Annotated in this window: 42 protein-coding genes and 3 pseudogenes; 22 read left to right on the top strand and 23 right to left on the bottom strand. The window is 72.0% G+C overall.

From position 1 onward, the window contains the following. Positions 1-224: 224 nt before the first annotated feature. The 3 genes from ACGF2V_RS23660 to ACGF2V_RS23650 form a co-directional block, all read right to left on the bottom strand. Complete coding sequence (locus ACGF2V_RS23660; protein ID WP_362704031.1) at positions 225-1,073, bottom strand: heme ABC transporter ATP-binding protein; 849 nt, start codon at positions 1,071-1,073, stop codon at positions 225-227. 55 nt (positions 1,074-1,128) lie between these two features. Then, a complete protein-coding gene (locus ACGF2V_RS23655; protein WP_362704028.1) occupies positions 1,129-2,259 on the bottom strand; it encodes an iron ABC transporter permease in 1,131 nt (376 codons plus the stop codon). 71 nt (positions 2,260-2,330) lie between these two features. After that, positions 2,331-3,458, bottom strand: coding sequence for an ABC transporter substrate-binding protein (locus tag ACGF2V_RS23650; protein WP_362704026.1), 1,128 nt, complete (start codon positions 3,456-3,458; stop codon positions 2,331-2,333). 135 nt (positions 3,459-3,593) lie between these two features. Between ACGF2V_RS23650 and ACGF2V_RS23645 the strand changes: the two genes are divergently transcribed. Continuing rightward, positions 3,594-5,018, top strand: coding sequence for an HtaA domain-containing protein (locus ACGF2V_RS23645; RefSeq protein WP_362704023.1), 1,425 nt, complete (start codon positions 3,594-3,596; stop codon positions 5,016-5,018). Positions 5,019-5,071: 53 nt separating this feature from the next. Next, positions 5,072-6,622: an HtaA domain-containing protein gene (locus ACGF2V_RS23640; protein ID WP_362704020.1), complete on the top strand. Its 1,551-nt coding sequence runs from the start codon at positions 5,072-5,074 to the stop codon at positions 6,620-6,622. A gap of 142 nt (positions 6,623-6,764) precedes the next feature. Here ACGF2V_RS23640 and ACGF2V_RS23635 read toward each other — a convergent pair whose 3' ends face one another. Then, positions 6,765-7,430, bottom strand: a complete 666-nt coding sequence (locus ACGF2V_RS23635; RefSeq protein ID WP_362620306.1) for a biliverdin-producing heme oxygenase — start codon at positions 7,428-7,430, stop codon at positions 6,765-6,767. Positions 7,431-7,742: 312 nt separating this feature from the next. Next, the gene (map, locus tag ACGF2V_RS23630) at positions 7,743-8,600 is read right to left on the bottom strand and encodes a type I methionyl aminopeptidase (RefSeq protein WP_362620304.1); all 858 of its coding nucleotides are present in this window, start codon (positions 8,598-8,600) and stop codon (positions 7,743-7,745) included. A 58-nt stretch (positions 8,601-8,658) separates the two neighbouring features. On the opposite strand from map, the gene ACGF2V_RS23625 reads away from it, so the two are divergent. Next, positions 8,659-8,895 carry a hypothetical protein gene (locus ACGF2V_RS23625; protein WP_362620302.1) on the top strand — a complete coding sequence of 79 codons (237 nt, stop codon included), beginning with the start codon at positions 8,659-8,661 and terminating at the stop codon, positions 8,893-8,895. Between the two features lie 71 nt (positions 8,896-8,966). Here the strand turns inward: ACGF2V_RS23625 and ACGF2V_RS23620 are convergent, their stop codons facing one another. Both ACGF2V_RS23620 and ACGF2V_RS23615 read right to left on the bottom strand, forming a co-directional pair. Beyond that, positions 8,967-10,337: an MFS transporter gene (locus ACGF2V_RS23620; RefSeq protein WP_362704018.1), complete on the bottom strand. Its 1,371-nt coding sequence runs from the start codon at positions 10,335-10,337 to the stop codon at positions 8,967-8,969. 173 nt (positions 10,338-10,510) lie between these two features. Continuing rightward, entirely contained in the window at positions 10,511-11,113 is a 603-nt protein-coding gene (locus ACGF2V_RS23615; RefSeq protein ID WP_362620298.1) for a hypothetical protein, read from the bottom strand. Positions 11,114-11,278: 165 nt separating this feature from the next. Between ACGF2V_RS23615 and npdG the strand changes: the two genes are divergently transcribed. The 4 genes and pseudogenes from npdG to ACGF2V_RS23595 all read left to right on the top strand — a co-directional run bounded on the left by npdG (position 11,279) and on the right by ACGF2V_RS23595 (position 12,793). Then, the gene (npdG, locus tag ACGF2V_RS23610) at positions 11,279-11,989 is read left to right on the top strand and encodes an NADPH-dependent F420 reductase (protein ID WP_362620296.1); all 711 of its coding nucleotides are present in this window, start codon (positions 11,279-11,281) and stop codon (positions 11,987-11,989) included. Between the two features lie 122 nt (positions 11,990-12,111). Next, the gene (locus tag ACGF2V_RS23605; RefSeq protein WP_362620294.1) at positions 12,112-12,288 is read left to right on the top strand and encodes a hypothetical protein; all 177 of its coding nucleotides are present in this window, start codon (positions 12,112-12,114) and stop codon (positions 12,286-12,288) included. A 7-nt stretch (positions 12,289-12,295) separates the two neighbouring features. Further along, positions 12,296-12,520, top strand: a pseudogene (locus ACGF2V_RS23600) (hypothetical protein); the annotation flags it as partial. 123 nt (positions 12,521-12,643) lie between these two features. Then, positions 12,644-12,793, top strand: coding sequence for a hypothetical protein (locus ACGF2V_RS23595; RefSeq protein WP_362704016.1), 150 nt, complete (start codon positions 12,644-12,646; stop codon positions 12,791-12,793). A gap of 62 nt (positions 12,794-12,855) precedes the next feature. Here the strand turns inward: ACGF2V_RS23595 and ACGF2V_RS23590 are convergent, their stop codons facing one another. From ACGF2V_RS23590 to panB, 3 genes are all read right to left on the bottom strand, one after another. Next, complete coding sequence (locus ACGF2V_RS23590; RefSeq protein WP_362620291.1) at positions 12,856-13,719, bottom strand: ABC transporter permease; 864 nt, start codon at positions 13,717-13,719, stop codon at positions 12,856-12,858. Next, a complete protein-coding gene (locus tag ACGF2V_RS23585; RefSeq protein WP_362620289.1) occupies positions 13,716-14,738 on the bottom strand; it encodes an ATP-binding cassette domain-containing protein in 1,023 nt (340 codons plus the stop codon). Before ACGF2V_RS23585 ends, ACGF2V_RS23590 begins: the two co-directional genes overlap by 4 nt. 361 nt (positions 14,739-15,099) lie before the next feature. Next, entirely contained in the window at positions 15,100-15,978 is an 879-nt protein-coding gene (gene panB, locus ACGF2V_RS23580) for a 3-methyl-2-oxobutanoate hydroxymethyltransferase (protein ID WP_362704014.1), read from the bottom strand. Between the two features lie 396 nt (positions 15,979-16,374). Here panB and ACGF2V_RS23575 point away from each other — a divergent pair, with 396 nt between their 5' ends. Then, on the top strand, positions 16,375-17,397 hold the full coding sequence (locus tag ACGF2V_RS23575) for an endonuclease/exonuclease/phosphatase family protein (RefSeq protein WP_362704011.1): 1,023 nt from the start codon (positions 16,375-16,377) through the stop codon (positions 17,395-17,397). A 51-nt stretch (positions 17,398-17,448) separates the two neighbouring features. Here ACGF2V_RS23575 and ACGF2V_RS23570 read toward each other — a convergent pair whose 3' ends face one another. From ACGF2V_RS23570 to ACGF2V_RS23550, 5 genes and pseudogenes are all read right to left on the bottom strand, one after another. Continuing rightward, positions 17,449-19,209, bottom strand: a complete 1,761-nt coding sequence (locus tag ACGF2V_RS23570; RefSeq protein ID WP_362620283.1) for an NAD+ synthase — start codon at positions 19,207-19,209, stop codon at positions 17,449-17,451. 150 nt (positions 19,210-19,359) lie between these two features. Then, positions 19,360-21,123 (bottom strand): multicopper oxidase family protein, encoded by a 1,764-nt coding sequence (locus ACGF2V_RS23565; protein WP_362620282.1) that lies wholly within the window; start codon positions 21,121-21,123, stop codon positions 19,360-19,362. 703 nt (positions 21,124-21,826) lie between these two features. After that, positions 21,827-22,252, bottom strand: coding sequence for a CBS domain-containing protein (locus ACGF2V_RS23560; RefSeq protein WP_362620280.1), 426 nt, complete (start codon positions 22,250-22,252; stop codon positions 21,827-21,829). Positions 22,253-22,390: 138 nt separating this feature from the next. Next, the gene (locus ACGF2V_RS23555) at positions 22,391-23,167 is read right to left on the bottom strand and encodes a DUF305 domain-containing protein (protein ID WP_362620278.1); all 777 of its coding nucleotides are present in this window, start codon (positions 23,165-23,167) and stop codon (positions 22,391-22,393) included. Then, positions 23,164-23,387, bottom strand: a pseudogene (locus ACGF2V_RS23550) (DUF3105 domain-containing protein); the annotation flags it as partial. The gene ACGF2V_RS23555 and the pseudogene ACGF2V_RS23550, both read right to left, overlap by 4 nt. A 278-nt stretch (positions 23,388-23,665) precedes the next feature. Between ACGF2V_RS23550 and glnA (ACGF2V_RS23545) the strand changes: the two are divergent. The 3 genes from glnA (ACGF2V_RS23545) (at position 23,666) to ACGF2V_RS23535 (ending at position 29,494) form a co-directional block, all read left to right on the top strand. Next, positions 23,666-25,027: a type I glutamate--ammonia ligase gene (gene glnA, locus ACGF2V_RS23545; protein ID WP_362704008.1), complete on the top strand. Its 1,362-nt coding sequence runs from the start codon at positions 23,666-23,668 to the stop codon at positions 25,025-25,027. Positions 25,028-25,377: 350 nt separating this feature from the next. Continuing rightward, positions 25,378-26,202 (top strand): putative protein N(5)-glutamine methyltransferase, encoded by an 825-nt coding sequence (locus ACGF2V_RS23540; protein WP_362704006.1) that lies wholly within the window; start codon positions 25,378-25,380, stop codon positions 26,200-26,202. 301 nt (positions 26,203-26,503) lie between these two features. After that, the gene (locus ACGF2V_RS23535; protein ID WP_362704004.1) at positions 26,504-29,494 is read left to right on the top strand and encodes a bifunctional [glutamine synthetase] adenylyltransferase/[glutamine synthetase]-adenylyl-L-tyrosine phosphorylase; all 2,991 of its coding nucleotides are present in this window, start codon (positions 26,504-26,506) and stop codon (positions 29,492-29,494) included. Positions 29,495-29,671: 177 nt separating this feature from the next. Here ACGF2V_RS23535 and ACGF2V_RS23530 read toward each other — a convergent pair whose 3' ends face one another. Together ACGF2V_RS23530 and ACGF2V_RS23525 are read right to left on the bottom strand one after the other, a co-directional pair. Next, entirely contained in the window at positions 29,672-30,622 is a 951-nt protein-coding gene (locus tag ACGF2V_RS23530; protein ID WP_362620271.1) for a phosphatase PAP2 family protein, read from the bottom strand. A gap of 100 nt (positions 30,623-30,722) precedes the next feature. Continuing rightward, complete coding sequence (locus ACGF2V_RS23525) at positions 30,723-31,802, bottom strand: LacI family DNA-binding transcriptional regulator (protein WP_362620269.1); 1,080 nt, start codon at positions 31,800-31,802, stop codon at positions 30,723-30,725. A gap of 505 nt (positions 31,803-32,307) precedes the next feature. On the opposite strand from ACGF2V_RS23525, the gene ACGF2V_RS23520 reads away from it, so the two are divergent. From ACGF2V_RS23520 to ACGF2V_RS23485, 8 genes and pseudogenes are all read left to right on the top strand, one after another. Beyond that, a complete protein-coding gene (locus ACGF2V_RS23520; protein ID WP_362704002.1) occupies positions 32,308-33,582 on the top strand; it encodes an extracellular solute-binding protein in 1,275 nt (424 codons plus the stop codon). Positions 33,583-33,601: 19 nt separating this feature from the next. Further along, entirely contained in the window at positions 33,602-34,618 is a 1,017-nt protein-coding gene (locus ACGF2V_RS23515; protein WP_362620265.1) for a sugar ABC transporter permease, read from the top strand. Next, on the top strand, positions 34,615-35,526 hold the full coding sequence (locus ACGF2V_RS23510) for a sugar ABC transporter permease (protein WP_392913013.1): 912 nt from the start codon (positions 34,615-34,617) through the stop codon (positions 35,524-35,526). Before ACGF2V_RS23515 ends, ACGF2V_RS23510 begins: the two co-directional genes overlap by 4 nt. A gap of 96 nt (positions 35,527-35,622) precedes the next feature. Further along, positions 35,623-37,350, top strand: coding sequence for a glycoside hydrolase family 13 protein (locus ACGF2V_RS23505; protein ID WP_362620262.1), 1,728 nt, complete (start codon positions 35,623-35,625; stop codon positions 37,348-37,350). 128 nt (positions 37,351-37,478) lie between these two features. Further along, positions 37,479-38,570, top strand: a complete 1,092-nt coding sequence (locus tag ACGF2V_RS23500) for a LacI family DNA-binding transcriptional regulator (RefSeq protein ID WP_392913048.1) — start codon at positions 37,479-37,481, stop codon at positions 38,568-38,570. Positions 38,571-38,710: 140 nt separating this feature from the next. Further along, a pseudogene (locus ACGF2V_RS23495) lies at positions 38,711-40,105 on the top strand (alpha-amylase family protein); the annotation flags it as partial. Positions 40,106-40,251: 146 nt separating this feature from the next. After that, positions 40,252-45,564, top strand: a complete 5,313-nt coding sequence (gene pulA, locus ACGF2V_RS23490; protein WP_362703999.1) for a pullulanase-type alpha-1,6-glucosidase — start codon at positions 40,252-40,254, stop codon at positions 45,562-45,564. A 185-nt stretch (positions 45,565-45,749) separates the two neighbouring features. Continuing rightward, positions 45,750-47,786: an NB-ARC domain-containing protein gene (locus tag ACGF2V_RS23485; RefSeq protein ID WP_362620258.1), complete on the top strand. Its 2,037-nt coding sequence runs from the start codon at positions 45,750-45,752 to the stop codon at positions 47,784-47,786. A gap of 50 nt (positions 47,787-47,836) precedes the next feature. On the opposite strand, the gene ACGF2V_RS23480 is transcribed toward ACGF2V_RS23485, so the two are convergent. The 4 genes from ACGF2V_RS23480 to ACGF2V_RS23465 form a co-directional block, all read right to left on the bottom strand. Then, a complete protein-coding gene (locus ACGF2V_RS23480) occupies positions 47,837-48,598 on the bottom strand; it encodes a TetR/AcrR family transcriptional regulator (protein ID WP_362620256.1) in 762 nt (253 codons plus the stop codon). A gap of 127 nt (positions 48,599-48,725) precedes the next feature. After that, positions 48,726-49,760: a glutamine synthetase gene (gene glnII / locus ACGF2V_RS23475; protein WP_362620255.1), complete on the bottom strand. Its 1,035-nt coding sequence runs from the start codon at positions 49,758-49,760 to the stop codon at positions 48,726-48,728. 314 nt (positions 49,761-50,074) lie between these two features. Continuing rightward, a complete protein-coding gene (locus tag ACGF2V_RS23470; protein WP_362703996.1) occupies positions 50,075-51,232 on the bottom strand; it encodes a hypothetical protein in 1,158 nt (385 codons plus the stop codon). Further along, complete coding sequence (locus ACGF2V_RS23465; protein WP_362703994.1) at positions 51,229-52,830, bottom strand: hypothetical protein; 1,602 nt, start codon at positions 52,828-52,830, stop codon at positions 51,229-51,231. The genes ACGF2V_RS23470 and ACGF2V_RS23465 overlap by 4 nt, the downstream gene beginning before the upstream one ends. Before the next feature lie 349 nt (positions 52,831-53,179). On the opposite strand from ACGF2V_RS23465, the gene ACGF2V_RS23460 reads away from it, so the two are divergent. Further along, complete coding sequence (locus ACGF2V_RS23460) at positions 53,180-54,094, top strand: Gfo/Idh/MocA family oxidoreductase (protein WP_362620250.1); 915 nt, start codon at positions 53,180-53,182, stop codon at positions 54,092-54,094. Positions 54,095-54,259: 165 nt separating this feature from the next. Here ACGF2V_RS23460 and ACGF2V_RS23455 read toward each other — a convergent pair whose 3' ends face one another. Then, positions 54,260-54,619 carry an arsenate reductase family protein gene (locus ACGF2V_RS23455; protein ID WP_362703991.1) on the bottom strand — a complete coding sequence of 120 codons (360 nt, stop codon included), beginning with the start codon at positions 54,617-54,619 and terminating at the stop codon, positions 54,260-54,262. A gap of 119 nt (positions 54,620-54,738) precedes the next feature. Between ACGF2V_RS23455 and ACGF2V_RS23450 the strand changes: the two genes are divergently transcribed. After that, on the top strand, positions 54,739-55,008 hold the full coding sequence (locus ACGF2V_RS23450) for a hypothetical protein (protein WP_362620246.1): 270 nt from the start codon (positions 54,739-54,741) through the stop codon (positions 55,006-55,008). 211 nt (positions 55,009-55,219) lie between these two features. On the opposite strand, the gene glnA (ACGF2V_RS23445) is transcribed toward ACGF2V_RS23450, so the two are convergent. After that, positions 55,220-56,629 (bottom strand): type I glutamate--ammonia ligase, encoded by a 1,410-nt coding sequence (glnA, locus tag ACGF2V_RS23445; RefSeq protein WP_362630887.1) that lies wholly within the window; start codon positions 56,627-56,629, stop codon positions 55,220-55,222. Positions 56,630-56,856: 227 nt separating this feature from the next. Here glnA (ACGF2V_RS23445) and ACGF2V_RS23440 point away from each other — a divergent pair, with 227 nt between their 5' ends. Further along, positions 56,857-57,324 carry an RDD family protein gene (locus ACGF2V_RS23440; RefSeq protein WP_362630890.1) on the top strand — a complete coding sequence of 156 codons (468 nt, stop codon included), beginning with the start codon at positions 56,857-56,859 and terminating at the stop codon, positions 57,322-57,324. Positions 57,325-57,671 lie beyond the last annotated feature (347 nt).

The raw sequence follows: 57,671 nt of genomic DNA, 5'->3' as shown, positions 1-57,671 counted from the left end.
CACCCCGGCCTCGCAGATACGAACCGGTCACGGTCGCCCCATGGGTGCCTCTCGCAATGGTCAAGCAATAGTCAAGGGCCTCTCTCGTCCGATGGTCCGGGCCGGCCCCGGCCCGCCGGGCAGAAGGGTCGGTCGGAAGGGCCGGGGCCGGTCGGGAGGCCCGGTCGCGCCATCCGGCGGCCCGAGCCGACCGCGGCCGGGACCGACCGGATGGGGCCGACCGCTCAGGCCGCTCCCGTCGAGCGGTTCGGCACGACGAGCGGCACCCCGGTCCGCGGATGCGGAAACACCTCGACCGGCTGCCGGTAGACCTCGCCGAGCAGCTCATCGGTGAACACCTCGGCGGGCGGGCCCGCCACCGCGATCCGGCCGCCGTGCAGCACGGCCGCCCGGTCCGCGTACGCCGCCGCCAGGCCCAGATCGTGCAGCACGACGACGACCGCGTCCCCGGCCGCGGCCCGCTCCCGGCAGATCCGCAGCACCAGCTCCTGATGGCGCAGGTCGAGGGCGGCGGTCGGCTCGTCGAGCAGCAGCAGTGGGGCGCGCTGCGCCAGCACCCGGGCCAGCGCGACCCGGGCCCGCTCCCCGCCGGACAGCGCGGAGAACGGGCGCCCGGCGAACTCGGTGACCTCGGTGGCCGCCATCGCCGCGGCGACCGCCGGGGCGTCCTCGTCGTCCCGCTCCGTCCCGGTCCACGGCGCCCGCCCCATCCGGACCACGTCCGCCACCGGGAACGGGAAGGACAGCGCGGCGGTCTGCGGCAGCACCGCCCGGCGCAGGGCCAGTTCGGCGGGCGACCAGTCGGTCACCGGGCGTCCGTCGATCCGTATCCCACCGCTCTCGGCGGGCAGATCGGCGGCCAGCGCCGCCAGCAGCGTCGACTTCCCCGCCCCGTTGGGCCCGACCAGCGCGAGGACCTCGCCCGCGTGCGCGGTCAGATCGATGGAGTCGAGCACCGCCCGCTGCCCCAGCCGCACCCGCAGCCCGTGCGCCTCGACGGCGGCGGCGCCGGGGGAGAGGGGAGCGGGCAGCCGACGGCCGCGTGCCCGGAACGGATTCCTCGGCGCCCTCATGCCCGCTCTCCCCTCATGCCCGGGTTTCCCGCCCGTGGCGGGTCCATCGGCGTCCTCATGCCCAACCACCCTGCCTACGACGGGCCCTGCGCAGCAGCCAGAAGAAGAACGGGCTGCCGAAGAGCGCGGTCAGCACGCCGAGCGGCAGCTCGGCGGGAGCGGCCACGGTGCGGGCCGCGAGATCGCCCACCACCAGGACGAGGGCGCCGCCCAGCGCGCTGCCGGGGACGAGGAAGCGGTGGCCGGGACCGTTGGCCATCCGCAGCAGATGCGGCACCAGCAGCCCCACGAACGAGATGATCCCGCAGACCGCCACCGCTGCCGCCGTCAGCAGCGCCACCACCAGCACGAGCACGATCCGCAGCCGCTCGACGTCGACCCCCAGGTGCCGGGCGGGGCGCTCGCCCAGGGCGAGAAGGTCCAGCTTGCGGGCATAGAGCGGCGCGACGAGCAGCCCGAGCATCGCGCACGGCAGCACCGCGAGCACCTTCGGCCAGGTCGCCTGAGCCAGCGAACCCAGCTGCCAGAAGGTGATCTGCGAGACCTGCGCGTTGTCGGCGAAGAAGACGAACAGTCCGATCAGCGCCCCCGCGAAGGCGTTGACCGCGATCCCGGTGAGGATCAGCGTCACGACCTCGGTGCGCCCGCCCGACCGCGACAGCGCGTACACCAGCAGTACGGTCCCGAGTCCGGCGGCGAACGCGCAGACGGTGATGGTCCAGTTGCCGAAGAAGGACAGCCCGAGCGTGATCGAGGCCACCGCGCCGACCGCTGCGCCCGAGGAGATCCCGATCACGCCCGGTTCCGCGAGCGGATTGCCGAACACGCCCTGCATCAGGGCGCCCGCGCAGCCCAGGGACGCCCCGACGAGCAGGGCGAGGACCACCCGCGGCAGCCGCACGTTCCACAGCACGCTCTCGCCGACCCGGTCCAGCGCCGCGCCGCCGAGCCCGAGCCGGTGCTGGACGGAGCCGAGGACGTCGCCGAGCGGGATGCTGTACGCGCCGAGCCCGGCGGACAGCAGACAGGCCACCAGAAGGGCGGCGACCAGCGCGGCGGTCAGGAGGAAGGCGGTGGAACGCCGGGGCTTCGCGGGCTCGGGCTCCGGGGCTTCGGAGCCGGTCGACCGGGTGCGTTCCCCGTACGAGCTGGGCACTTGGGAGGCCGTCAGGTGCGAGCTCGTCATGTGTGCAGTCGTCACGTGTGGAGCTGTCACGTGTGGAGCTGTCACGTGTGGAGCCGTCACGTGTGGAGTCGTCATCCGGCCGCCCCGTCCTCCGCGTGGAGCTGCGTGATCAGGTCGTCGAGCACCCGGTCGGTGCGGGGGCCGTAGTTCAGCAGCACCCCGTCGTCGATGGAGACGATCCGCCGGTCCATCCCGGCCGGCGTCTCGGCCACGCCCGGGATCTTGACCAGGCCGTCGACGCCGCCCACCGATTCCAGCCCCTTGCTCATCACCAGGATGGCGTCGGGCGCCGCCTTGGCGAGTGCCTCGCTGGTGATGGCGGTGAAGTCCTTCTTCAGACCGGACGCCTTTCCCGCGTCGACGCCCCCGGCCGCCTCGATGAGCGAACTCGCCCCCGACTCCCGGCCGCCGAGCAGATGGACGGAGGCGGAGCCGCGCAGATAGAGGAAGGCCACGCGGGGCTTCTTCCGCCCGTCGGCGGGGACGGGAACGGACTTCTTCACGGCCTCGATACGGGACCGGGTACGGGCGTCGAGCGCGGCGCCCGCCTCGGGTACGCCCAGGGCCGTCGCCACGGTCCCGATGCGGTGGCCGACATCGGCGAGTTCCTTGGCGGGATCGACCACCACGAGCGGGATTCCGGTATCGCGGATCTGGTCGATGGCCTCGGCCGGTCCCGTGGTGGTCTCCGCGAGGACGACGGTGGGCTTCAGCGAGAGCACGCTCTCCGCCGAGACGTCGTGAGCGCGTGTCACGACCGGGAGTTTCGCCGCCTGTTCGAAGGTGGCGGTGATGTCCCGGGCGACGACCCGCTCGCCGAGGCCGAGCGTGAAGACGATCTCGCTCAGTCCGCCGGTCAGCGGCACGACGCGGTCGGCCGAGGTGATGGTGACCTCGGCCCCGTCGGCCGACTCCACCGTGACGGGAAGTCGCGGCTCCGGTGTGCCGGGCAGCGGCTCGACCCGGTCGGCCGCGGTCTTCGCGGAGCCCGGGGGCTGAGCGGCGGGCTTCCCGGCGTCCGTGCCGCCGCCACAGCCGGTCAGGAGGAGGGCCAGGGCGAGGGCCGCGGTCAGGACACCGAGCGGTCCGCGCGTGCCGGGCGGGCGGGTGGAACCGGAAGGCCCGCCGGGCCGGGGGCGTCCGCGCCCCGGTCGCCGGGTGTGCCGTCCCGGTGGGGTGAAGACCTGCGAGAAGCGCACTGGGGCACCGTCCTGTCGTTCCGCCACACGGAGTTGGTCATGGTTCGCGGTTCATGTGGGGGAAGGGGTACCACCACACGCCCCATGAAGCTTAGGTTAGCCTTACCTGACTCGCTAGACCTCGGAGGGGTCCTCATGCTGCCGTCCCGACCTGCCCGCGTGCCCGGACGGGCGCTCGCGGTCGCGCTGTTCGCGGTGCTGCTCGGAGCCCTGCTCCCGACCCCCGCCGCCCAGGCCGCGAGCCGCACGGTGCAGGGCGGCCGGCTCGACTGGGGCATCAAGTCGTCGTTCCAGAGCTATGTCACCGGCCCCGTCGCGAACGGGAGTTGGAGCCTGAGCGGCGGCGCCGCCACGGTCGGCGGCAGCCAGTTCCGCTTCCACTCCGCCACCGGTTCCTACGACCCGGCGACCGGCGCCTTCAGCGCGGGCTTCTCCGGCGGGGTCCGCTTCGTCGGGCACCGGAAGGCCGACGGCGGCAACGAACTGGACCTCCTCCTCAGCCGTCCCACCATCCGGATCACAGGTGGCCGGGGGACCGTCCTCGCCGACACGGTCAGCAAGGAGCGGGGGACCGGCCGGGTCACGTCCGCCGCGCAGGTACCGCTCGCGACGCTCGGGCTGTCGGGGATCGACATGAGGGGCGGCGCCACCCCCATCGCCCTCACCAACGTCCCGGCGACCCTGACGGCGCAGGGCGCGAAGGCGTTCGCCGGCTACTACACGGCCGGTACGCCGCTCGACCCGGTCAGCCTGTCCGTGGACACCTCCGCCCCGGCGGGAAAGCCGGACGTGGCCGCCTCCCCCAAGGAGGCCGACGAGAAGGCGAAAGAGACGACGAAGGACGAGAAGGCCGCGGGACGTGTCGAGGACGCCGCCGTCGACTGGGGTGTGCGCCGCACCTTCCGCGAGTACGTCACCGGTTCCGTCGGCAAGGGGAAGTGGACCCTCGCCGACGGCGCCCAGGACGGCGGCGCGCTCTTCCGGTTCCCGCGCGGCAAGGGCACGTACGACCCGAAGGGGCAGACCCTGGACGCCCGGTTCGCGGGCAGTGTCCGCTTCACCGGCGCCGGCGGGCTGGACCTGGAACTCTCCTCGGTCGCGGTCCGGGTGACGAACGGCACGGGCACGCTCTCGGCCGACGTGCGCGACGACGGCGAGCGGAAGAAGGCCGTCCCGCTGGTCACCTTCGCCGCGAAGGAGTTCGCGGCGAAGAACGGTCTCGCCGTGCTCACCGAGGCGCCCGCGACCCTCACGGCCGAGGGCGCCGGGGCGTTCGGCTCGCTCTACAAGGCGGGCACCGCGATGGATCCGGTCTCCCTGGCCGTCACCGTCGACCGCGACGCCGAACTCCCCGCCCTGCCCGACCTCGGCAGCGACCCCGCCCCGTCGACCCCGCCGACGGAGAAGACCACCACCGCCGCGTCCGCGCCGGACACCGGCTCCGACGCGGGCTTTCGCACCGGCCTGTACCTCGGCGCCGGAGGCGCGGGCGTCCTGGCCGTCGCGGGCGGTGCGCTCCACCTCGCCCGTCGCCGCGGCGCCTCACGGCACAACAGCTGACCCCCTGTCCCCATCCCCATCCCCGTACCCCACCCCCGAGGAGAACACCCACCATGGCAGCCACCCGCCGCCCCATAGCCCTCGCCGCCGCCGTCGCCGCGGCGGCAGCCTTCGGCGCGACCGCGTTCGCCCTTCCGGCGCTCGCCGCCGACAGCACCGCTCCCGGCCCTGCGGCCGGCGGTGCGCCGACGTCGGCCCTGAAGGACGGGACGCTGGAGTGGGGTGTCAAGGCGTCCTTCCGCAAGTACCTCGCCTCGCCGTTCTCCGGCGGGAAGATCACCGTCAAGGACGGAGCCACCCAGGCGCCCGACAACGGCGTGTTCACGTTCGTCAACGGCAAGGGCACCTACGACACCGCCACTCACGCCACCGCCACCGCCTTCGAGGGCGGCGTCAACTTCTACGCCCACGAGGGCGCCCTCGACATCACGCTGTCGGACGTGAAGCTCTTCACCACCCGTACCGGCGGTGCGATCACCGCCGATGTCACCACCGCGCAAGGCACCCGTGACGACGTGGAGTTCGCCTCCCTCGACCTGACGGGGGTGAAGCCCGGACAGGGCGAGGGCGGCGCGATGGTCTTCACGGACATCCCGGCGACGCTGACGAAGGCGGGCTCCGAGGCGTTCGACGGCCAGTACAAGGAGGGCGACGCGCTCGATGCGGCCACGCTCTCGGTGAAGGCCGGCGCGGCCCCGACCACGGAACCGACCACCGAGCCCACCAAGGAACCGACGGCCGGGCCCAGCGGCAAGCCCACGTCGTCCGCTTCCCCGTCCCCGTCGGCCACCGACGGGCCGGGCACCGGCAAGCCGGCCACCGGGACCGGTGCGATCGCCGACGGCACCCTGGACTGGGGTGTCAAGAAGTCGTTCCGTTCGTACGTCACCGGCCCCATCGCGCACGGCAAGGTCGAGACGACGGGCGGCGCCGCCGCGTCCGGCGACGGCTACCGCTTCCCCGACGCCACCGGCCGCTTCGACGCCACGAAGCAGACCCTGGACGCCGAGTTCGACGGCAAGGTCCGCTTCCTGGGCCATGAGGAGAACGGGGCGTACACCCTCGACCTCTCCCTCACCGGCCTGGAGGTCCAGGTGAGCGGTGGCAGGGGCAGGCTGATCGCGGACGTCTCCACCAAAGACCGCGAGACCAAGAAGGTCTCCTCCTACACCGGCCTGACCATCGCGGACCTGAAGCTGCCGAAGGGCGCACTCGCCGCCAAGGACGGAGTGGTGACCCTCTCCGGCGTCCCGGCGACCCTCACCGCCGACGGCACCAAGGCGTTCGGCGGCATGTACGGCAAGGGCGAGCAGCTCGACCCGCTGACCGTCGCGGTCGCCCTGGACGAGGACGCCGAACTCCCCGGCGCCGCGGGCGGGTCCGGCGGGTCGACCGGCTCCACCGGTTCCACGGGCCTGGCGGGTGGTTCCGCGTCTCTCGGCGGCAACGTGGGCGGTGGTTCCGCCGGCGGTTCGGTCGGCGGTTCCGGCTCCCTCGCTTCCACCGGCTCCGACATCCAGGCCGGCGCCCTGATCGCCGGAGCGGGCGTCGTCGTGGCGGCGGGAGCGGGCGTCGTCCTCGCCGCCCGCCGCCGTACCGCCTGACGGCACACGCACGGTCGGGGAGCACAGCCCGACCGCACACGCCCCACCGCACCGCCCGGTGTGATCCCGGTGGTCCGATGCCGTCGGCCGCGCCGCCGCGAAGGTCTTGTGCGCGCGGCCCCGCGCGCGAGGGCCCGAGGCCCTACGCGCTGATCGGGAACGCCTCGCCCAGCTCCCGGAACACCGCGGTGTTCAGCGCGAACGCGCGCTTGCACTCGTCGACGACGCGCTGCTTCTCCAGGTCGTCCGCGTCCAGCGTGTCCAGCAGCTCGCGGTAGCCCCGCTTGAACGCCGCGGGGTTGGGGATCTGCTCGAAGACGTAGAACCGGACGCCGTCGCCCTTGCGCGCGAAGCCCCAGGTCTTCTCCGCCTTGTCGCGGATGATCTGGCCGCCCGAGAGGTCGCCGAGGTAGCGGGTGTAGTGGTGGGCGACGTAACCGGCGGGCCAGGTGCGGGCGCACTCGGCGACCCGGGCGGCGTACGCGGCGGTGGCGGGAAGTGGCTCCAGGCCCTCGCGCCAGTCGGCGCCCCGCAGATGGGTCAGGTCGCGCTCCAGCTCGGCCGTGCGCATCAGCTCGGAATGTATGAACGGGCCGGCGACCGGGTCGTTCCCCAGCGCCTGGGCGCCTTCCTCCAGTGCGCGGTACACGAACCAGAGCTGCTCGGTGTAGCGCGTGTACGCGTCCACTCCGAGGCGCCCGCCGAGCAGGTCGCTCATGAAGGTCGAGGTCTCCGCCTCGGTGTGCTGTTCGTGCGACGCCGTGCGGATGAGCGTCGAGAAGGGCGTGACTGCGGCGGTTGCGTCCAAGGCGGGCCTCCGGGGGCCGAGGGGAGAGGAAGTCCTGGAAGAAGCGGATGAAGTCCTGGAAGAAGCGGACAAGGGCAAAAAGACGGCAGTGACCGCGTCCGGCAGTCCCTGTCGACATCTCCGATCTTCCTACTTAGGCTTACCTAAGTCAATATCTTCCCGACGCTCTGTCGGTAAAAACGATACGCCTGGTTCCGCTGATGCGCGGCGGTGTGCAGAGAGGCGGCGGCGCGGGTACGCGAAAGCGGCCGCCCGCGGGCGGCCGCTTTCGCGTGGTGCGTGGTGACGCGCGGTGGTGGGCTGTCCGGGTGGCTACGGGAGGGTCAGGATCTCGGTGCCCGTCTCCGTCACCACCAGCGTGTGCTCGAACTGGGCGGTGCGCCTGCGGTCCTTGGTGACCACCGTCCAGCCGTCGTCCCACATGTCGTAGTCGTGGCTGCCCAGCGTCAGCATCGGCTCGATGGTGAACGTCATGCCGGGCTTCATCACGGTGGTCGCGTGCGGGCTGTCGTAGTGCGGGATGATCAGCCCGGAGTGGAACGAGGAGTTGATCCCGTGCCCCGTGAAGTCCCGCACCACCCCGTACCCGAAGCGCTTGGCGTACGACTCGATGACCCGGCCGATCACGTTGATCTGCCGCCCGGGCCGGACCGCCTTGATGGCCCGGTTCAGTGCCTCCTCGGTGCGCTCCACGAGCAGCCGCGACTCCTCGTCCACGTCGCCGCAGAGGTAGGTGGCGTTGTTGTCGCCGTGCACACCGTCGATGTACGCCGTGACGTCGAGGTTCACGATGTCGCCGTCGCGCAGCACCGTGGAGTCCGGGATGCCGTGACAGATCACCTCGTTGATCGAGCTGCACAGCGACTTGGGGAACCCGCGGTAGCCCAGCGTCGACGGATACGCGCCGTGATCGCACATGAACTCGTGGGCCACCCGGTCGAGTTCGTCCGTCGTGACGCCCGGGGCGATGTGCTTGGCGGCCTCCGCCATCGCCTGCGCGGCGATCCGGCCCGCCACGCGCATGCGCTCGACGGTGTCGGCGTCCTGGATCTCCGGACCGGTGTACGGGGCGGGGGCCGGCTTGCCCACGTACTCGGGGCGCCGGATCTTTCCGGGGACGGAACGGATGGGAGTGATCTCCCCGGGCACGAGCAGCGACTGGCCAGACATGTCAGCGAGTCTAACCAGCGCGCTTGGGGCAGCATGGCCCCGACGGAAGGAGCCGGACATGGCCCTGTTCAAGAAGCGCACGGTCGGCAAACCGGGCGAGTGGTACTACTGCCTGCAGCACAAGAAGGTCGAAGAGGGCCCCGAGTGCCCGGCCAAGGACCGGTTCGGGCCGTACACCTCCCGGGAGGAGGCACGGCACGCGATGGAGACGGCACGGGAACGGAACCTGGAGTGGGAGACGGATCCCAAGTGGCACGACGCCGAGGCCCCGGCGGACCGCGACCCGGACGCGTGACGAACCGCGGCGGCGGACCGCGGCGACGCGCGTGAGGGACGAGGTCCCCGCCCTCAGCCCGCGGACGGGCCTCAGCCTCCGGACGGACTGGATTCCGGCTCGGCCCGGGCACATCCCGCCGCGGACGCGCCGGATTCCGCCCCGGGCGTGGCGGATTCCGCCTCGCGCTCGGCCCGCCTGCGTACCGCGTCCTCGTCCGTCCCGGAGTCGTACGTGAGCAGCTTCGGCAGCGCGGCGGTGAGCAGCGCGACCGACGCCACGCACGCCACACCGCCGCTCCAGATCGCGGGGCGGGTCCCCGTCCAGCCCGCCATCGCACCGGCCCGCACCTGACCCAGCTGCGGGCCGACGCTGTACGAGAGCACCTCGATGCCCGCCAGGCGGCCCCGCAGCTCCTCCGGGATGGTCTGGTTCCAGATCGTGGAGCGGCCGAGTCCGCTGAGCATGTCGCCCGCGCCCGCCACCGCCAGGCAGACCAGCACCGGCCACACGCTGGTGAACCAGCCCGCCGCCGCGATTGCCAGTCCCCAGACCGCCGCCCCGAACACCACGAACAGCCCGTGCCGCCGTACCCGTGACGTCCATCCGCTGGTCAGGCCCAGCACCAGCGAGCCGACCGACCCCGCCGCGTACATCAGGCCCAGCGACCACTCGGCGTCCAGTTCGTCCGCGAGGAACGGGAAGATCGTGTTGGGGAAGGCGAAGAACATCGCGACCAGGTCGACCGCGTACGTCCCCAGCAGCAGCGGCCGGCTCCAGGCGTACCGCGCCCCCTCGACGATCCCGCGCAGCGACGGCTTGGTGTTCTCCCGGGCGGGCGGGGCCGGTGTCAGGCGCAGACACAGCAGGACGGAGGCGGCGAACGTGACCACCGTGACCGAGTACGCCGTGGCATGACCGGCGTAGGCCACCACGAGCCCCGCCACCGCCGGGCCGGTGATCGCGCCGAACTGCCAGCGCAGCGAGTTCAGCGCGGCCGCCGCGGTCAGCTGGTCGTGCGGCACGATCCGGGCCATCAGCGAGTCCAACGCGGGCCGCTGCAGCCCGGAGAGCGCTGAGACCCCGCCCGCGACCAGATAGAGCGGCCAGAGCAGCGGATCGGGAAGCACGGCGTTCACCAGGAGCACCAGGGCCAGCACCCCCAGCCCCGCCTCGGTGGCCAGGATCACCTTCCGACGGTCCACGGCGTCCGCGAGCGCTCCGCCGTACAGGCCGAAGACGACCAGCGGCACCAGTTCCACCGCGCCCATCGCGCCGACGGCCAGCGGCGACCCCGTGAGTTCCTTGATCTGGAGCGGCAGCGCGATCAGCGCCATGAAGCTGCCGAAGTACGTGACCACGCCCTGGACCCACAGCAGCCGGAAGTCGGCCGACGAACGCAGGGGAGTGAAGTCGGGCAGCAGCGCGGAGAAACGGCCGGACGGGGAAGGGTCTGAGGTCACGAGGGGTCATGCTCCGAAGTCGTGGTGCCCGGTGCAACACCTTTTCCGCATCCGCATCCGCATCCGCCTCCGCATCCGCGTACCGGGCCGTGTCCGGGGACGGGGGCCGCCTCCGCATCCGCGTACCGGGCCGTGTCCGCGCTCGTGGCCGCGCGGGCGGGCGGCCTCGGCGCTCACCAGCGCGGCGGAGGCGGCGCCGTCAGCCGGTCGGCGAGCCGGGACAGCCGGTCCCGGAAGCGACGGCCGCCGCGCGGCGCGGGGGCGCCGTTCTCCCCGGCCGCCGCGCTCACCAGATGCTGCACGATGTCCAGGTCGACGTCGTCGGAGCCGGTCACCGCCAGTGCCTCGTGGGCGAGCCCCCGCACCTCCGGGTCGCCGCCGTCCAGCGAGAGGACCGTCGCCCCGGCCCTGCGGGCGTCGCGCATGCGCTCCAGCAGTCCCGCGCAAGGCGGCTCCGGCGCCACCAGCAGCAGCGTCTCGCCCCGCCCGGCCGCCTCGATGCGGCCCGGGCCGACCGCCAGATGCGCCGGATCGCCCGGCTCCACCCGGTGGCGCACCAGGGTCGGGGTCAGCTCCGGCAGTCCGGACCAGGTGGACTCGTCGACCAGATGGGCCGCCAGATGCCACGGTTCGTACTCCGCCGTCCCCACCAGCAGCAGCCCGCCGCCGTGCGGGACGACGGACGACCTGAGCGTTCCGGCGAACCGCCGGGCCGCGGCCGGCCACTCGGTCCCGGCGAGCACTTCACGCAGCAGGGCGACACGTACGGCATCCATGGCCCGGCATCGTGCCCCGGGCGCCGGCCGTGCCACCGGTGAAGGGACGCGGAACCACACGAACGGGGCATGGGGCGCGGGCGCGGGAACACGCCGAACGGGCCGGGAACTCCGCGCCGGGGCGACCGAGTGTTCTCCTCCGTGGCGGGCAGTAATGTCGAAGCCATGACTACGAATGAGACGGGCAGCGCGCCCAAGCCCCCCGCCAAGGACCCCTGGGACCTCCCCGACGTGTCCGGCCTGACCGTCGGCGTGCTCGGCGGCACCGGCCCGCAGGGCCGCGGCCTCGCCTACCGGTTCGCCCGGGCCGGGCAGAAGGTGATCATAGGGTCCCGCGCCGCCGACCGCGCACGGGCCGCCGCCGGGGAACTGGGCCACGGCATCGAGGGCGCGGACAACGCGGAATGCGCGCGGCGCAGTGACGCCGTGATCGTGGCCGTGCCGTGGGACGGCCACGCCAAGACCCTGGAGTCGCTGCGCGACGAGCTCGTGGGCAAGCTCGTCATCGACTGCGTCAACCCGCTCGGCTTCGACAAGAAGGGCGCCTACGCCCTGAAGCCGGAGGAGGGCAGCGCCGCCGAGCAGGCCGCCGCCCTGCTCCCGGAGTCCCGCGTCACCGCCGCCTTCCACCACCTCTCCGCGGTGCTGCTCCAGGACACGGCCGTCGAGGAGATCGACACCGACGTGCTGGTGCTGGGCGAGGCCCGCGCCGACACCGACCTGGTGCAGGCGCTGGCGGGCCGGATCCCCGGCATGCGCGGCATCTTCGCCGGGCGGCTGCGCAACGCCCACCAGGTCGAGTCGCTCGTCGCGAACCTGATCTCGGTCAACCGCCGCTACAAGGTGCACGCGGGGCTGCGTACCACCGACGTCTGAGCGGGGCCCGCACCGGGGCGGTCCGCTCCCGGCCCTTTTCCGGGCCACCCTGCGACAGGCGGAAAGGGGCATGGGGGACACTGGACGGGACCGCGCACCACTCCGGACAGGAGCCGACTCCCATGCCCCGACTCGCTCTCTACGCCATCGCCGTCTGCGTCCTGGCCGTCGTCGCGGCCGTGTTCTCGTTCGTCCAGGGCAGTTGGCTCGGGATCGTCTGGGTGCTGCTGGCCGGGCTCTCGTCCAACATGGCCTGGTTCTACATGCGCCGGCACCGCGCCACGACCGCCACGAGCTGAGCCCCGTCGCCTGACCGCGCTCGGCGCCCCGCGAGACCGTGCTGCGCGGGGCCGGTGCGGAGGAGCTGCGGGTCGTCGAGGGCAACGCGGGCGACCCCCTCGTACGTCTTCACCGAGCACTGTTCCCGGCGCCGGATGCTCCTCCTGCTGGACAACTGCGAGCATCTCGTCGGGGCCGCCGCCGCCCTCGCCGACCACCTGCTCGCCCACTGCCCGCGGCTCACCGTGCATCCATCTCGTCTGCGTCGCACGGGCTTTCGCCGGTGTCGGCGGCGAACCCCGGGCCGCCCTCGCGGCCCGGCTGCTGGGGGCCGGCCGGCCGGGGATGCTCCCCCCGGGGTACGCACCGACGTCGATGGAGCGCGACGACTACGCCCGGGTGGAGGAACTGGCCGTCGCCGTCCTCGGCCGGGACGCCCACGACTCGGCGTACGCCGAGGGCGGCGGTCTCTCCCTGGAGGAGGCCACCGCCCTCGCCGAGGCGCATGTGCCGGACCGGGACTGAACCGCCACCGGTCCGTCGGCCCGTGCCGGGGACACGGCCGCCGCCCCTCGCACACCCGTTGTTCAGCTCTTCCTGCGGAACTTGGAGACCGCCAGCGGAGCCGTCACCGCGGTGATCGCCACCGCCCAGCCGAGCGTGAGCCACGCCGCATGGGCGACCGGTCCGCCGGTCATCAGCCCGCGCGCCGCGTCGGCCAGGTTGGACAGCGGGTTGTAGTCGGTGAACGCCTGGAGCCAGCCGGGCATGGTGGCGGTCGGGGCGAAGATCGAGGAACCGAACTGCAGGGGCATCAGCACCAGGAACCCCATTCCCTGCACCGCCTGGGCGGTCTTCAGCGACAGCCCCAGCAGGATGAAGATCCACATGATCGCGGCGCCGAACACCGCCGACAGACCGACCGCCGCGAGCAGGCCGAGCACCGAGGTCTTCAGCTCCATGCCGAGCAGGAAGCCCATGCCCAGCAGGATCGCCGTGGCCACCATCATCCGGCCCAGCTCGACCACGATCTTCGCGATGAGGACCGACGACCGGGAGATCGGCATCGTGCGGAACCGGTCCATGACCCCCTTGCGGAAGTCGTCGTTGACCCCGGTGCCCACCGCCATGGCGATGTTCATGCCCATCATCGCCATCAGGCCCGGGACCACGTAGTTGATGTACGTCTGCCGGTCGCCGCCCAGACTCGCGCCGATGGACCCGCCGAAGACGTACACGAACAGCAGGATGAAGACGATGGGCATCAGCAGCACGTCGAACATCGACTCCGGATCCTTCTTGATCTGGAGCGCGTTGCGCCGCATCAGCGCGCCGATGTGCCGCAGATTGGCACGCAGCCCGATCCGGCCCTCGCCGACGAGCGCTCTCGGCGCGGCGGACGGGGCCGTGCCGGTCGTGGCGTGCTGCTGGAGCGTCGTACTCGTGCTCATGCCGCGACCTCCGCGAGGATCGTGTCGGTGGCGGAAGCGCTCTTCTCGCCGGTGATGGCCAGGAACACCTCGTCCAGGCTGGGCAGCGCGGTGGCGATGTGCGCCAGCGGGAAGCCCCGGGCGCCGAGCAGGCCGATGACGGCGGTCAGCTGCTCGTCGCTGAGGATCGGGACGTACAGCAGTCCCTCGTCCGGGACCGCCTGCGCGCCCGCGACCCCGTCCAGGCCGGCCTCTCCGAGGGCCCGCGCCATCGCGGGCAGCTGTGCCGGGTCCGAGGGTCGGACCTGCAGGGTGCGTCCGCCCACCTTCGCCTTGAGCTCCTCGACCCCGCCGTTGGCGATGATCCGGCCCCTGTCGATGACGGTCAGCTCGTTCGCGAGCTGCTCCGCCTCCTCCATGTACTGGGTGGTGAGCAGGACCGTCGCGCCTTCCGCGACCATCCGCCGCACCTCGTCCCAGACCTCGTTCCGCGTCCGGGGGTCGAGCCCCGTCGTCGGCTCGTCCAGGTAGAGGACGGCCGGGCTGCCGATCATCGACGCGGCCAGGTCGAGACGCCGCCGCATACCGCCCGAGTAGTCCATCGCGGCACGCCGGGCCGCGTCGGTGAGCGAGAACCGCTCCAGCAGCTCGTCGGCCCGGGCCCGGGCGGCCTTGCGCGACAGATCGAGCAGCCGCCCGATCATGTAGAGGTTCTCCCAGCCGGAGAGCTTCTCGTCGACCGAGGCGTACTGCCCGGTCAGTCCGATGGTGCGCCGCAGCTGCCGGGGCTGCGCGACCACGTCGTAGCCCGCCACGGTGGCGTGTCCGGCGTCCGGGACGATCAGGGTGGACAGGCAGCGCACGAGGGTGGTCTTGCCCGCGCCGTTGGGTCCGAGCACACCGAGCACGGTGCCCTCGCGGACATCGAGGTCCACACCGTCCAGAGCCCTGGTCGAGCCGTAGTGCTTGACCAGCCCCCGGACCTCGACGGCGTTGGTGCCGTTCCTGGGGTTCTTGTCGCTTCGCGTCATGTCTCCCATGGGACCAGGTGCCACCGACAGTCCGCCGACAGCACGCCGACAACGGACCGACAGGCCGACAGCCCGCCGATGGGGGAAGTCGGCGGGCTGTCGGTGGTGCGGGCGGTGGTCTGTGCCGAGCCCGTCCGCCGGACACGGCGTCCGGTGAACGGGTCCCTGCGGGAGGGGGCTGGTACTGCAACGGTCTTTGCTGGGGCGTGTTCGAAAGTGGCGTCGTCCGCCCGAAGGGCGGGGCCCGCGGCGTCCGGTGCGGTGCATCGCGAGGCGGAGGGTCGTCCTCGTACGGTGCGTACGTGGACGATCCCGGCGACGTGGCGGGGTGCCGTGCCAGGCGTCGCGGGCCAGACGGGACTTTCGCGCCCTAGTGGAAGGTGTGCTCGGCGGCGGGGAAGGCGCCGTCGACGACCTCTTGGGCGTACTCCTTCGCCGCGTCGCCCAGCACCTTGCGCAGGTTCGCGTACTGCTTGGTGAAGCGCGGCACCTTGCCGCCGGTCAGCCCGACCATGTCGGTGTACACCAGCACTTGGGCGTCCGTACCGGAACCGGCGCCGATGCCGACGGTCGGGATGTGCAGGGCGCGGGTGATCTCGGCGGCCAGCTCGGCCGGTACCAGCTCCAGGACGACGGCGAACGCGCCCGCGTCCTGCACGGCCTTGGCGTCGCGCAGCAGCTGCTGCGCGGCCTCCTCGCCGCGGCCCTGCACCCGGTAGCCCATCGCGTTCACGGACTGCGGGGTCAGACCGATGTGGGCCATCACCGGGATGCCGGCGTCGACCAGCAGCCGGATCTGCTCGTGGCTGCGCTCCCCGCCCTCCAGCTTGACCGCGCCGACACCGGACTCCTTGATCAGCCGGGTGGCGTTGCGCAGGGCCTGGACGGGGCCCTCCTGGTACGCACCGAAGGGCAGGTCGGCGATGATCAGCGCACGCCTGGTGCCCCGTACGACGGCGGCGGAGAGGACCGCCATCTCGTCCATCGTGACGGGCACGGTGGTCTCGTAACCGAGGTGGCAGTTGCCCATCGAGTCGCCGACGAGCAGGACCGGGATACCGGCCTCGTCGAAGACGGACGCGGTCATCGCGTCGTACGCGGTGAGCATGGGCCACTTCTCGCCGCGCCCGGTGGCGGCGGCGATGTCGTGGATGGTGATGCGGCGGGTGCTCGTGCCTCCGTACAGCGCCTTGCTGCTGTCGGTGGCGGCTCCTGCGGCGGGCGTCTTCTGCGCAGCCTGAAGCGACATGTGCCTATGGCTCCTTCGTCATCTCGAGGCGCCCTGACGGCGTCCCCGGACCGGCTCCATGGTCGCATCCCGCGCCCGTCCGCGGGAAGTGGGCCCGCCCATGATCGTCCGGGCGGGGGCCGCCCCGCTCCGGGGCGGGTGTGCGGACGTGCCGGGGGCCGGTGGGCATGCCCGGGGACCTGCGGGGCGTGGCTGGAACCGGCGGGTGCACCCGGCACCGGCGGAGTGTGATCGTTCTGTCACAAGCCCCGGCGGACCCCGACCTGCCGGAACTCATCGGACCCCGCCCTTCGTCGTTGTGGGAGTACCGCCGTCGTGGACGGTCGGGAACGTGCCGCGCATCGCCTAGGGTCGTGAGCGCGGCGACACGTATGGCAAGGCAGTGAGGACAGCGCGATGGTGCAGGCGTACGGAGCGGACACCGGGAACGACCGCACGCAGGCGCGGAGCACCGGGCCCCGTGTCCGGGATCTGCGTGACCGGTGGGGCCGGGTCGGGGGCATCTGGCGGCGGGGGGTCGTCCTGGCCGTCTGCTCGGTCCTCATAACTCTGGTGATGGTCTTCCACGCACAGATCCCGAACGCCGTGGGCAACGTGGGCAGCCTCATTGAGACGTTCCTGCCGTGGATCGGCGTGTTCGTCCCGCTGCTGCTGGTCCTGGCCCTGGTACGCCGTTCGGCGACCGCGCTGATCGCCCTGCTGCTGCCGGTCGTGGTCTGGCTCAACCTGTTCGGCGGGCTGCTCACCGGCAAGTCGGCCGAGGGCGGCGACCTCACCGTGGCCACCCACAACGTCAACGCCGACAATCCCGACCCCGCGGGCACCGCCCGGAAGGTCGCGGCCTCCGGCGCCGACGTCATCGCCCTGGTGGAACTGCCGGACGACGAGGTGGCGAACTACGAGGCGGCGCTCGCCGACCGCTACCCGTACCACTCGGTGCAGGGGACCGTCGGCCTGTGGAGCAGGCAACCGATGCGCGACGCCCGGCCGGTCGACATCAAGATGGGCTGGCCCCGGGCCATGCGCGCCAGGGTGACCACGCCCGGCGGCGACGTCGCCGTCTACGTCGCCCACCTGCCGTCCGTACGCGTCAAGCTGCACGCCGGGTTCACCGCCAACCAGCGCGACGACAGCGCCGACACCCTCGGCGAGGCCATCGCCGACGAACCGCTCGACAGGGTGATCCTGCTCGGCGACCTCAACGGCACGATGAACGACCGCTCGCTCAACGCGGTCACCTCGCAGCTGCGGTCCACCCAGGGCGCGGCGGGCGACGGCTTCGGCTTCAGCTGGCCGGCGTCCTTCCCGATGGCGAGGATCGACCAGATCCTCGTGAAGGGCGTCGAACCGGTGTCCTCGTGGACGCTCCCGGCGACGGACAGCGACCACCTCCCCATCGCGGCGCGCGTCCGGTTCTGACACCTACGGGCTCCCGGCCCCGGCCCCCGCGCCGGGGCCGGGGCCCGTCGCTCAGACCGACTCGCGCCACCGGTTCGTGATCGGCAGGCGCCGGTCCTTGCCGAAGACCTTCGCGGAGATCTTCGTGCCCGGCGGGTACTGCCGCCGCTTGTACTCCGCCGTGTCCACCATCCGCAGGATCTTCGCCACCAGCACCTCGTCGAACCCGGCCGCGACGATGTCGCTCAGACCCCGGTCCTGGTCGACGTACAGCTCCAGGATCCGGTCGAGCACGTCGTAGTCGGGCAGCGAGTCCGTGTCGACCTGGTCCGGGCGCAGCTCGGCGCTGGGGGGCTTGGTGATCGACGCCTCAGGGATCGGCGGGGTCTGCCCGCGCTCCTCGGCGGCGCGGTTGCGCCACTTCGCGAGCCGGAAGACCGACGTCTTGTAGACGTCCTTGATCGGCCCGTACGCCCCGACCGAGTCGCCGTACAGCGTCGAGTAGCCGACCGCCAGCTCGGACTTGTTGCCCGGGGCGAGGACGATCTGGCCCTCCTGGTTGGAGACGGCCATCAGCAGCGTGCCGCGCAGCCGGGCCTGGAGGTTCTCCTCGGCGAGACCGGTGAGCCCCAGCGACCCCAGGTACGCGTCGAACATCGGCTCGATCGGTACCGTGCGGAAGTTCAGCCCGGTGCGGCGGGCCAGCTCGGCCGCGTCGCCCTTGGAGTGGTCCGAGGAGTACTTCGACGGCATCGAGATGCCGTACACGTTCTGCGCGCCCAGCGCGTCGCAGGCGATCGCCGCGACCAGGGCCGAGTCGATCCCGCCGGACAGCCCGATCAGCACACTGCCGAACCCGTTCTTCGCGGCGTACGCCCGCAGGCCCACGACCAGCGCCGAGTACAGCTCCTCGTCGTCGTCGAGCCGTTCGGCGTAGCCCCCGGTCAGCTCCGGCTCGTACGCCGGGAGGGGGTCCTCCGAGAGCACCGCGCGGTCGATCCGCAGCCCGTCGTTCACCATGCCGGACGCCGCCTCGGCCCCGTTCGCGGCGGCCGGCAGGTCCAGGTCGAGGACCACGCAGCCCTCGGCGAACTGCGGGGCGCGGGCGATCACCTCGCCGTCGCGGTCGACGACGATGGAGTCGCCGTCGAAGACCAGCTCGTCCTGCCCGCCGATCATCGCGAGGTACGCGGTGGTGCAGCCGGCCTCCTGGGCCCGCTTGCGGACCAGTTCCAGCCGGGTGTCGTCCTTGTCCCGCTCGTACGGAGAGGCGTTGATCGACAGCAGCAGCCCCGCGCCCGCCGTCCGCGCGGCCGGCACCCGGCCGCCGTCCTGCCAGAGGTCCTCGCAGATCGCCAGCGCCACGTCCACGCCGTGCACCCGCACCACCGGCATCGAGTCGCCCGGCACGAAGTAGCGGAACTCGTCGAAGACGCCGTAGTTGGGGAGGTGGTGCTTGGCGAAGGTCAGCGCGACCTGCCCGCGGTGCAGTACGGCGGCGGCGTTCTGCGGGGCGCCGGCGGGCTGGCCGTAGCGCGGCTGGGCCGCCTCGGAACGGTCGAGGTAGCCGACGACGACCGGCAGCTCCCCGAGCCCCTCCGCGTCGAGCCGGGCGGCGAGCGCGCGCAGCGCCCGGCGCGAGGCATCGACGAAGGACGGCCGCAGGGCCAGGTCCTCGACGGGATAGCCGGTCAGCATCATCTCGGGGAACGCCACCAGATGGGCGCCCTGTTCGGCGGAGTGCCGGGTCCAGTGGACGATCGCCTCGGCGTTGCCGGAGAGATCACCGACGGTCGAGTCGATCTGATTCAGTGCGAGACGTAGTTGAGGCACGCGCACCAGTGTAATCGTCTGACTGACGCGATGTCCCGGCGGGGAGCGCGGGCGCCGCCGCGCTCCCCGCCGGGGCCGAGGGCTGTCCTGATAGGGCGCCACGGGGCGGTCGTGGGCGGTCGCGGGGATCGGCGGAGGTGGCCGAGGCGATCAGCGGAGGTAGCCGAGGACCGACATCATGCCCACCTCCGAGTGGTAGATGTTGTGGCAGTGGAGCATCCACAGGCCCGGGTTGTCCGCCTCGAACTCCATCGCGATCGATTTGTTCGGCCGGAGGATCGCGGTGTCCTTGCGCGGCCGATGCGGCACGCGCCGGTGGGACGCGCGGTGTGGCGGCCCCGCCGCCCCCAGCAGGCCGAACGAGTGCCCGTGCAGATGGATGGGGTGCCACATCGAGGTGACGTTGTAGAACTCCAGCCTGACCCGCTCGCCCGCCGCGACCGGACGGCGCCGGTCCGGGGAGTACGGCTCGTGGTCGAAGCCCCAGTCGTACGCCTTCATGTTGCCGGTCAGCTTGTACCGGATGGTCCGGTCCGGCTTCCGGGCGGGCAGGGCCACGGACTCGTGCGGCGACAGATGGTCGGCCTCCACCAGCTTCCCGTTCAGCTCCTTGGGGCGCACGGAGGCGGCAGGCGGCGTGCCCATGCCGGTGCGCAGCAGCGCGAGGGCCGTGGCCTGTTTGCCCTCGGCGAGCGCGGTCAGCGGGAACACCCCGTCCTTGGCGGTGACGATCACGTCGTACCGCTCTCCCATCCCCAGGACCAGGGCGTCCGTCGCGGTGTGCTCGACCGGGTAGCCGTCGGTGTGGGTGATCGTCATCCGGTGGCCGCCGAGCGCGACCCGGAAGGCGGTGTCGCCACCCGCGTTGATGATGCGCAGCCGGATGCGGTCGCCGGGCTTGGCGAGGAAGGTGCTGGGGGACTCCGGGGCGCGGCCGTTGATGAGGTAGTACGGGTAGTCGACGTTGCCGCCGTGACTGTCGAGCAGTTTGCTGAAGCCGTGCCGCAGGATCCGTGAGGGGCCGGAGCGCCGGGCGGATCCGGGGGAACTCGAGGAGCCTTTGTGCCGGGCGTCGTCCGCGTCGTTCTTGCCGTCCGTCTCGTCCGGCCTGGGCTCCCCGTCCGTCTCGTCCGCCTTGTCGGCGCGTTCCATGGAGCCGTGGCGCTTTCCGCTGTGGTCCATGCCGCCCCGGCCGCCGCTCAGCTCGTCGAGGACCGCGTCCGGCGTGGAGCCGTCCACCCCGTCGACCCAGTCGTCCAGGACGACCACCCACTCCTTGTCGTACTTCAGGGTCTCCTTCGGGTCCTCCACGATCAGGGGCGCGTACAGCCCGCGGTCCTGCTGGACGCCGGTGTGCGGATGGAACCAGTACGTCCCCGGGTGCGGCACCCTGAAGCGGTACGCGAACTCCTCGCCCGGCTTGATGGGCCGCTGCGTGAGGTCGGGGACGCCGTCCATGTCGTTGCGCACGTTGAGGCCGTGCCAGTGCAGCGTGGTCGCCTGCGGGAGGTGGTTGGCGAGGGTCAGTGCCACGTTGTCGCCCACCGTGAACCGCAGCTCCCGGCCGGGCAGCCGGGCCTCGTAGGCCCAGGAACCGACGACGAGACCGCCTCCCAGGTCCAGGCGGGACGGGGTGGCGGTGAGGTGGACCTTCCGGACGGGGCCGGAAGGCCGCCTGGCCTCGGCCGCGGCGACCTCCTTTCCGTCGGGGGAGACGTACTCGTCCCAGGACTTCCCGCGGCGGGGGCTTTTGTGCCCCGCGCCGCCGGGCCCCGGTCCGCCGGCGTGCGCACCGCCCGTCTCCGGGGCGCGGCGGGCCGGGTCGGATTCACCGGAGCAGGAGGCCAGGACCGCCGTACCGGCGGTGGCGGCGGCCGCGCCGAGCACGGCGCGTCTGGTGGGTGGAGTGCGCATGGCGGAGCACCTCGGGGTGTTGTCGGTACGGCGGGCTGCTGGGGAGGGGGAGTCGCCCCTTCCCTATGCGCAGCTCGGTGCGCAGCACCGACGACGGGGCGCGAAGGGCCGGACCGGGCCGGCGGACCGGCCACGGCGTCGGCGGCATCCGCGCCGCGACACCCGCGACGAGGTGGGTGATCCCGATGAGCAGCACAACGAACGGGGACAACTTTCCGTATGTCGCACATCCACTCAGAGTCATGTCGGCACCTTACCCCCGTTGGGTATCTCCCGCGCCTGGAGACGTCCGGACGCGTGAGGAGGCCCGGACGGACATGGGGGCGTTCCCCGGGGGACGGAGGAGGGCGGTCGGAGGGCGTCCCGGGCGGGACGTGCGGTGACGTGCTGGGCCGGACGCGCCGTGACGCCGCGACGAGCTGGTGGGGAGGCGTGAGGAAGCGCGAGGAAACGTGAGGAAACGTATCCGCCCGTGTGCGCGTGGGCGGCGCGGCGGGCCGCGGCATACGGGTGGCCGCTCAGCCGTCCGGCCGGACGGGTGCAGGGTCGGCGTGGCGTGGACGGGTGTGGGGCCGGTCCGGCCGGACGGGTGCGTGGTCGGCGCGGCGCGGCCCGGGCGGCGGGCGACACCCAGCGGCCCGGCGACCCCGTGAGGCGGGGTGCCGGGCCGTCGCGTGCGTGACCGGTGTGGTGCGTGAATTCGTCAACCGCGGGCGTACACCTTCTCCACCCAGGAGGCGAGCTGCTCGTCGGTGAGGTGCTGCGCCAGGTCGGCCTCGCTGATCATGCCGATCAGTTTCTTGTTCTCGACCACCGGAAGCCGGCGGATCCGATGGGTCTGCATTTCCTCCAGGACCATGTCCACGCTCGCGGCGGAATCGATCCAGCGCGGTGTGCCGTGGGCGAGGTCGCCCGCGGTCGTCCTCGACGGATCGCGTCCCTGCGCCACGCACTCGAGCACGATGTCGCGGTCGGTGAGGATGCCGATCATCCGGTCCTGCTCGCCGCTGGCCGAGATGGGCAGCGCGCCCACGTGATGCTCGCGCATCAGCTGCGCGGCCCGGTCCAGCGTCTCGTGCGCGGGGATCCAGGTTGCTCCGGTGTGCATGATGTCCTTCGCAGTGGTCATGAGGGGTTCCTCCTGCGTGCCGACGGGCATGCCGTTCACTCCCGAGAGCATCCATCGTCGTACGCCCGTTCGGGGTGTGCGACCGCTATGGCCCATTCGGGTGTATTCGGAGCCCGGAGGGAACCGTCAGCGGGTTGTTCATGACCGGGGCTTCGCCCCTCGTGCCTCCAGCATCGCGGCCATCGCGTCCAGCTCGGACCGCTGGGTCTCCACCATCGTCCGAGCCAGCCGTTTCTCCGCCCCGACCGTGCACAGCCGGACGCAGCCGCGGGCCATGTCGACACCGCTGCGGTGGTGGTCGGTCATCAGCCGGAGGTAGAGGATCTCGGCGTCCCTGCCGCTCGCCGTGCGGAGCCGGCCCAGCTCGGCCCGGGTGGCCATGCCGGGCATGAGGGAACCGCCGCGGGGCCGGTGGCCGGTCCCCGCGCCCGTCGCGCCGTCCGTGCCGTGCGCGTCTTCCGGGTCGTGCGGCCCGTCCACCGCGGGGGTCCCGTGCGTGCCGTGGCCCGTGTGCCCGGCGTGTCCGTCGGCCATCCAGGCCATGGCCTCCCGCCCGCCGGGGGCCGTTTTCGGCAGTTCCCACAGGTCCAGCCAGCCGAGCATCATGCCTCGCTGGTTGGCCTGCGTGTTGGCGATGTCGTACGCGAGGAGACGCACCTCCTCGTCCCGGGTGCGGTCGCGCACGACGAAGGACATCTCCACGGCCTGTTGGTGGTGGACCGCCATGTCCCGGGCGAACCCGGCGTCCGCGGAGTCCGTTCCGGGCGCCCGCGGGGCGGCGGCGGGGGAGTGGGCCCCCCGCGCCCCGTCGTCCCGGGCGGAGGCGACCGTCGCCGCCCCCGCGAGCAGCAGCGCGAGCGCCACGGCGGAGCCCGCCGCCCACGCCGCGCGCCGGTCGCGCCGTACCCCGGTCACCGGGCCTCCAGCCCGCCCGAGCACGTCGCGCCGGGCTCGGGCGTCTGCGGCCCCTGCACGAACGCCGAGAAGAACCGGTCGACCCGCGGGTCGTCGGCGCCGTCCACCGCCACTTGACTGCCCCAGGCGGTCAGCATGATCGCGCCGGCCTGGCCCCGTACGGGCTCATCAGCGCGTACGGCGTCCTGCCGACCCGCTCGGCGAGCTGCGCGACATCGGCGTTCTGTTCCGGGCGGGTCCAGGGAGCGAGGCTCATGGCGTCGGATCCTTCTGCGAAGAGGCGGGAAGGGGACGGAGAAGACCGGGAACAGGCACGCCCCGGGCCGCCGCCGAGCGGCTCCGCCCCACGCGTGCCATGGGCGCAGATCGTAGTGGGTGGCCGGGTGCTCCCTCTCACTCCGTGTGCGTAATCTGGGTGAAATCCCGGGTCGTGACAATAGAGCTCCTCCCCTCCCCGGGCGGTGGTGCACGGACCGTCTGAACTGCAAGGATGTGGCTATGGACAAGCAGCAGGAATTCGTCCTCAGGACGCTTGAGGAGCGCGACATCCGCTTCGTACGGCTGTGGTTCACCGACGTCCTCGGCTACCTCAAGTCCGTCGCCGTGGCCCCCGCCGAACTGGAACAGGCGTTTGACGAGGGAATCGGCTTCGACGGCTCCGCCATCGAAGGCTTCGCCCGGGTGTACGAGTCCGACATGATCGCGAAACCGGACCCCGGCACGTTCCAGATCCTGCCGTGGCGCGCGGAGGCCCCCGGCACGGCCCGGATGTTCTGCGACATCCTGATGCCCGACGGTTCGCCGTCCTTCGCCGATCCGCGCTTCGTCCTGAAGCGGATCCTCGCCAGGACGTCCGACCTGGGGTTCACCTTCTACACCCATCCGGAGATCGAGTTCTTCCTGCTGAAGGACAAGCCCGTCGACGGCAGCCGTCCCACCCCCGCCGACAGCTCCGGCTACTTCGACCACACTCCGCAGAACGTCGGCATGGACTTCCGCCGCCAGGCGATCACCATGCTCGAATCCATGGGCATCTCGGTCGAGTTCAGCCACCACGAGGGCGCCCCCGGTCAGCAGGAGATCGACCTGCGGTACGCGGACGCGCTCTCCACCGCCGACAACATCATGACGTTCCGCCTCGTGATGAAGCAGGTCGCGCTGGAGCAGGGCGTGCAGGCGACGTTCATGCCGAAGCCGTTCTCCGAGCACCCCGGCTCGGGCATGCACACGCACCTCTCCCTCTTCGAGGGCGACCGCAACGCCTTCTACGAGTCGGGCGCGGAGTACCAACTCTCCAAGATCGGCCGCTCGTTCATCGCCGGTCTGCTCAACCACGCTGCGGAGATCTCCGCCGTGACCAACCAGTGGGTCAACTCCTACAAGCGCATCTGGGGCGGCTCCTCCCGCGCCGCGGGCGCCGGCGGCGAGGCCCCCTCGTACATCTGCTGGGGGCACAACAACCGCTCCGCGCTCATCCGCGTCCCGATGTACAAGCCCGGCAAGACCGGATCGGCCCGCGTCGAGGTCCGCTCCATCGACTCCGGCGCCAACCCCTACCTGACCTACGCGGTCCTGCTCGCCGCGGGCCTCAAGGGCATCGAGGAGGGCTACGAACTCCCGGCCGGCGCCGACGACGACGTCTGGGCGCTGTCCGACGCGGAGCGCCGCGCGATGGGCATCGAGCCGCTGCCGCAGAACCTGGGCGAGGCGATCTCCCTGATGGAAAAGAGCGAACTGGTCGCCGAGACGCTCGGCGAGCACGTCTTCGACTTCTTCCTGCGCAACAAGAAGCAGGAGTGGGAGGAGTACCGCAGCGAGGTCACCGCCTTCGAGCTGAAGAACCTGCTGCCGGTGCTGTAGGCAGGCGCAGCCCGTACGTGCACGGCTCCGGGCCGACGGTGTCCCGCCGTCGGCCCGGAGCTGTTTTCGGACGCCCGGCCAGAAACGCCGGCTCCGCGCGGCACGGTGATCGGCCCTCTTCGGAAAGGAACTGACGTCGAGTCATGGAGAACTACGCGGGCGGTATGGCGAGAGGGCGACGTCCGGCGCCGCGACTGGGGTAATGTGACGCGTCCCCGTACGGGACCGACCAAGGAGGTGAGACCCATCAACGCTGTGTCAGGCTGGGTGCTCACTTCGCACGATCGCGTGGTCGACCCGACATAATCGACCGCGGAGCGCCCATCGGCTTCCCCGAAAGGCTCCGCTTCATGTCGGTTCACGTTTCGCCGCACGTCGTCTCCTCCATCGTCGCCACACTCCGCGCCGCCGGCTGCGTCTTCGCCGAGGACGAGGCGGATCTGCTCGTCTCCGCGGCCACCGACCGCGCCGGACTCGCCGCCATGGTCGAACGGCGGGCCGCCGGGCTACCCCTGGAACACGTCCTCGGCTGGGCCGAGTTCGGCGGTCTGCGGATCGCCGTGGACCCCGGGGTCTTCGTCCCCCGCCGCCGCACCGAGTTCCTGGTCGAACAGGCCGCCGCGCTCGCCGCGCCCGAGGCGGTCGTCGTCGACCTCTGCTGCGGTTCGGGCGCCCTGGGCGCGGCGCTCGCTGCGACCCTGGGCCGGATCGAACTGCACGCGGCCGATGTCGAACCCGCCGCCGTGCGCTGCGCTCGCCGCAACGTGGGCGACGCGGGACGGGTCCACGAGGGCGACCTCTTCGAACCGCTCCCCGGCACCTTGCGCGGGAGGGTGGGGATCCTGCTCGCCAATGTGCCGTACGTTCCGACGGAAGACGTCGAACTGCTTCCCCCGGAAGCCCGCCTTTATGAACCGCGCGTCGCGCTCGACGGGGGCGCGGACGGCCTGGACGTGCTGCGGCGGGTCGCCGCCGAGGCCCCGCACTGGCTCGCCCCCGGCGGGCACCTCCTGGTCGAGACGAGCGAACGGCAGGCGTCCCGGGCCGAGCAGACCGTCGCCCGCGCCGGTCTGCTCCCGCGCGTGGTCACCTCCGACGAGCTGTACGCCACCGTCCTCGTCGCGACCCGGCCGGGTGCCCCGGCCACGCCCGCCCCTCCCGCGTCCGTGTGCTGAACCGCCGTCCTCCCGCGAGCCGAACGCCGCCCGCTCCCCATCCCCGGCGTGGGCCGAGGGCTGTTCCGTAGTCCGTGGGCTCTCCCCAGGTTCTCGGCTGCGCTCGAGCAGGGGAGAGCCCATCCGCTCCTTTCCCAAGCTCTCGGTTGCGTTCGAGCAGGGGAGAGCCGTCCGACTCCCTCCTCCGCCCTGGATTTCGAAGGCCCTGGACGCCGCTCCTTCTCCCCCTGCCAATCGTGAGCGAGGTCGTTAGGCTCGGAACGCTGGATCGTGTACGGGCGGCGAGCAGGAGAGCACGGAAATGACGACGGCGCCGGGACGCAGAAGCAGTACGTTCACCCGACTGCTGCGGCACGGATTCACCGACCCCGCCGCCGCCGAGCGGCACCTCGACCTGCCCGCGCTGTCCTCCGTACGCACCGATCCGGTGCTCCTCGACGCCCTCGGCGCCACCGCCGACCCGGACCTCGCGCTGCGCGGGATCGCCCGGCTGGTGGAGGCCCAGGACGGGGACGAGCGGCAGGCCCTGCTGGACACCCTCGTCACCGCCAAGCCGCTGCGGGACCGGCTGCTCGGAGTCCTCGGCGCGTCCGAAGCGCTCGGCGACCATCTGGTCCGCCACCCGCGCGACTGGCACGCGCTCGTCACCTACGAGGCCACCGATCTGCACCCCGGGATCGCCGAGTTCGAGCAGGAGCTGGCCGAGGCCGACGACCCCGACTCGCTACGCGTCGCCTACCGCCGGTGCCTGCTGGCCATCGCGGCGCGCGACGTGTGCGGGACGACGGACGTCGCCGAGACGGCCGCCGAGCTGGCCGACCTGGCCACAGCGACGCTGAGGGCGGCGCTCGCCATCGCCCGTGCGGCCGCGCCCGACGACGACGCCCGGTGCCGACTCTCCGTCATCGCCATGGGCAAGTGCGGCGGGCACGAGCTGAACTACGTCTCCGACGTCGACGTCATCTTCGTCGCGGAACCGGCCGACGGCGTCGGGGAGAACGTGGCGGTACCCGCCGCCACCCGCCTGGCCGCGCACATGATGCGGATCTGCTCCGACACGACCGTCGAGGGCACCATCTGGCCCGTCGACGCCAACCTCCGGCCCGAGGGCCGCAACGGGCCCCTCGTGCGGACCCTGTCCTCGCACCTCGCGTACTACCAGCGCTGGGCCAAGACCTGGGAGTTCCAGGCGCTTCTCAAGGCCCGGCCGGTGGCCGGGGACCGGGAGCTGGGCGCGGCGTACGTCGAGGCCGTCTCACCGCTCGTGTGGCAGGCGTCGGAGCGCGAGAACTTCGTCGCCGACGTGCAGAGGATGCGCCGCCGCGTCGTCGACAACATCCCCGCCGACCGCGTCGACCGGGAGATCAAGCTGGGCCCCGGCGGACTGCGGGACGTCGAGTTCGCCGTGCAGCTGCTCCAGTTGGTGCACGGCCGCAGCGACTCCGCCCTGCGCAGCGGCACCACCCTGGAGGCCCTTCGGGCGCTCGCCGCGGGCGGCTACGTGGGCCGGGTGGACGCCGCGCAGCTCGACGACGCGTACCGCTTCCTGCGCGTCATGGAACACCGGGTCCAGCTCTACCGGCTGCGCCGCACGCATCTGGTCCCGGAGGACGAGCCGGACCTGCGGCGGCTCGGACGCTCTCTCGGGATGCGCACGGACCCCATCACCGAGCTGGGCCAGACGTGGAAGCGCCACACCTCCGTGGTGCGACGGCTGCACGAGAAGCTCTTCTACCGGCCGCTGCTCGACGCCGTCGCCCAGCTCGCCCCCGGTGAGTCCCGGCTCAGCCCCGAGGCGGCCCGGCACCGGCTCGAAGCCCTCGGATACGCCGACCCGGCCGCCGCGTTGCGGCACCTGGAGGCGCTGTCCTCCGGGGTGTCCCGCAAGGCCGCCATCCAGCGCACCCTGCTGCCGGTGCTGCTCGGCTGGTTCGCGGACTCCGCCGACCCCGACGCCGGTCTGCTCGGCTTCCGCAAGGTGTCCGACGCCCTCGGCAAGACACCGTGGTACCTGCGGCTGCTGCGGGACGAGGGCGCGGCGGCGGAGAACCTCGCCCGGGTGCTCTCGGCCGGCCGGCTCGCCCCGGACCTGCTGCTGCGGGCCCCTGAGGCGGTGGCGCTGCTCGGCGACCCGCAGGGCCTGCGAGCACGCGGGCGGACGCACCTGGAGCAGGAGGTGCTGGCCGCGGTGGGGCGGGCGGACGACGCCGAGTCGGCCGTCGCCGCGGTGCGCGGGGTGCGGCGGCGCGAGCTGTTCCGCACCGCCGCCGCGGACCTCATCAGCTCGTACGGGACGGAGGAACACCCCGCCGAGCAGGATCCCGGCGCCCTCGTCGACCGGGTCGGCGACGCGGTCACCGATCTGACCGCCGCGACCCTCGCGGGCGCCCTGCGCGCCGCCGTGCGCGACCAGTGGGGGGACACCCTGCCCACCCGGTTCGCGGTCATCGGCATGGGCCGGTTCGGCGGACACGAACTCGGCTACGGCTCCGACGCCGATGTGCTGTTCGTCCACGCGCCGCGCGAGGGCATCGACGAGCAGGAGGCGGCGCGCGCCGCGAACACGGTGGTCGCCGAGATGCGCAGGCTCCTCCAGCTCCCCACCGCCGACCCGCCCCTGCTCATCGACGCGGATCTGCGCCCGGAGGGCAGGAACGGGCCGCTGGTGCGCACCATCGGGTCGTACGCGGCCTACTACCGGCGCTGGTCGCTGGTCTGGGAGAGCCAGGCGCTGCTGCGGGCCATGCCGGTGGCGGGCGACGAGCAACTGGGCCGCGAGTTCATCGATTTGATCGATCCGCTGCGCTACCCGATGGAGGGGCTGGGGGAGGACGCGGTCCGGGAGATCCGCCGTCTGAAGGCCCGGATGGAGTCCGAGCGGCTGCCGCGCGGCGCGGACCCGCTGCTCCACACCAAGCTGGGGCGCGGCGGGCTGAGCGATGTCGAGTGGACGGTCCAGCTGATGCAGATGCAGCACGGCTGGTCGGAACCGGGGCTGCGGACGACACGGACGCGTGAGGCGCTGGCGGCCGCGTGCGCCGCCGGGCTGATCCCGGCCGAGGACGCGCAGACGCTGGACGAGGCGTGGGTGCTGGCGACGCGGGTCCGCAACGCGGTGATGCTGGTGCGCGGCCGGCCGGGCGACACGTTCCCCTCCGGCCCGCGCGAACTCACCGCGGTGGGGCGGTACCTGGGATACGAGCCGGGGCACGTCGGGGACATGCTGGACGACTACCGGCGGATCACGCGGCGGGCGCGCGCGGTGATGGAGGAGCGGTTCTACGGGGCGTGACCCGACCCCGCCGCGGAGGGCGGGAGAGGGGCGGTTCAGCAGGGTGTGCCGGGGGCGTGCCACGGAGCGTGACCCGGGGTCGCCCCGGGCCGGCTCTCCGGGACAGCGGCCCGCGGCAGGGGCCGGCCGTGCTCGGGCCGTGGGCCCGCCGGCGCTCGGCCCCGGGCGGGCCGGCGTTCAGGTCACGGGCGGGAACGCCGGCCGGGGCATCCCGCCCGGGGCCCGCACCCGCCGGGGCAGGCGGTGCGGCAGCGAGCCGTACCAGACGTACGAGACCGCGTAGCCGAAGGCCACACACAGCAGGCCGCCCAGCGCGTCCAGCCAGAAGTGGTTGGCGGTCGCCACGATCACGACCAGGGTGGCCGTCGGGTACAGCAGCGCCAGGACGCGGGCCCAGGGCACGGAGACGAGCGCGAAGATCGTCAGGCCGCACCAGAGCGACCAGCCGATGTGCATCGAGGGCATCGCCGCGTACTGGTTCGACATGTTCTTGAAGTTGCCCGAGGCCATCGAACCCCAGGTGTGGTGGACCAGGACGGTGTCGATGAAGTGGCCGCCGGCCATGAGGCGGGGCGGGGCCAGCGGGAACAGGTAGTAGCCCAGCAGCGCCACGCCCGTGGTCGCGAACAGCGTCAGTCTGGCCGCCGCGTAACGGCCCGGTTGACAGCGGAACAGCCACACCAGCACGCCGAGGGTGACGACGAAGTGCAGCGTCGCGTAGTAGTAGTTCATCGACACGATCAGCCATGTCACGGAGTTCACCGCGTGGTTGATGGTCTGCTCGACGGCGATTCCCAGGTGCTGCTCGACCGACCAGATCCAGTCGGCGTTGCGCAGCGCCTGGGCCTTCTGTTCCGGTACGGCGTTGCGCACCAGGGAGTAGATCCAGTAACTGACCGCGATCAGCGCCACTTCGAACCAGAGACGCGGGCGGCGCGGGGACCGTGACGCCCGTACGAGCGCCATCCTGCGCCGGGTGCGCTCGTCCGGGAGGCGGGGTTTCGCCGGTCCGGTCTCCTGCTGCTCGGCGTCCTGTTCCACGGTCATGGTGCGGGTCGCCTCGCCCACGGTGGGTGACGGGGTGGCATCCGGTCGGTCCTCCTGTGATGTCACGCGCGATTCACCCATAGGCACAGAGTCTGCCAGAAATGTTTCCCCACCCGATCATCCTCCCATCGGCCGGGAGCGGGCCCCTTGCCGGGGTCGGGCAGGGGTGGGTGAGCCGGGATCAGGGACGGTCGGGCGCCGCGGGTGCGGCCTTGGCGGACGACGCCGTGGAGGGGGCCGGGGCCGGTCCGGGGCCCGCCGCCGTCGAGCCGCGGACCACCAGCTCGGGCATGAAGACGAACTCGCTGTGCGGGGCCGGGGTGCCGCCGATCTCCTCCAGGAGCGTGCGCACGGCGGCCTGGCCCATCGCCGTCACCGGCTGACGGATCGTGGTCAGCGGCGGATCGGTGAACGCTATGAGCGGCGAGTCGTCGAAACCGACGACCGACAGATCGTGCGGCACCTCCAGCGACAGCCGGCGGGCGGCGCGGATCGCACCGAGCGCCATCATGTCGCTCGCGCACACCACCGCCGTGCACTCCCGCTCGATCAGTGCCGACGCGGCGGCCTGTCCGCCCTCCAGGGTGAACAGCGAATGCTGGATCAGCTCCTCCACCTCGTCGGGGCCGGCGTCCAACTGCTCCCGCATGACGGCCCGGAAGCCTTCGATCTTGCGCAGCACCGGCACGAACCGCTTCGGGCCGACGGCCAGGCCGATGCGCTGATGTCCCAGCGACACCAGGTGCGTCACGGCGAGCCGCATCGCCGCCCGGTCGTCCGGCGAGATGAACGGCGCCCGCACCTCGGGGGAGAAGCCGTTGACCAGGACGAACGGGACGCCCTTCGCGCGCAGTTGTTCGTAGCGCCGCATGTCGGCCGAGGTGTCCGCGTGCAGCCCGGAGACGAAGATGATGCCGGAGACCCCGCGCTCGACCAGCATCTCGGTCAGTTCGTCCTCGGTGGAGCCGCCCGGGGTCTGGGTCGCCAGCACCGGGGTGTAGCCCTGCCGGGTCAGCGCCTGGCCGATGATCTGGGCCAGTGCGGGGAAGATGGGGTTCTCCAGCTCGGGCGTGATCAGCCCGACCAGTCCCGCGCTGCGCCTGCGCAGGCGCACGGGGCGTTCGTAGCCGAGGACGTCGAGCGCGGCCAGAACGGATTCGCGGGTGGCCGCCGCAACACCGGGCTTGCCGTTCAGCACACGGCTGACCGTCGCTTCGCTGACCCCCGCCTGAGTTGCGATATCGGCAAGCCGTGCGGTCATGGGAGTGGACTGTACCGGGCGTATGTCGGATTGCCCACCATCGGCCGGAGTTGGACACCCGCGCCCGGTCGGAGGCCCGGGAGCCCGCGCGCGGCCCGGTCGCGGGCGCCCGCCGTCGGCGTGGTCCGGTTCCGCGCGGGCCGTCCCCGTGGACCCCTGTGCACACCGTCCGGCCGTACGAGGGACCCGCCCGTACGCGGCCCGCCCTGCCGATACGCAGGCTTCGGCAGGCGTCGCGGCAAGATCTTGCAAGGGCTTGCGAGCCGTGTTCGCGCGCGTGGTGGAACCGCCGCCCCGCAAGATCACGCGCGGCAGCGGCCCGGCGTTGCAGCGTTTCGCGTCTCCCGTCAAGAGGCTTGACGGCCACCGTGCGGACACGTGAACGTAACGATCGCCGGTCCTTGCAGAAATATCCTGCAAAGTCTTTCGGTCCTCTTTCATCCTTGTTACGGTCCACGTCGACCCGGCGCCGCGACGGAGCGGTACGGCAGTTGAAGGAGTTCAGATGCGACGTGGCATAACGGCCACCGCCCTGGTCGCGACCCTGGCGCTCGCGGCGACCGCCTGCGGCAGCGATGACGAGAGCGGCGGCACGAGCAAGGGCTCGGGCGAACTGTCCGGCACGGTGACGTGGTGGGACACCTCCACCGCGGGCAGCGAGGACAAGGTCTTCAAGAAGATCGCCGAGGACTTCACCAAGCAGCACCCGAAGGTCCGCGTCAACTACGTCAACGTGCCCTTCGGCGACGCGCAGAACAAGTTCAAGAACGCGGCCCAGTCCGGCTCCGACGCCCCCGACGTCATCCGCTCCGAGGTCGCCTGGACGCCCGAGTTCGCCGACCTCGGCTACCTCGCCCCGCTCGACGGCACCCCCGCGCTGAAGAAGCCGGACGACTTCCTGAAGCAGGCCGCCGCGTCCACGAAGTACAAGAACAAGACGTACGCGGTGCCGCAGGTCATCGACTCCATGGGCATCTTCTACAACAAGAAGATCTTCAAGGAGGCCGGGGTCGAGGTCCCCAAGACCGTCGAAGAGCTCAAGAGCGTCGCCAAGAAGATCAAGGACAAGACCGGCAAGACGGGCATGTACCTGCGCGGTGACGACGCGTACTGGTTCCTGTCCTTCCTGTACGGCGAGGGCGGCGACATGGTGGACGCCGGGAGCAGCACCGTCACCATCGACAACGCCCAGGGCGTCAAGGCGATGAAGGTCGTCAAGGACCTCGTCGACTCCGGTGCGGCCAAGACGGACGCCACGGACGGCTGGGAGAACATGCAGGCGTCCTTCAAGGACGGCAAGGTCGCCATGATCATCAACGGCCCGTGGGCCGTCGCCGACACCTACGCCGGCAAGGAGTTCAAGGACAAGGCCAACCTGGGCGTCGCCCCGGTCCCGGCCGGCTCCACCGGGCAGGGCGCCCCGCAGGGCGGTCACAACCTGGCCGTCTACGCCGGCTCCAAGAACCTCGACGCCTCCTACGCGTTCGTCGAGTACATGACCTCCGCCGAGACCCAGGCCAAGGTCACCAAGGAACTGAGCCTCCTGCCGACGCGCACCTCCGCCTACGGCATGAAGGACGTCGTCGACAACGAGATCGTCGGCTTCTTCAAGCCCGTCGTCGAGACCGCCGTCGAGCGGCCCTGGATCCCCGAGACCGGCAGCCTCTTCGCGCCGCTCGTCACCGAGTACACCAAGGTCCTCACCGGCCAGACCACGCCGGAGAAGGGCGTGAAGAACACCGGCGACTCCTACCGCAAGCTCCTCAAGGGCTGGAAGTAACAGGAAGGCAGGCCGGCTGATGGCTGTCCACACCGGCCAGTCGGTGGCGAAGGCCGCGGGCGACGACGTCGCCCGCGGCCGGAGCCGCGGCACTGGCAACCCTCCGCCGCCGAGCAGGCTCCGGCGGGCGCTGTCGACCCACTGGTACGCCTGGGCCATGGTCGCCCCGGTCGTCGTCGTGATCGGCGTCATCATCGGCTATCCGCTGGTCCGCGGCATCTACCTGTCGATGACCGACGCGAACGAGCGCAATGTCGCACGGTCCATCGGCGTCAACGAGCTGCCTGCCACGTACGAGTTCGTGGGCCTGGACAACTACACAGAGGCGCTCACGGGCGACCAGTTCCTCGGCACGCTCGGGTGGACCCTGGTGTGGACGGTCTCCTGCGTGGCCATCACCTTCTGTCTCGGCCTGGCCCTCGCCAATATCCTCAACCGGCGGATCGCCGGGCGCTCCGCGTACCGGATGGCGCTCATCCTGCCCTGGGCCATCCCCGGGTTCGTCTCCGTCTTCGCCTGGCGGTTCCTCTACAACGAGGACCGCGGGCTGCTCAACAAGATCCTCTCCGGCGCCGGGATCGACGGCATACCCTGGTTGAACGACCCCACCTGGGCGAAGTTCTCCGTGATCGCCGTCAACGTCTGGCTCGGCGTGCCCTTCATGATGGTCGCCCTGCTCGGCGGGCTGCAGTCGATCCCCAGCGAGCACTACGAGGCCGCCGAGATGGACGGCGCCACCGCCTGGCAGCGGTTCCGCCACATCACCCTGCCCGGACTGCGGCCGGTCTCCACCACGGTGGTCCTGCTCTCCACCATCTGGACCTTCAACATGTTCCCGGTGATCTTCCTGCTGACCCGCGGCGGACCCGGCGAGGCCACCCAGATCCTGGTCACCCAGGCGTACAAGTTCTCCTTCGAGATCAGCCCGCGCGACTACGCGCAGTCCTCCACCTGGGGCGTGCTGATCCTCGTGCTCCTGCTGCTCTTCGCCGCCGTGTACCGGCGCGTCCTTCGCACCCAGGGAGACGACTGGTGACCACCGCCCCCGCGAACCCCGCCCCGGCGACGAGCGCTCCCGCGACGACCGCCGCACGCCGTCCCGCCCGCAAGGTCCGGCCGCGCGGCGAGCGCGCGCCGATCGCCTCCGTCGGGCTGCACCTCACGCTGATCGTCGCGTCCGTGATCGCCGTCTTCCCCGTGCTGTGGGTCCTGCTCACCTCGCTGAAGCCCGCCGCGTACGCGACCACCACCGACTTCTTCAAAGAGACGACGTTCGAGAACTACACGAACCTGATCCAGGACACGAAGTTCCTCACCTGGTTCGGCAACTCCCTGCTCATCGCGGGACTCACCACGCTCCTCGGCGTCATCGTCTCCGCCTCCACCGGCTACGCCGTCAGCCGCTTCCGCTTCCCCGGCAAGCGCGGGCTGATGTGGACGCTGCTGATCACCCAGATGTTCCCGGTCGCCGTCCTCATCGTGCCGATCTACAACATCATGTCCGGCATGGGCCTGCTGAACCAGCCCGCCGGCCTCGTCATCACCTACCTCACCATCTCGGTGCCGTTCTGCGCCTGGATGATGAAGGGCTTCTTCGACACCATCCCGCGCGAGATCGACGAGTCCGGGCAGGTCGACGGCCTCACCCCGTTCGGCACCTTCTGGCGGCTCGTCCTGCCGCTGGCCAAGCCCGGTCTCGCCGTCACCGCGTTCTACTCCTTCATCACCGCCTGGGGCGAGGTGGCGTACGCCTCCGCCTTCATGGTCGGCGAGGACAACCTCACCCTCGCGGGCGGCCTCCAGCTGTTCGTCAACCAGTACGGGGCCCAGTGGGGGGCGATGACCGCCGCGTCCGTGCTCATCGCGATACCCGCCGCCCTGGTCTTCCTCTTCGCCCAGCGCCACCTGGTCACCGGCATGTCCGCCGGAGCCGTCAAGGGCTGACCCGCACCCCGAGCCCTCGTACGCACCACGTCACCGCGCCCGCCGGAACCCCACCCGGTCCCGGCGGCGTACCCACCCCGACACCCCAGGGACGACATGACCCAGCACCTCGCTGCCCCCTCGACCGGCCCGTCCGCCGACGCTCCGGCCCACCAGAACGGCTGGTGGCAGGACGCGGTGATCTACCAGGTCTACCCACGGAGCTTCGCCGACGGCAACGGTGACGGCATGGGCGACCTCGCGGGCGTACGCAGCAGACTCCCGTACCTCAAGGACCTCGGCGTGGACGCGGTCTGGCTCAGCCCGTTCTACGCCTCCCCGCAGGCCGACGCCGGCTACGACGTCTCCGACTATCGCGCCATCGACCCCATGTTCGGCACCCTGCTGGACGCCGACGCGCTGATCCGGGACGCCCACGAACTGGGCCTGCGGATCATCGTGGACCTCGTGCCCAACCACTCCTCCGACCAGCACGACTGGTTCCGGCGCGCCCTCGCCGAGGGCCCCGGCTCCGCGCTGCGCGACCGCTACCACTTCCGCCCCGGCAAGGGCGAGCACGGCGAACTCCCGCCCAACGACTGGGAGTCCGTCTTCGGCGGCCCCGCCTGGACCCGGACCACGAACCCGGACGGCACCCCCGGCGACTGGTACCTCCACCTCTTCGCGCCCGAGCAGCCCGACTTCAACTGGGAACACCCGGCCGTCGCCGACGAGTTCCGCTCGATCCTGCGCTTCTGGCTCGACATGGGCGTCGACGGCTTCCGGGTCGACGTCGCCCACGGCCTGGTCAAGGCCCCCGGACTGCCCGACATCGGCAGCCGCGACCAGCTCAAGCTGCTCGGCAACGACGTCATGCCGTTCTTCGACCAGGACGGCGTCCACGAGATCTACCGCTCCTGGCGCACCATCCTCGACGAGTACTCCGAGAAGAACGGGCCCGAAGGGCCTTCGCCGGAAGGGCGGTGGTGGGCGACGGGCGGGCGTATCGCCGTCGCCGAGGCATGGACCCCGACCGTCGAACGCACCGCCAACTACGTGCGTCCCGACGAGATGCACCAGGCGTTCAACTTCCAGTACCTGGCCACCGACTGGGACGCAGACGCCCTGCGCGAGGTCATCGACACCTCGCTCGCCGCCATGCGCCCCGTCGGCGCCCCCGCCACCTGGGTGCTCTCCAACCACGACGTGACCCGGCACGCCACCCGGTTCGCCAACCCGCCCGGCCTCGGCACCCAGATCCGCACCCCCGGCGACCGCGAGCTGGGCCTGCGCAGGGCCCGCGCCGCCACCCTGCTGATGCTGGCACTGCCCGGCTCCGCCTACGTCTACCAGGGCGAGGAACTCGGCCTGCCCGACGTCACCGACCTGCCCGACGAGGTCCGCCAGGACCCGTCGTTCTTCCGCGCGGAGGGCCAGGACGGTTTCCGCGACGGCTGCCGGGTGCCGATCCCGTGGACCCGCGACGGCGGCTCGTACGGCTTCGGCAGCGGCGGTAGCTGGCTGCCGCAGCCCGACGGCTGGGGCGACCTGAGCGTCGAGGCGCAGACCGGCGTCACCGGCTCCACCCTGGAGCTGTACCGGGCCGCGATCGCCGCCCGCAGGGCCCACCCCGGGCTCGGCGCCGGAACCTCGGTGGAGTGGCTCCAGGCCCCCGAGGGACTGCTGATCCTCGCCCGCCCCGGCTTCGTCTGCACCGTCAACACCACGGACCGCCCGGTCCGCATCCCGGTGCGCGGCAACGTCCTGCTGTCCAGCGCCCCGGTCGTCACCGACGGCGCCGCGATCGACCTGCCCGCCGACACCACGGTGTGGTGGACGGTGTGACGACCCCCCTGGCCAGGGCCTCTCTTCCGGATCAGGACGGATCAGGGAGCGGGGACCGGCGCGTGCAGCTGCAAGGCGGAGAAAGGAGCCGACGCGGAGTGTCGGCAACTGACGACAACGCCGCAGATGTGCGCGCCAGCCCCCGCGAGCCCGGCAAGGTCCGGAAGGGAGGCCCTGGGGCCGGCGGTGCGCCGAGGCTCTCGGACATCGCCGGACGGGCGGCGGTCAGCGAGGCGACCGTCAGCCGGGTGCTCAACGGGAAGCCCGGTGTCGCTGACGCCACCCGCCGGCGGGTGCTCGCGGCGCTGGACGTCCTCGGCTACGAACACCCCGTACGGCCGCGGCGGCGCAGCGCCGGGCTGATCGGGCTGGTGACGCCCGAACTCACCAACCCGATCTTCCCCGCGTTCGCGCAGTCCGTGGAACAGGTCCTGGCCGGACACGGCTACACCCCGGTGCTCTGCACCCAGATGCCCGGCGGCGCCACGGAGGACGAACTCGTCGAGCAGCTCGTCGAACGCGGCGTCGACGGGATCGTCTTCCTCTCCGGGCTGCACGCCGACCTGTCGGCCGACCCGGCCCGCTACGCCGCGCTCGTCGAACGCGGCGTCCCGTTCGTTCTGATCAACGGCTACAACGAACGGATCAGCGCCCCGTTCGTCTCGTCCGACGACGTCGCGGCCGTACGGATGGCCGTCGGCCATCTCGCCGATCTGGGCCACCGCAGGATCGGCCTGGCCATCGGCCCGCAGCGCTACGTACCGGCCCGCCGCAAGCGCGAGGGCTTCGTCGAGGCCGCCGTCGACCTCCTCGGCCTGGACCGCGCCGAGGCCGAACTCCTCGTCTGCACGACCCTGTTCAGCGTCGAGGGCGGTCAGGTGGCCGCGGGCGCGCTGCTCGACCGGGGATGCACGGGCATCGTCTGCGGCAGCGACCTGATGGCGCTCGGCGTGGTGCGCGCCGCCCGGGACCGCGGGCTCCACGTGCCGCGCGACGTGTCGGCGGTGGGCTTCGACGACTCGCAGCTGATCGCGTTCACCGACCCGCCGCTGACGACGGTGCGCCAGCCGGTGCACGCGATGGCGGGGGCCGCGGTGAGCGCCCTGCTGGAGGAGATCGGCGGCAGCCCGGTGCAGCGCACGGAGTACGTGTTCCAGCCGGACCTGGTGGTACGTGGGTCGACCGCCGCGGTCGGCGGGGCCAGGGAGCCTGTCGCGTGACCTGACAGGCTCTGCCCGACCGGCCGTGGCCCGCGATCGACGTACCCCGCACCGTGACCCGCGTTCCCGCCCCCGCACCGTGACCCGCGCTCCCGTACCCCGCACCGTGACCCGCATTTCTCCCCGTAACAGGAGGAAACATGGCACGCACAGCACTGCGCGGACTCCTGTCCGCGGCGTTCGCCCTGACGGCGGGCGCCACCGTCCTCATGGCCCCCACCGGCACCGCCGAGGCGTCCGCGGCGGGCGACAAGGACGTGACCGCCGTTCTCTTCGAGTGGAATTTCGACTCCGTCGCCGGGGCGTGCAAGGAATCCCTCGGCCCGGCCGGTTACGGCTACGTACAGGTCTCACCGCCCCAGGAACACGTCCGGGGCGACCAGTGGTGGACGTCGTACCAGCCGGTCGGCTACCGGATAGCCGGGCGGCTGGGCGACCGGGCCTCCTTCGCCGCCATGGTGAACACCTGTCACGAAGCGGGTGTCGGGGTGGTCGTGGACTCCGTCGTCAACCACATGGCGGCGGGCTCCGGCACCGGCACCGGAGGCACCGCGTACACGAAGTACGACTACCCCGGCGTGTACTTTGCGCCCGACATGGACGACTGCACCGCGCCGATCACCGACTACCGGGACCGGGCGAACGTCCAGAACTGCGAACTCGTCGGCCTCGCCGACCTGGACACCGGCGAGGAGTACGTCCGCGGCAGGATCGCCCGCTACCTCGACGACCTGCGCTCGCTCGGCGTCGACGGCTTCCGTGTCGACGCGGCCAAGCACATGCCCGCAGCCGATCTGGCCGACATCAAGTCCCGGCTGAGCGACCCGGACGCCTACTGGAAGCAGGAGGTCATATACGGGGCGGGGGAGGCCGTCCAGCCGGAGGAGTACACCGTCAACGGGGACGTCCAGGAGTTCCGCTACGCACGCGGCCTCAAGCAGGTCTTCACCGGCGAGAAGCTCGCGTACCTGAAGAACTACGGCGAGGGCTGGGCCTTCATGCCCTCGTCGAAGGCGGGGGTCTTCGTCGACAACCACGACACCGAACGCGGCGGCGACACGCTCAGCTACAAGGACGGCGCGGCGTACACCCTGGCCAACGTCTTCATGCTGGCCTGGCCCTACGGCTCGCCCGACGTCCACTCCGGCTACGAATGGTCCGACAAGGACGCCGGGCCGCCCCATGGCGGTACGGTGAACGCCTGTTACCGCGACGGCTGGAAGTGCCAGCACGCCTGGCGCGAGATCTCCTCCATGGTCGCCTTCCGCAACACCGCGCGCGGCGAACCCGTCACCGACTGGTGGGACGACGGCGGCGACCGGATCGCGTTCGGCCGCGGCGCCAGGGCGTACGTCGCGATCAACCACGAGGGCTCCTCGCTGACCCGCACCTTCCAGACCTCGCTGCCCGCCGGTGAGTACTGCGACGTCCAGTCCGGCAGGGGCGTCACCGTCGACTCCACCGGCCGCTTCACCGCGACCCTCGGCGCCGACACGGCCGTCGCTTTGCACGTGGGCGCCCGTACCTGCGGCGGCTGACCCGACCGGCCGGTCCGGGGCCGTCCGCCACCCCCGGCGCCCCGGCCCTCCACGCCACCCCGGCGCCCCGGACCTCGGCACGCGCCGCCGACGGGCTCCGCCCCGTCCCCCGATTCCCGCAGCACACGCAAGGAGACCCGCACGTGTCCCGTTCCCGCCTCGGACGGGGAATCGCAGCCGCGCTCTGCGCCGCGCTCCTCCCCGTCGTCCCGGCGGCCTCCGCCTCCGCCGCGCCGAGACCCCCGGCCCCGCCCACCGACGCCCGGCTCGCCTCCGAACCGGCGCGTCACGACCTGACGCGCGAACAGTTCTACTTCGTCCTGCCCGACCGGTTCGCGAACGGCGACCCCTCCAACGACCGCGGCGGGCTGACCGGTTCACGCCTGAAGACCGGCTTCGACCCCACGGACAAGGGCTTCTACCAGGGTGGCGACCTCAAGGGCCTGACCGACCGCCTCGACTACATCAAGGGCCTCGGCACCACCGCCATCTGGCTCGCCCCGATCTTCAAGAACCGCCCCGTCCAGGGCACCGGCAAGGACGCCTCGGCCGGCTACCACGGCTACTGGGTCACCGACTTCACCCGGGTCGACCCGCACTTCGGCACCGACGCGGACCTGTCGGCACTCATCGACAAGGCCCACGACAAGGGCATGAAGGTCTTCTTCGACGTCATCACCAACCACACCGCGGACACCGTCGACTACGCCGAGAAGACCTACGGATACCGGCCCAAGGGCGCCTACCCCTACCTCGATGCGAACGGCCGCCCGTTCGACGACACCGAGGGCATGGCGAAGGTGGACGCGGACTCGTTCCCGTACACCCCGAGGAGCGGCGGCGGCAAGGTCCCCGCCTGGCTCAACGACCCCACCGTGTACCACAACCGCGGTGACTCCACCTACGCCGGCGAGTCCACCACGTACGGCGACTTCTCCGGCCTCGACGACCTGTGGACCGAGCGCCCCGAGGTCGTCTCCGGCATGGAGCGGATCTATGAGAAGTGGGTCCGGGACTTCGACATCGACGGCTTCCGGATCGACACCGCCAAACACGTCGACCTGGACTTCTGGACCCAGTGGGCGACGGCCCTGGACGCCTATGCCGCCGAGCGGGGCCGCGAGGACTTCTTCATGTTCGGCGAGGTCTACTCCGCCGACACCGCCGTCACCTCGCCCTACGTCACCCGCGGCCGTCTCGACGCGACGCTCGACTTCCCGTTCCAGGACGCGGCACGCCAGTACGCCTCCCGGGGCGGCCCCGCCTCGAAGCTCGCCGCGGTCTTCGCCGACGACTTCCGCTACACCACCGACAAGGCCAACGCCTACGAACAGGTCACCTTCCTCGGCAACCACGACATGGGCCGCATCGGGACGTTCCTCAAGGAGGACGACCCGAAGGCCGACGACGCGGAACTCGTCGAGCGCGTCCGGCTCGCCAACGAGTTGATGTTCCTCAGCCGCGGCAACCCGGTCGTCTACTACGGCGACGAGCAGGGCTTCACCGGAGCGGGCGGCGACAAGGACGCCCGCCAGTCCCTGTTCGCCTCGAAGACCGCCGACTACCTCGACGACGACCGGATCGGCACCGACCGCACCCACGCCGCCGACGCGTACGACCGAGGCCACCCCCTGTACCGGAGCATCGCCGCGCTCTCCGAACTGACCAGGAAGAACCCGGCCCTGCGCGACGGCGTCCAGACCGAGCGCTACGCACAGGACTCCGTCTACGCGTTCTCCCGTACGGACCCCCGTCGTGCCGTCGAGTACGTCGTCGCGTTCAACAACGCCGAGGAGCCGCGGACCGTCGAACTGTCCACCGCCTCGGCGCACATGAACTTCCGTACGTTGTACGGAGGTTCGGCGGATGTCCGCAGCGGCGCCGACCGGCGGATCACCGTCACCGTGCCCGCGCTCTCCGGCGTCGTGCTGCGCGCGCGCAAGCCGATGGCCACCCCGGCCACCCCGCCCTCCCTCACCCTGAAGGCACCCGCCGCCGGAGCCACCGGCACCGTCGAGATATCCGCCGACGTCGACGGCGGACAGCTGAACCGGGTCGTCTTCGCCGCCCAGACCGGCAACGGGAAGTGGGTCACGCTCGGCTCCGCCGACCACGCCCCGTACAAGGTCACCCAGACCGTGCCGGAGACGGTGACCGAGGGAACTCCCCTGCGCTACAAGGCGGTCGTCGTCGACCGTGCCGGCCGCACGGCGAGCGCCCTCGCCGCCACCACCGCGGGCCGGGCGCCCGCGGCCGAGAAGCCCGTCGCGGTCGCACGCGACTACGCCGTCGTCCACTACCGGCGTGCGGACGGCGACTACGACGGATGGCGGCTGAAGGCGGGCGACACGTCGGCAGGGTTCACCGGGCGGGACGCCTACGGCGCCTTCGCCTGGATCAAGCTCGACGAGGGCGCCTCCTCCCTCTCGTACACCGTGGAGAAGTCCGGCACCGCCGACGGACCGCGGCGCACCATCGACCTCGCGAGGACCGGACAGGTCTGGATCGAGCAGGGCGAGGACGGCCAGGCCGACGAGGCCCCCGACGGCGCCTACCCGCCGCAGGACGCCACGAAGGCCGTGCTGCACTACTACCGGCCCGACGGCGACTACGACGGCTGGGGCCTGCACACCTGGACCGGGGCCAAGGACCCCACCGACTGGGCCCGGCCCCTCCAGCCGGTGAAGAAGGACGCCTCCGGCCTCACCTTCGAGGTCCCGCTCACCGACGGCGCCACCTCGCTCGCCTACATCCTGCACAAGGGCGACGAGAAGGACCTGCCGAGCGACCAGTCGCTCGACATCGCCACCTACGGGCACGAGGTCTGGCTGCTCGGCGGCACCCCCGGCTATCTGTTGCCGCAGACCGGCACCGCCCCCGCCCCCGACCTCTCCAAGGCCCAGGCGCAGTGGATCGACGCCGAGACCCTTGTCTGGGACGCCGAGGCCACCGGGGCCACCAGCCGGCAGCTCGTGTACGCGACGGACGGCGCCATCTCCGTCGTCGACGGGGCGCTCTCCGACGAGGGGCGGTGGATCCGGCTCACCCCGTCCGCGCTGTCCGACGCGCAGAAGGCGAAGTACCCGCACCTCAGGGACCGTCCGGCCTTCACCGTCGACGCCCGGGACCGGGACAGGGTCCGCGAGGCGCTGCGCGGTCAGCTGATCGCCACCCAGCGCGCCGCGAACGGCGCCCTGCTCGCCGCGACCGGCGTCCAGACCGCGGGCGTGCTCGACGACCTGTACGGACGGCACGCGGCCTCCGTCCCGCTCGGCCCGGTCTTCGGCCGTGGCCGCCCCACCCTGTCCGTGTGGGCGCCCAGCGCCCGTACCGTCTCCCTCGAACTCGACGGCCGCGCCGTCCCGATGCGCCGCGACGACCGCACCGGCGTCTGGTCCGTCACGGGCACGAAGAAGTGGACGGGCAAGCCCTACCGCTACGTGGTGGACGTCTGGGCGCCCACCGTCGGGAAGTTCGTCACCAACAAGGTCACCGACCCCTATTCCACCGCCCTGACCACCGACTCCGCCCGCAGCCTCGTCGTCGACCTCGACGATCCGGAGCTCGCGCCCCAGGGCTGGAAGGGGCTGAGGAAGCCCGCCGCCGTCCCGCTGCGCGACGCCCGGATCCAGGAGCTGCACATCCGCGACTTCTCGATCGCGGACCGCACCTCGAAACACCCCGGCCAGTACCTCGCCTTCACCGACACCCGCTCCGACGGTATGAAGCACCTCCAGCGGCTCGCCGACGCCGGTACCAACTACGTCCACCTGCTGCCCGCCTTCGACATCGGCACCGTCCCGGAAAGGAAGTCCGACCGCACCGAACCCGCCTGCGACCTGTCCGTGTACGCCCCCGACTCCGCCGAGCAGCAGGCATGCGTGGCCGCGGCCGCCGCCCGCGACGGCTTCAACTGGGGCTACGACCCGCTGCACTACACCGTCCCGGAGGGCTCCTACGCCTCCGACCCGGACGGCACCCGGCGCACCGTCGAGTTCCGGCGGATGGTGCAGGGGCTGAACGGCGCGGGCCTGCGCACCGTCATGGACGTCGTCTACAACCACACCGTCGCCGCCGGGCAGGACGACAAGTCCGTACTCGACCGGATCGTGCCCGGCTACTACCAGCGACTGCTGGACGACGGCACCGTCGCCACCTCCACCTGCTGCGCGGGCACCGCGCCCGAGCACACCATGATGGGCCGGCTCGTCGTCGACTCGGTCGTCACCTGGGCCCGGCAGTACAAGATCGACGGCTTCCGCTTCGACCTGATGGGCCACCACCCCAGGGCCAACATCCTGGCCGTGCGCAAGGCGCTGGACGCGCTGACCGTGGCGAAGGACGGCGTCGACGGGAAGAAGATCGTCCTGTACGGGGAGGGCTGGAACTTCGGCGAGATCGCCGACGACGCCCGGTTCGTCCAGGCCACCCAGAAGAACATGGCCGGCACCGGCGTCGCCACCTTCTCCGACCGGGCCCGCGACGCCGTGCGCGGCGGCGGCCCCTTCGACGAGGACCCGGGCGTGCAGGGCTTCGCCACCGGCCTGTACACCCACCCCAACACCTCACCGGCCAACGGCACGAAGGCCGAGCAGAAGGCCCGGCTGCTGCACTACCAGGACCTGATCAAGGTCGGTCTCACCGGCGGCCTCGCCGACTACGCCTTCACCGATTCCTCGGGCCGTGCCGTCAAGGGCTCCGACGTCGACTACAACGGCGCCCCCGCCGGCTACGCCGCCGCCCCCGGCGACGCCCTCGCCTACGCCGACGCGCACGACAACGAGTCGCTGTACGACGCGCTCGCCTTCAAGCTCCCGGCGGGCACGACGGTGGCGGACCGGGCCCGCGCGCAGGTCCTCGCGATGGCGACGGCCGCCCTCTCGCAGGGCCCCTCGCTCTCACAGGCGGGCACCGATCTGCTGCGCTCCAAGTCCCTGGACCGCAACTCGTACGACAGCGGCGACTGGTTCAACGCCCTGCACTGGGACTGCCGCGACGGCAACGGCTTCGGGCGCGGCCTGCCCCCGGCCGCCGACAACGCGTCCAAGTGGTCCTACGCCCGGCCGCTGCTGGCCGACCCCGCGCTGCGGCCGGGATGCGCGACGATCGAGGGCGCCTCGGCCGCGTACCGCGACCTGCTGACCATCCGCGCCACGGAACGGGACTTCTCCCTCGCCACCACCGAGCGGGTGCAGTCGGCCCTGTCCTTCCCGCTCTCCGGGACGAACGAGACACCGGGCGTGATCACCATGCGGGTCGGCAGACTGCTCGTCGTCTTCAACGCGACCCCCGGCACCACGACCCAGACGGTCACGGGCCTCGCGGGGAAACGGTACGCCCTGCACCCCGTCCAGGCGAAGGGCGCGGATCCTACCGTCAAGAAGTCGACATTTGAGCGAAGTTCGGGAAGGTTCACCGTTCCGGGACGCACGGTGGCGGTGTTCGCCCAGAACTGAGCCGCGGCAGTACTAGGTTGGGCACGCAGCCGCCGGGGGGTGCCGCACCCGCGCACCCTCCGGCACGCCCATCCCACCCCCGGCCGGTCCGGCCCCTTCTCCGGTAGCCCAGGTCTCTCCCATGCCTGGGGCGTACGGACCAGGGGCCGGGGCCGGCCGGTCCACCTGTTTCAGTGACGGTGACCATGGCGAGCGACATCCCCGAGGAGACGACGAGCTTTGTCGGACGGAAAGCGGAACTTGCCGGTCTCGAACGCACCGTCGCCGCCCACCGGCTGACCACCCTCACCGGCAGCGGAGGCGTCGGCAAGACCAGGCTCGCCGCCCGCGCGGCACGGCAGGCGGCGTCCGCGTACCGCGACGGGGCCTGCTGGGCGGACCTGTCCCCGCTGCACGACGACAGCCTCCTCGTCGCGACCGTCTCGGACGCGGTCGGGCTGTGCGACCACACCCTGCGCATGCCCATCGACGCGCTGTGCGAATGGCTCGCCGACAAGCAACTGCTGCTGGTCCTCGACTCCTGCGAACACCTGCTCCCCGCCTGCGCCCACCTGCTCGGCGAGGTCCTCACCACCTCGCCCGGCCTCACCGTGCTGGCCACCAGCCGGCAGCCCCTGGGCCTGCGGGGCGAACGGCCCGTCGAGGTCGAACCACTGCCGGTCGAGGGCGCGGGCGACGCACTGACCCTGTTCCGGGACCGGGCCGTCGCCGCGGCCCCCGGACTCGCCCTCCACACACCCGCCGACGCCGAGGCCGCCGCCGAGATCTGCCGCCGCCTCGAAGGCATCCCGCTCGCCATCGAACTCGCGGCCGGGGCCCTGGGCGAGGAGAGTGTCGAGCAGGTCGCCGCACGGATCCGCACCCGCTTCGACGTGCCGGCCGACGACTCGGCCCTGCCGCCGCGCCACCGCACCCTGCGCACCGCCATCGGCTGGAGCCATGAACTGTGCACCCCGCCGGAACGGCTGCTCTGGGCGCGACTGACCGTCCTGCGCGGCGACTTCGACGAGGCCACCGCCCGCGAGGTCTGCGCCGACGGACCGCTCACCGCGGACGGGGTCACCGAGGCCCTGGACGGCCTGGTCGCCAAGTCCGTCGTCCGACGGGACGGCGCACGCCACCGGATGCTCGACACCCTCCGCGACTACGGGCGGATGTGGCTCGCCGAACTGGGCGAGGAGCGGGCCGCCGCCGACCGGCACGCCGCCCGTTTCCTCGGCCTGGCCCGCCAGGCCCACGCGGGCTGGACCGGCGACGACCAGATCATCTGGTACCACCGCATCGCCGAGACGCACGCCGACCTGTGCGCGGCCCTCGACCATCTGCTGGTCCACGACGCCGCGGCCGCCCAGGAGATGGCGGGCCGGATCGGCTTCTTCTGGTGCTGCTGCGGCCATCTGCCGCAGACCCGCGACTACGCCCGGCGCGCCCTGGACGCCGGTCCGGCGCAGGGCCCCCACCGCACCCGCGCCCTGTGGGTCCTGGGCATGACCGTCATGCTCCAGGGCGACTACCCGACCGCCCGCCGCCTGGGCCGGGAGTGCACCAGGGCCGCGGACCGCGACGGCACCGACGAGGGCGTCCTCGCCGCCGCCTACCTGTGCGGCCTCACCCATCTGATGACCGGACGCCCCGAGGCGAGCCTGCGCCGGATCGACCAGGTCCTGCGCGTCACCGACGCCGGAACCCGGCTCGAAGCGGCCTACCGGCTGCGATGCCGTCTCATCACCGTCTTCGCCCTGACCAGCCTCGGGCGACTGGACGAGGCGGCCGAGGCCGCCCGGAACCTGCGCGCCGTCTGCGAGGACCAGGACGAGCGCTGGACCCGCAGTTACGTCGACTACCAGCTCGCCCTGATCGCCCTGTTACGGGGCGACGCCGAGACGTCCGCCGCCCATGCCCGCGCGATGCTCGCGGGCAAGCACCATCTGCGCGACCGTTTCGGCATCGCGCTCGGGCTGGACATTCTGGCCGCGGCGATCGCCGCCCAGGGCGCGGGCGCCCGCGCCGCCCGGGTGTACGGCACGGGACAGGTCTACTGGCGCATGGTCGGCCACCCGCAGCGCGGCACCCCCGAACTGGGCCCGCTGCGCGAGGCGTGCGAACGCAGGGCCCGCGAGGCCGTCGGCGACGCCGCCTACCAGCGCGCCTTCGAACGGGGCCGGACGGACAACGCGGAGGTCGGCCTGGCGGCGGCGCTCCAGGGCGAACTGCTGACGTAACGCGAGGCCGCCGGGCACCCCCTGCCGCGGCGCCCGGGCCGCAGGGTCCGTCACGGCGTGCCGGTTCGCGGGCCCGTCGCGGCAGGCGCGCGTTGCCCGGGAACGGCCGGTGCGGCCGGCGCCGCGGGCGCCAGCGCGGAGAGCCGTTCCAGCAGCTCGCCGAACGGCCCGTCCGCCGGCTCCTGCGCGAGCACCCGCAGCACGATGCCCGCCATCTCCGTGTCGTACGCGGCACTCACCGCGACCAGCGCCGCGAAGTCGTGCACCAGTTGCGTCTCCAGCTCCTCGCGCGGGACACGCCGCCCGTCCAGCCAGAGCAGCGCCGTCGACTCGGCCAGCGACACCCACGAACGCACGACCAACTCCAGTCGTGCCGAGGGGACGTCGACGCCGAGATGGGCCAGGATCTGCTCGTACGCCGCCTGCCGCACCCCGTCGATCACCGCGTTGGCCGTCGACGAGCCCGCCGCGGGTCCGCCCCGCATCAGGGCCGAGAATCCCGGGCCGTGCTCGTCGACGAAGTCGAAGAACCGCTTCATCACCCGCAACAGCCGTCCCCCGAGCGGCCCTTCACACGGCTCGACGAACCGCTCCGACAACTCGTCCGCCGCCCGCCGCAGCGCCGCCTCGTACAGGCTCTGCTTCCCGGGGAAGTAGTGGTAGACCAGGGGCCGCGAGATCCCGGCCGCGACCGCGATCTCGTCGATCGACACCTCGTCCGGGGTGCGGTGGCTGAACAACTCCAGCGCGACATCGATCAGTTGCCGCCTGCGCTCCTCGACGCCCATCCTGCGCCGCACCCCGGTCGTCATGGTGGACAGCGTACCGAGGCAGGGGCGTCGACGAGGGGAACCGGTCCTCGGCCGAGGGCGCCGGCGGGACCGCGTGGCGGGACGACGGCCCGCCGGGCTCGGGGGAGCCCGGCGGGCCGCGCCCGGATCAGACCTGGCCGGCCTTCTCCAGCGCGGTGCAGCAGGTGTCGACGATCAGCCGCGTGACGACGTACGGGTCGACGTTGGCGTTCGGCCGGCGGTCCTCGATGTAGCCCTTGCGGTCCCGCTCGACCTGCCACGGGATGCGGACCGAGGCGCCGCGGTCCGAGACGCCGTAGCTGTACTCGTTCCACGGGGCGGTCTCGTGCAGACCGGTCAGACGGTCGTCGATGCCCGCGCCGTAGTTCTTCACGTGGTCCATCGGCTTCGAGCCCTCGCCCATCGACTCGCACGCGGTGATGATCGCCTCGTAGCCCTCGCGCATCGCCCTCGTGGAGAAGTTGGTGTGCGCGCCCGCGCCGTTCCAGTCGCCCTTGACCGGCTTCGGGTCCAGGGTCGCGGACACGTCGAAGTCCTCGGCGGTGCGGTACAGCAGCCAGCGGGCGACCCACAGCTGGTCGGAGACCTCCAGCGGGGACAGCGGGCCGACCTGGAACTCCCACTGGCCGGGCATCACCTCGGCGTTGATGCCGGAGATGCCGAGACCCGCCCGCAGGCAGTTGTCCAGGTGCTTCTCGACGATGTCGCGGCCGAAGATCTCGTCGGCGCCGACGCCGCAGTAGTAGCCGCCCTGCGCGGCGGGGAAGCCGCCTTCGGGAAAGCCGAGCGGACGGTGGCCGTCGAAGAAGGTGTACTCCTGCTCGATGCCGAAGATCGGCTCCTGACCGGCGAACCGCTCCGCCACCTCACGCAGCACGGCACGGGTGTTCGACGAGTGCGGGGTCAGGTCGATGTCGAGGACCTCGCACAGGACGAGGATGTCGCCGCCGCCCCGGATCGGGTCCGGGCACGAGAACACCGGCTTGAGCACCAGGTCGGAGGAGCGGCCCTTCGCCTGGTGGGTGCTGGAGCCGTCGAAGCCCCAGAGCGGCAGCGCCGCCACCTCCCGCGAGGCGTCCCCGGCCATGATCTTCGTCTTCGAACGGAGCTTGGCGGTCGGCTCGGTGCCGTCGATCCAGATGTACTCGGCCTTGAACGTCACGGAAGCCATCCTTTGCGGGTCCTGCGGTGGTGCGGTTCGGTTTCTGCCGTCCACAGACTCGCAAGCCGCGATTTCCCGTCCGTTGCCCGCGTGTGAACCCCGTGTTACCTAGTGCCGCATCAGGCAACGTTCGCCCCGTCGCGACGCCCGGCACGCCCTCTCGCCGCACCGGCCGAAAACCCAAGTACGTCCCGTACGAGGGCTTCCGGCCGACACACCGAGAGCACGCACCGGACGCGCTCCTTGACGGGCAAACGTGCCTGCCGCGGCACTAGAAGCCGTCGCTCCGGGGACGACCGGGTGCGAACCCGGTGTCACCGAGGAATTCCGTCCGGCGCCCGGTGTCTGAGCAGCGATGCGAAACCGGCGGACCGGATCCGGCGCCGCAGCTCCTGCTCACTGGTGCCCAGCGCCGCTGCCGCGTCCGCGAGCCGCCAGTCCGCGGCGGCGAGCCGGTGCAGTAGATGGCCGCGCCTGATCTGCGCGTCCGACAGCCGGAACGTCTTCAGGTACGTGACCCGCCCCTTGTGGTCGGTGATCGTCTCCCCGATGTGCCGGCCGTCCCCGTCGAGCCGGAACGGCGGCAGGAACCGCCACAGCGTGAACGAACCCATCCGGTACACCCGGTCGAAGGCGTACGACGTGTCCAGCAGTTCACGGGCGAACACCGTGTCGTGCGCCTCGGCCCACGCCCGTTCCTGGGCCCGCGCCGCCGCCCGCAGGGCGACGAGCGTCCCCAGATGCGGACCGTCGTCGATCCGCGCGGTGAAATCCGCCACCGGCCCGCCGTACAGCGCGTGGTGGTGGACCAGGTCCCCGTACAGGTCCTGGACCAGCGAGCCGTGCAGCAGCCGGTAGTCGTCCGGATGCGGCACCACGAACGCGGCGGCGAGCGCGTCGGCCGCGTACACCATCACTCCGCACTGGCCCGGATGGATCTCGAAGATCCGCAGCGCGTCACCGAGGCCGTGCACCGACCACCCCATGTACGCGCTCTCGGCGCGCGGCGAGAGCCCGTCGCGCAGCGCCTGGCGCGACCACTCCTCCCAGGCGACGGAAGGGCCCCCGAAGTGCAGGGCGAGATACCCCTCCAGGGCGAGATGCAGCGGCAGGAACCGCAGCCGGTCGCCGGGCTGCCGCCTGGCCATCCGGTGGTGACGGCCGCGCGGGAGCCGTACGGTCCGGGGCGGCCGGTCCCGCGACGTGTCGCCCGCCCCGGGACCGAGCTGCGTACCGTACGCGGCGGTCTGAGCGGCCTCGCCGGACCAGTCGGCGACGAAGCCGTGCGGGATGTACGAGACATAGTGCGTGCGCGGGCCGACGTCGACGACACCGGTCCCGTGGCCCCGGTAGACCTCCCGGTGCAGCCGGAGCCCCTCGACGGGCTCCTCCCGGACCAGCGGAACCAGCCGGATGCCGCCCCACACCTGGGCGGGCCGGGTGACGAGCCCGGTCAGTTCGAGCCGGTTCACGACACGACTCCCGCACCTTGCGCGTCGCCCGTCCCACGGGTGCCGGCGGCGGGGGGCCCGGCGACGGCGACGGGATGTCCCCCGACGAACCGTTCGACCCGGCCGTCCAGATAGGCGTACAGGGCGTCCGCCCCGCTGCGCCCCTCGGCGAACCGGGCGATCTCCACCAGGGCCGGCAGATCCTCCGCGTCCCGGATGCCGGCGGTGGGCACGCCCGGCGCGAGCCGGCGCACGTCGAAACCGTCCGCGTCGTACACCGGGTTCACATGCACCACCGCCGTGCGCCGGTCCGGATCGAGCCGGGTCCGCCACACCCGCAGCACCTCGCCCGCGAGACCCGGCGGCGCGTTGTCCCAGCCGTCCGACACGATGACCAGCCGGTCCGGGCCGTGCTCCAGGGCGTCCAGCACACGGCTGCCCAGCGGCGTCGGCCCCCACGGCCTGGCCAGCAGAGGATCGGTGCCGCCCGAGGTCCACAGCGCGGTGTACCCGCCCGGCGCGGACAGCGCCTCCAGCAGGAAGTGGCAGGCCAGCGCCACGGCGAGCGGGCGGCGCCGCTTCTCGCCCGACCCGGACGACGAGTGGCTGTCGTCCAGCACGCCCGCCACCTTCCCCCAGCTCCCGGCCTGCGGGCCCGCCGCACGCCGGGCGGCGGCGCGCAGCGCGCGCGTCAGCTCCGCGCGGTGCGCCGACCGCACGTCGAGACCGAGCGACAGCACGTACAGGGCGAGCCGGGTCAGCGGCATCACCGTCAGATCGACGTCCGCGGGCAGCGGTGCCAGGGCCACGGTGCCGCGCCGCGCCGAGGCCCGCAGCCGTTCCACGCTCCGCAGCCGCTCCAGCCGGGTCATCCGTGGAATCATCCGCTCCAGGAGCACCTCGCGCTTCATCCCGTGCCGGGCGGCGAAGCCCTCGGCGACGGTGAACGGCAGTTCCGCGACGGCGCCCTGCTCGTAGTGGGCGCGCCGCCACGCGTCGAGCAACGGGTGCCGGTAGCGGGGCCGCCGGCCGGGCCGGAACAGGAAGTCCCCCACTTCGCCGGCCTCGTCGGTCCCAACGGAGCCGGAGCCGGGGTCGGTGTCGGTGTCGAACCGGAAGTGGACATGGCGGGCGGCGGTCCTCAGACCGGTGCGGTATTTCACCGCGTCGTGCGCCGGATCCGGCCGGGCGGCCAGCCAGTCGCGCATGATCGCGCGGGTGCGCCGGTTGTTCACCCCGGCCGCGCGCAGCGCCCGGAACAACCGGTAGACGCGCTGCGGCGGCAGCTTCGCCAGCCGGGCGGCGATCAGCCGACCCTCGGCCCGTTTCTCCTGTGCCGTCGCCTCGGCGGATGTCTCCAGCAGCCCCTGGACGATGCGCACGGCGTTGTGGTCGTTGATGTCGAGGGCCAGCGCGGCGGCGTACACCCGGCGGTAGTTGACGCGTACGTACGCGTGGAGGAAGTCCAGCGAGAGCCGCTGCTGCTGAGCCGTCGAGCGGAACTCGCGCTGGCCGGTGGCGGTGATCGCCGCGTTCACGAAGAGGAGTACGTCCTCCGCCGCGACGAGACCGGCGCCGACGCCGGGGCCCGTGGCCGTGCTCGTGTGCGTGCTCGTCATGGATCCCCCCGTGGCCTCGCGCGCCGCCGTACGCGGGGGCGGCGCGGCGCCGGCCGGGGAATGGGGGCGCGAACAGCGAAATCTTTGCTTCAGAGGCAAGTCCCGGAAGTCGCGGCCGGAGTCCCGCGGCCGGCCCCGCAAACGTATCCGGCGACCTCACCTCGTGCCAACCGCGATACGGGTCCGGGGCGGCACGCCCAGGGTGCCACGGCACGGGTCTGGAACGGCCCGCTCGGTCACGGGCCCGGATTGCCCCCACCGTTCGCTCCGTTCTCCCGCTCCGTTCTCCCGGTCCGTCCGCGTTTCCCGAATTACGGGCCCGGAACGGGGGACCGGGCAGACTTGCCCCATGACGACACATTCCCCGATTCCTCTGCGCGTCGGCCTCGTCGGTACGGGCCCCTGGGCCAGGAACACACAGGCACCCGCCCTCGCCGCCCACCCCGACGTGGTCCTGAGCGGCGTGTGGGGTCGCCGCCCCGAGGCGGCGGAGGTGCTGGCCGCCGCCCACGGGACCACGGCGTACAGCGATGACACGGGCCTCGACGAGCTCTTCGCGGCCAGCGACGCCATCGCGTTCGCCGTGCCGCCGGATGTCCAGGCCCGTCTCGCCGCCCGCGCCGCGGCGACCGGACGCCACCTGCTGCTGGACAAGCCGGTCGCGACCACCGTCGCGGGAGCCCGCGAGGTCGCCCGGGCCGTGGAACGGTCCGGGGTCGCGTCCGTCGTCTTCTGCACCCTGCGGTTCGCTCCCGCCACGGCCGCGTGGATCGAGGAACAGGCGGCCGTGGACGACTGGTTCACCGCCCGCGCCCAGTGGATCGGAGCGCTGTACGCCCCCGACACCGCCAACGAGTACGCGGCCTCGCCCTGGCGCCGCGAGAAGGGCGGACTGTGGGACGTCGGCCCGCACGTGCTGTCGGTCCTGATCCCGGTGCTGGGCGACGTGACCCACCTGATCGCCGCCCGCGGCCGGGCCGACACCACCCACCTGATCCTCCGCCACACCTCCGGCGCCTCCAGCACGGTGACCCTGGCCCTGGGCGCGCCGGTGGGAGCGGTGGGCACCGAGATCGAGCTGCGAGGCGAACAGGGAGTCGTCGCCCTGCCGCGATGGAGCGACGCGGTCGGCTCGTTCCGGGCGGCCGTCGACGCGCTCGTCGAATCGGCGCGCACGGGGGAGTCGCATCCGTGCGACGTACGGTTCGGGCTGCGCCTGACGGAACTGCTGGCCGAGGCGGAGGAACAGGCGGGGAAGCGGTAGGGGAGGGGCGCGGGTACGGGGTGGGTGCGGGGGAGACGCCACAGCGGTGGCGGGTCAGCGGCGGCCGGGCGGGGCGGGGAGCAGGGGAGTCCGCGCGGCCACCGGGCGCGCCCGGCCCCGGCCAGTGCCCGGCGGCCCGCTGGTGCCCGGTGCCCGCGCCCGTCCTCAGCGCCCCAGGGCCTCCCGTACGGCCTCGTCCGTACGGGCCACGACGGCGGTCCCGTCGTCGGCCGTGATGATGGGCCGCTGGATCAGCTTCGGGTGTCCGGCGAGCGCCGAGATCCACCGCTCCCGCGAACCGGCCTCGCGCGGCCACTCCTTGAGCCCGAGCTCCTTCGCCTCGGCCTCCTGCGTACGCGTGATGTCCCACGGCTCCAGTCCGAGCCGGTCCAGCACCTCCCGGATCTCGTCCGGCGACGGCACGTCCTCCAGATAGCGGCGGACGGTGTACTCGGCGCCCTCGGCGTCGAGCAGGTTCACCGCGCTGCGGCACTTCGAACAGGCGGGATTGATCCAGATCTCCATGGTGCCAACGGTACGGGAGAAACCCCCCAAAGTGCCGCTGGCCAGGGCCGATTGTCAGTGGTGGGCCGTAAAATAAAGGGAGTTCGTGAGGGTTCCACAACCGTGCCAGGAGGATGCCCATGGCCGTTGCCGCAGTCACGACCGAGCAGTACCACAAGCCCTTGCGGAAGAAGCCGCTCCCCGCGGGCCGGCCCCGCGAGTGGTACGTCACCCACAACCGCCGCCTGAAGGCGATGCGCCTCGCGATCGCCCTGCTCGACACGGGCGTCTACTATCCGTCGACCGCGACCGACCGCAGGATACGCGCGACCGCCGAGCGCATCGGCATCCACCCGCCGTCCGACACCACCTGCCGCATGGTCCGCTCCCTGATCCGCTACGGCCGCTGACGGCCGTCCGCCGACCCGCCCGTCTGCTCCTCACCCGGAAGCCCGCGCGATCGGGCGAGGCCCGCACATCCGGCAGCGCAGGGGACGTACGGGCATCCCGAACCGGACACCGCACGTATGAGGGCCGCTGCCTCCACTCGGAGGCAGCGGCCCTCATACGTGTCGGATCCCGAAGACCGCCGGGCGGCCGTCGGGATCCGACACTCGCGCTCTACAGGTCGTAGTACAGCTCGAACTCGTGCGGGTGCGGGCGCAGCTGGATCGGGGCGATCTCGTTGGTGCGCTTGTAGTCGATCCAGGTCTCGATCAGGTCGGCCGTGAAGACGCCGCCGGCCTGGAGGTACTCGTTGTCCGCCTCCAGTGCGTCCAGGACGGCCGGGAGGGAGGTCGGGACCTGCTGGACGTTCGCGTGCTCCTCGGGGGCCAGCTCGTAGAGGTCCTTGTCGATGGGCTCGGCGGGCTCGATCTTGTTCTTGATGCCGTCGAGACCGGCCATCAGCAGCGCGGAGAAGGCGAGGTACGGGTTCGACGACGGGTCCGGGGCGCGGAACTCGACGCGCTTGGCCTTCGGGTTGGCGCCGGTGATCGGGATACGCATCGCTGCCGAGCGGTTGCGCTGCGAGTACACCAGGTTGACCGGCGCCTCGAAGCCGGGGACCAGGCGGTGGTACGAGTTCACCGTCGGGTTGGTGAAGGCCAGCAGCGACGGGGCGTGCTTCAGGATGCCGCCGATGTAGTAGCGGGCCACGTCCGAGAGGCCCGCGTAGCCCTGCTCGTCGTAGAAGAGCGGCTGGCCGTCGGCCCACAGGGACTGGTGGACGTGCATGCCGGAGCCGTTGTCGCCGAAGATCGGCTTCGGCATGAAGGTCGCGGTCTTGTTGTTGCGCCAGGCGACGTTCTTCACGATGTACTTGAAGAGCATCAGGTCGTCGGCGGCGGCGAGCAGCGTGTTGAACTTGTAGTTGATCTCGGCCTGGCCGGCGGTGCCGACCTCGTGGTGCTGGCGCTCGATCTCCAGACCGCTCTTCTCCAGCTCCAGCGACATCTCCGCGCGCAGGTCGGCGAAGTGGTCGACCGGCGGGACCGGGAAGTAGCCGCCCTTGTAGCGGACCTTGTAACCCCGGTTGTTCTCCAGCGCACCGGTGTTCCAGGCGCCGGCCTCGGAGTCGATGTGGTAGAAGCTCTCGTTCGACGACGTCTGGAAACGGACGCTGTCGAAGACGTAGAACTCCGCCTCGGGGCCGAAGTAAGCAGTGTCGGCGACACCGGTGGAGGCCAGGTACGCCTCGGCCTTCTTGGCCACGTTCCGGGGGTCGCGGCTGTACTGCTCGCCGGTGATCGGGTCGTGGATGAAGAAGTTGATGTTGACGGTCTTGTCGCGGCGGAACGGGTCGACCCGGGCGGTCGACAGGTCCGCGCGCAGCGCCATGTCGGACTCGTGGATGGCCTGGAAGCCGCGGATCGACGAGCCGTCGAAGGCGAGGTCGTCGGCCGGGTCGAAGGTCGCCGCCGGGACCGTGACGTGCTGCATCACTCCGGGCAGGTCGCAGAACCGGACGTCGATGAACTTGACGTCATTGTCCGCGATGTACTTCTTCGCGTCGTCGGCGTTCTGGAACATCCAACTCCTCCTACTCCCGACCCGGGAGGGACGGGGTCGTAGCCCATCGTGCGGCCAGTGCGGTGGCACGCGCTGCTCCCGACCATAGGCAGACCGGATTTCTCAATCATGACCCATTTGTTTCGCAGAAGTTAACCGGGCCGTGCGCGGATGGTGCCTCTCGCCTGGCCGGGCGGGCCGCGGACCCGCCCGGCCGGGTGCGCGGGCGGGCGCAGTACCGTGGTCGGGTGGACAAGAGGCAAGCAATCGGATCGTGGCTCTCCGGACCGCGCGCGGCCGCCGAGGAGATGGGCGTCGACTTCGGCTACCGCGGCAAGCGGCTCGGACTGCCGGAGGACGGGCCGGGGTCCGTGGCCCCGCTCGGCCGGCGCTTCGGCGCCCTCTTCATCGACTGGGCCCTGTGCATGCTGGTCGCGTACGGGCTGTTCGCCCGCGGTGACCAGCAGGCGGCCGGGAACTGGGCCCTCGGCGTCTTTCTCGTGCTGAGCGTGCTCACCGTGGGGACCATCGGCTGCACGCCCGGCAAGCGGGTCATGGGCATCAGGGTCACCGCGGAGAACGGCGGCCGGCTCACCTTCGGGCGCGTCGTCGTCCGCAGCCTGCTGCTGTGCCTGGCCGTACCCGCCCTGGTCTGGGACCGCGACGGGCGTGGCCTGCACGACCGTCTGGCCCGCGCGGTCCAGGTCCGTATCTGACCGCCGACGGCGAAGACGAAACCGACGGCGACGGCGAAACCGACGGCGACGGCGAAACCGACGGCGCGAGGCGACGTTGCAGGCGTTGGACGAAGGACGTGGGAGGACGAGGGGGGGGGGGGGGGGGGGGGGGGGGGGGGGGGGGGGGGGGCGGCGGGGGGGGGGGGGGGGGGGGGGGGGGGGGGGGGGGGGGGGGGGGGGGGGGGGCCCCCCGCCCCGGGGGTCCACACCCCCCGGGCCCCCGCCCTCCCCGCCCCCCCCCGCGTCCGGGTGCACCGGCCGATCCCCGTCAAGGGCGGCGCCGTGCAGACCTCGAAGGTCGCCGCGGTGTACGACAAGGGCAAGGC

Origin of the sequence: Streptomyces sp. NPDC047982 (assembly GCF_043204165.1) — a bacterium.
In the GTDB taxonomy this organism is placed as follows: Bacteria; Actinomycetota; Actinomycetes; order Streptomycetales; family Streptomycetaceae; genus Streptomyces.
This window is presented reverse-complemented; position numbering and strand designations above follow the sequence as displayed.

Excerpts from the sequence above, each read along its gene's own strand:
- ACGF2V_RS23575 (WP_362704011.1), top strand. The coding sequence starts at position 16,375 with ATGGTGCAGGCGTACGGAGCGGACACCGGGAACGACCGCACGCAGGCG.
- ACGF2V_RS23535 (WP_362704004.1), top strand. The coding sequence starts at position 26,504 with ATGACGACGGCGCCGGGACGCAGAAGCAGTACGTTCACCCGACTGCTG.
- ACGF2V_RS23460 (WP_362620250.1), top strand. The coding sequence starts at position 53,180 with ATGACGACACATTCCCCGATTCCTCTGCGCGTCGGCCTCGTCGGTACG.
- ACGF2V_RS23530 (WP_362620271.1), bottom strand. The coding sequence starts at position 30,622 with ATGGGTGAATCGCGCGTGACATCACAGGAGGACCGACCGGATGCCACC.
- ACGF2V_RS23465 (WP_362703994.1), bottom strand. The coding sequence starts at position 52,830 with ATGACGAGCACGCACACGAGCACGGCCACGGGCCCCGGCGTCGGCGCC.
- ACGF2V_RS23560 (WP_362620280.1), bottom strand. The coding sequence starts at position 22,252 with ATGACCACTGCGAAGGACATCATGCACACCGGAGCAACCTGGATCCCC.
- ACGF2V_RS23590 (WP_362620291.1), bottom strand. The coding sequence starts at position 13,719 with ATGAGCACGAGTACGACGCTCCAGCAGCACGCCACGACCGGCACGGCC.
- ACGF2V_RS23625 (WP_362620302.1), top strand. The coding sequence starts at position 8,659 with ATGGCCCTGTTCAAGAAGCGCACGGTCGGCAAACCGGGCGAGTGGTAC.
- ACGF2V_RS23515 (WP_362620265.1), top strand. The coding sequence starts at position 33,602 with ATGGCTGTCCACACCGGCCAGTCGGTGGCGAAGGCCGCGGGCGACGAC.
- ACGF2V_RS23450 (WP_362620246.1), top strand. The coding sequence starts at position 54,739 with ATGGCCGTTGCCGCAGTCACGACCGAGCAGTACCACAAGCCCTTGCGG.
- ACGF2V_RS23585 (WP_362620289.1), bottom strand. The coding sequence starts at position 14,738 with ATGGGAGACATGACGCGAAGCGACAAGAACCCCAGGAACGGCACCAAC.
- ACGF2V_RS23480 (WP_362620256.1), bottom strand. The coding sequence starts at position 48,598 with ATGACGACCGGGGTGCGGCGCAGGATGGGCGTCGAGGAGCGCAGGCGG.
- ACGF2V_RS23615 (WP_362620298.1), bottom strand. The coding sequence starts at position 11,113 with ATGGATGCCGTACGTGTCGCCCTGCTGCGTGAAGTGCTCGCCGGGACC.
- ACGF2V_RS23660 (WP_362704031.1), bottom strand. The coding sequence starts at position 1,073 with ATGAGGGCGCCGAGGAATCCGTTCCGGGCACGCGGCCGTCGGCTGCCC.
- ACGF2V_RS23505 (WP_362620262.1), top strand. The coding sequence starts at position 35,623 with ATGACCCAGCACCTCGCTGCCCCCTCGACCGGCCCGTCCGCCGACGCT.
- glnA (WP_362704008.1), top strand. The coding sequence starts at position 23,666 with ATGGACAAGCAGCAGGAATTCGTCCTCAGGACGCTTGAGGAGCGCGAC.
- ACGF2V_RS23605 (WP_362620294.1), top strand. The coding sequence starts at position 12,112 with ATGCCCCGACTCGCTCTCTACGCCATCGCCGTCTGCGTCCTGGCCGTC.
- panB (WP_362704014.1), bottom strand. The coding sequence starts at position 15,978 with ATGTCGCTTCAGGCTGCGCAGAAGACGCCCGCCGCAGGAGCCGCCACC.
- ACGF2V_RS23525 (WP_362620269.1), bottom strand. The coding sequence starts at position 31,802 with ATGACCGCACGGCTTGCCGATATCGCAACTCAGGCGGGGGTCAGCGAA.
- ACGF2V_RS23565 (WP_362620282.1), bottom strand. The coding sequence starts at position 21,123 with ATGCGCACTCCACCCACCAGACGCGCCGTGCTCGGCGCGGCCGCCGCC.
- ACGF2V_RS23645 (WP_362704023.1), top strand. The coding sequence starts at position 3,594 with ATGCTGCCGTCCCGACCTGCCCGCGTGCCCGGACGGGCGCTCGCGGTC.
- map (WP_362620304.1), bottom strand. The coding sequence starts at position 8,600 with ATGTCTGGCCAGTCGCTGCTCGTGCCCGGGGAGATCACTCCCATCCGT.
- glnA (WP_362630887.1), bottom strand. The coding sequence starts at position 56,629 with ATGTTCCAGAACGCCGACGACGCGAAGAAGTACATCGCGGACAATGAC.
- ACGF2V_RS23540 (WP_362704006.1), top strand. The coding sequence starts at position 25,378 with ATGTCGGTTCACGTTTCGCCGCACGTCGTCTCCTCCATCGTCGCCACA.
- ACGF2V_RS23485 (WP_362620258.1), top strand. The coding sequence starts at position 45,750 with ATGGCGAGCGACATCCCCGAGGAGACGACGAGCTTTGTCGGACGGAAA.
- ACGF2V_RS23655 (WP_362704028.1), bottom strand. The coding sequence starts at position 2,259 with ATGACGAGCTCGCACCTGACGGCCTCCCAAGTGCCCAGCTCGTACGGG.
- ACGF2V_RS23520 (WP_362704002.1), top strand. The coding sequence starts at position 32,308 with ATGCGACGTGGCATAACGGCCACCGCCCTGGTCGCGACCCTGGCGCTC.
- ACGF2V_RS23455 (WP_362703991.1), bottom strand. The coding sequence starts at position 54,619 with ATGGAGATCTGGATCAATCCCGCCTGTTCGAAGTGCCGCAGCGCGGTG.
- ACGF2V_RS23595 (WP_362704016.1), top strand. The coding sequence starts at position 12,644 with ATGGAGCGCGACGACTACGCCCGGGTGGAGGAACTGGCCGTCGCCGTC.
- npdG (WP_362620296.1), top strand. The coding sequence starts at position 11,279 with ATGACTACGAATGAGACGGGCAGCGCGCCCAAGCCCCCCGCCAAGGAC.
- ACGF2V_RS23640 (WP_362704020.1), top strand. The coding sequence starts at position 5,072 with ATGGCAGCCACCCGCCGCCCCATAGCCCTCGCCGCCGCCGTCGCCGCG.